This is a genomic window from Polaribacter sp. P097 (genome assembly GCF_036864555.1).
Classification (GTDB): Bacteria; Bacteroidota; Bacteroidia; order Flavobacteriales; family Flavobacteriaceae; genus Polaribacter.
The window spans coordinates 1557131-1598425 of sequence record NZ_JAZETJ010000001.1 but is presented as its reverse complement, the minus strand read 5'-3'; the positions used below and the strand labels follow the sequence as shown (position 1 = coordinate 1598425).

33 protein-coding genes (1 of these 33 running past the window's edge) are annotated in these 41295 nt (G+C 31.1%); 22 read left to right on the top strand and 11 right to left on the bottom strand.

Annotated elements, in window-relative coordinates:
• Positions 1–200: 200 nt before the first annotated feature.
• From thrS to V7R38_RS07245, 11 genes are all read left to right on the top strand, one after another.
• Entirely contained in the window at positions 201–2144 is a 1944-nt protein-coding gene (gene thrS, locus V7R38_RS07295) for a threonine--tRNA ligase (RefSeq protein WP_334057089.1), read from the top strand.
• A gap of 108 nt (positions 2145–2252) precedes the next feature.
• The gene (gene infC / locus V7R38_RS07290; protein ID WP_083903257.1) at positions 2253–2771 is read left to right on the top strand and encodes a translation initiation factor IF-3; all 519 of its coding nucleotides are present in this window, start codon (positions 2253–2255) and stop codon (positions 2769–2771) included.
• Positions 2772–2889: 118 nt separating this feature from the next.
• Complete coding sequence (gene rpmI / locus V7R38_RS07285; RefSeq protein ID WP_015480931.1) at positions 2890–3087, top strand: 50S ribosomal protein L35; 198 nt, start codon at positions 2890–2892, stop codon at positions 3085–3087.
• Positions 3088–3182: 95 nt separating this feature from the next.
• Positions 3183–3527, top strand: a complete 345-nt coding sequence (rplT, locus tag V7R38_RS07280) for a 50S ribosomal protein L20 (protein ID WP_015480932.1) — start codon at positions 3183–3185, stop codon at positions 3525–3527.
• Positions 3528–3607: 80 nt separating this feature from the next.
• Positions 3608–4189: a hypothetical protein gene (locus V7R38_RS07275; protein WP_334057086.1), complete on the top strand. Its 582-nt coding sequence runs from the start codon at positions 3608–3610 to the stop codon at positions 4187–4189.
• A 212-nt stretch (positions 4190–4401) separates the two neighbouring features.
• Entirely contained in the window at positions 4402–5607 is a 1206-nt protein-coding gene (gene glgA, locus V7R38_RS07270; protein WP_334057084.1) for a glycogen synthase, read from the top strand.
• 6 nt (positions 5608–5613) lie between these two features.
• The gene (locus V7R38_RS07265) at positions 5614–6882 is read left to right on the top strand and encodes a glucose-1-phosphate adenylyltransferase (RefSeq protein WP_015480935.1); all 1269 of its coding nucleotides are present in this window, start codon (positions 5614–5616) and stop codon (positions 6880–6882) included.
• 28 nt (positions 6883–6910) lie between these two features.
• A complete protein-coding gene (locus V7R38_RS07260; RefSeq protein WP_334057081.1) occupies positions 6911–8848 on the top strand; it encodes an alpha-1,4-glucan--maltose-1-phosphate maltosyltransferase in 1938 nt (645 codons plus the stop codon).
• A 6-nt stretch (positions 8849–8854) separates the two neighbouring features.
• The gene (locus V7R38_RS07255; RefSeq protein WP_334057079.1) at positions 8855–10480 is read left to right on the top strand and encodes a trehalose synthase; all 1626 of its coding nucleotides are present in this window, start codon (positions 8855–8857) and stop codon (positions 10478–10480) included.
• 4 nt (positions 10481–10484) lie between these two features.
• Positions 10485–12392: a 1,4-alpha-glucan branching protein GlgB gene (gene glgB / locus V7R38_RS07250; protein ID WP_334057077.1), complete on the top strand. Its 1908-nt coding sequence runs from the start codon at positions 10485–10487 to the stop codon at positions 12390–12392.
• Between the two features lie 259 nt (positions 12393–12651).
• Complete coding sequence (locus tag V7R38_RS07245) at positions 12652–15057, top strand: glycoside hydrolase family 31 protein (RefSeq protein WP_334057075.1); 2406 nt, start codon at positions 12652–12654, stop codon at positions 15055–15057.
• Between the two features lie 393 nt (positions 15058–15450).
• Here the strand turns inward: V7R38_RS07245 and V7R38_RS07240 are convergent, their stop codons facing one another.
• Both V7R38_RS07240 and prfA read right to left on the bottom strand, forming a co-directional pair.
• Positions 15451–15600 carry a hypothetical protein gene (locus V7R38_RS07240; RefSeq protein ID WP_015480940.1) on the bottom strand — a complete coding sequence of 50 codons (150 nt, stop codon included), beginning with the start codon at positions 15598–15600 and terminating at the stop codon, positions 15451–15453.
• A gap of 154 nt (positions 15601–15754) precedes the next feature.
• A complete protein-coding gene (gene prfA, locus V7R38_RS07235; protein ID WP_334057072.1) occupies positions 15755–16831 on the bottom strand; it encodes a peptide chain release factor 1 in 1077 nt (358 codons plus the stop codon).
• 218 nt (positions 16832–17049) lie between these two features.
• On the opposite strand from prfA, the gene V7R38_RS07230 reads away from it, so the two are divergent.
• Positions 17050–17451 (top strand): hypothetical protein, encoded by a 402-nt coding sequence (locus tag V7R38_RS07230; RefSeq protein ID WP_334057070.1) that lies wholly within the window; start codon positions 17050–17052, stop codon positions 17449–17451.
• On the opposite strand, the gene V7R38_RS07225 is transcribed toward V7R38_RS07230, so the two are convergent.
• From V7R38_RS07225 to V7R38_RS07215, 3 genes are all read right to left on the bottom strand, one after another.
• Positions 17429–18718 carry a sensor histidine kinase gene (locus V7R38_RS07225; RefSeq protein ID WP_334057068.1) on the bottom strand — a complete coding sequence of 430 codons (1290 nt, stop codon included), beginning with the start codon at positions 18716–18718 and terminating at the stop codon, positions 17429–17431. The genes V7R38_RS07230 and V7R38_RS07225 overlap by 23 nt on opposite strands.
• Before the next feature lie 204 nt (positions 18719–18922).
• Positions 18923–20104, bottom strand: a complete 1182-nt coding sequence (locus V7R38_RS07220; protein WP_334057065.1) for an AIR synthase related protein — start codon at positions 20102–20104, stop codon at positions 18923–18925.
• 69 nt (positions 20105–20173) lie between these two features.
• A complete protein-coding gene (locus V7R38_RS07215; RefSeq protein WP_015480945.1) occupies positions 20174–22357 on the bottom strand; it encodes a glutamine synthetase III family protein in 2184 nt (727 codons plus the stop codon).
• Positions 22358–22521: 164 nt separating this feature from the next.
• Here V7R38_RS07215 and V7R38_RS07210 point away from each other — a divergent pair, with 164 nt between their 5' ends.
• Positions 22522–23547 (top strand): glutamine synthetase beta-grasp domain-containing protein, encoded by a 1026-nt coding sequence (locus V7R38_RS07210; RefSeq protein ID WP_015480946.1) that lies wholly within the window; start codon positions 22522–22524, stop codon positions 23545–23547.
• 71 nt (positions 23548–23618) lie between these two features.
• Here V7R38_RS07210 and V7R38_RS07205 read toward each other — a convergent pair whose 3' ends face one another.
• Positions 23619–24158, bottom strand: a complete 540-nt coding sequence (locus V7R38_RS07205; RefSeq protein ID WP_015480947.1) for a DUF4136 domain-containing protein — start codon at positions 24156–24158, stop codon at positions 23619–23621.
• A gap of 166 nt (positions 24159–24324) precedes the next feature.
• Between V7R38_RS07205 and V7R38_RS07200 the strand changes: the two genes are divergently transcribed.
• The 6 genes from V7R38_RS07200 (at position 24325) to V7R38_RS07175 (ending at position 31223) form a co-directional block, all read left to right on the top strand.
• Positions 24325–27753: a methylmalonyl-CoA mutase family protein gene (locus V7R38_RS07200; protein ID WP_334057062.1), complete on the top strand. Its 3429-nt coding sequence runs from the start codon at positions 24325–24327 to the stop codon at positions 27751–27753.
• A 77-nt stretch (positions 27754–27830) separates the two neighbouring features.
• Positions 27831–28358 (top strand): hypothetical protein, encoded by a 528-nt coding sequence (locus V7R38_RS07195; protein WP_334057060.1) that lies wholly within the window; start codon positions 27831–27833, stop codon positions 28356–28358.
• A 42-nt stretch (positions 28359–28400) separates the two neighbouring features.
• Positions 28401–28754, top strand: coding sequence for a DUF3703 domain-containing protein (locus tag V7R38_RS07190; RefSeq protein ID WP_334057058.1), 354 nt, complete (start codon positions 28401–28403; stop codon positions 28752–28754).
• A gap of 149 nt (positions 28755–28903) precedes the next feature.
• Positions 28904–29443 carry a sigma-70 family RNA polymerase sigma factor gene (locus tag V7R38_RS07185; protein WP_334057056.1) on the top strand — a complete coding sequence of 180 codons (540 nt, stop codon included), beginning with the start codon at positions 28904–28906 and terminating at the stop codon, positions 29441–29443.
• 60 nt (positions 29444–29503) lie between these two features.
• Positions 29504–30394, top strand: coding sequence for a dienelactone hydrolase family protein (locus tag V7R38_RS07180; protein ID WP_334057054.1), 891 nt, complete (start codon positions 29504–29506; stop codon positions 30392–30394).
• A 7-nt stretch (positions 30395–30401) separates the two neighbouring features.
• Positions 30402–31223: a class I SAM-dependent methyltransferase gene (locus V7R38_RS07175; RefSeq protein WP_334057052.1), complete on the top strand. Its 822-nt coding sequence runs from the start codon at positions 30402–30404 to the stop codon at positions 31221–31223.
• 1 nt (position 31224) lies between these two features.
• Here V7R38_RS07175 and V7R38_RS07170 read toward each other — a convergent pair whose 3' ends face one another.
• Positions 31225–31902, bottom strand: coding sequence for an NRDE family protein (locus V7R38_RS07170; protein WP_334057050.1), 678 nt, complete (start codon positions 31900–31902; stop codon positions 31225–31227).
• 95 nt (positions 31903–31997) lie between these two features.
• Between V7R38_RS07170 and pruA the strand changes: the two genes are divergently transcribed.
• The gene (gene pruA / locus V7R38_RS07165) at positions 31998–33623 is read left to right on the top strand and encodes an L-glutamate gamma-semialdehyde dehydrogenase (RefSeq protein WP_334057048.1); all 1626 of its coding nucleotides are present in this window, start codon (positions 31998–32000) and stop codon (positions 33621–33623) included.
• Positions 33624–33685: 62 nt separating this feature from the next.
• Here the strand turns inward: pruA and V7R38_RS07160 are convergent, their stop codons facing one another.
• Both V7R38_RS07160 and V7R38_RS07155 read right to left on the bottom strand, forming a co-directional pair.
• Complete coding sequence (locus tag V7R38_RS07160; protein WP_334057046.1) at positions 33686–34360, bottom strand: hypothetical protein; 675 nt, start codon at positions 34358–34360, stop codon at positions 33686–33688.
• Positions 34357–38094, bottom strand: coding sequence for a reprolysin-like metallopeptidase (locus V7R38_RS07155; protein WP_334057045.1), 3738 nt, complete (start codon positions 38092–38094; stop codon positions 34357–34359). Before V7R38_RS07155 ends, V7R38_RS07160 begins: the two co-directional genes overlap by 4 nt.
• A gap of 67 nt (positions 38095–38161) precedes the next feature.
• Between V7R38_RS07155 and lipB the strand changes: the two genes are divergently transcribed.
• Positions 38162–38866, top strand: coding sequence for a lipoyl(octanoyl) transferase LipB (lipB, locus tag V7R38_RS07150; RefSeq protein WP_334057043.1), 705 nt, complete (start codon positions 38162–38164; stop codon positions 38864–38866).
• A gap of 1 nt (position 38867) precedes the next feature.
• Here the strand turns inward: lipB and V7R38_RS07145 are convergent, their stop codons facing one another.
• The gene (locus V7R38_RS07145) at positions 38868–39920 is read right to left on the bottom strand and encodes a nucleoid-associated protein (protein ID WP_334057041.1); all 1053 of its coding nucleotides are present in this window, start codon (positions 39918–39920) and stop codon (positions 38868–38870) included.
• A gap of 129 nt (positions 39921–40049) precedes the next feature.
• Positions 40050–40649, bottom strand: a complete 600-nt coding sequence (locus tag V7R38_RS07140) for a ribonuclease HII (RefSeq protein ID WP_334057039.1) — start codon at positions 40647–40649, stop codon at positions 40050–40052.
• 99 nt (positions 40650–40748) lie between these two features.
• Here V7R38_RS07140 and V7R38_RS07135 point away from each other — a divergent pair, with 99 nt between their 5' ends.
• Positions 40749–41295, top strand: partial view of a putative porin gene (locus tag V7R38_RS07135; RefSeq protein ID WP_334057037.1) — the 5' portion only. 1427 nt of this gene lie beyond the right edge of the window; the window shows 547 of its 1974 coding nt (coding positions 1–547); the start codon lies at positions 40749–40751; its stop codon lies off the right edge, out of view.

Sequence of the window (41295 nt, the reverse complement as noted above, 5' to 3'; positions counted from 1 at the left end):
GAATGATTATTTTACATCAATACATATTGAGATAAATCATCATTATATATGTAGCAAACTGAAACACACTTTTAGTATGATATTGTTGGAATTGTATAAAATCATAATAAATGAGCAACTTGACATTAATATAAGTATACATATATATTGTAGGAAAAATTGTTTTCTAATATCTTTGCGCCTCAAACTATATATATTAAATGATTAAGATTACTTTACCAGATGGAAGTGTAAAGGAGTTCGAAAAAAACAGTACTCCTTTTGATGTAGCTAAAAGTATTAGTGAGGGTTTAGCTAGAAATATTATTTCAGCTAGTTTTAATGGTACAACAGTAGAAACAACTACTCCATTACAAACTGATGGATCTTTGGTTTTATATACTTTTAATGATGATGAAGGTAAAAAAGCATTTTGGCACTCTTCTGCTCACGTTTTAGCAGAGGCAATTTTAAGTTTTCATCCAAATGCAAAATTGACCATAGGACCTGCAATTGATAATGGTTTCTATTACGATTTAGACTTAGGTGATGAGACGATTTCTGAAAAAGACTTTTCTGCTATTGAAAAGAAGTTTTTAGAAATTGCCAGAGGAAAACATGAATTTAAAATGAGAGAAGTTTCTAAAGCTGATGCTCTTTCATTATATAAAGCAGAAAACAATCCATATAAAGTTGAGTTAATAGAAAACTTAACTGATGGTGATATTACATTTTGCGATCACAGCAACTTTACAGATTTATGTAGAGGAGGCCACATACCAAATACAGGTATTATAAAGGCAATTAAAATAATGAATGTTGCTGGTGCTTATTGGAGAGGTGATGAAAAAAACAATCAGTTAACACGTGTTTACGGAATTAGTTTCCCAAAACAAAAAATGCTAACTGAATATCTAGAATTATTAGAAGAAGCAAAAAAACGAGACCACAGAAAACTTGGTAAAGAATTAGAATTATTTACATTCTCTCAAAAAGTTGGAGCAGGTTTACCTTTATGGTTACCAAAAGGAGCTGCTTTACGTGAACGTTTACAAAACTTCTTAAAAGCTGCTCAGAAAAAAGCAGGTTACGAAATGGTAATGACACCACATATTGGTCAAAAAGAACTTTATGTAACCTCAGGTCATTATGAAAAGTATGGAGAAGATAGTTTCCAGGCAATAAAAACGCCGAAGATGGATGAAGAGTTTTTATTAAAACCTATGAACTGTCCTCATCACTGTGAAGTATACAACTTTAAACCTTACTCATATAAAGATTTACCAAAACGTTTTGCAGAATTTGGTACTGTATATAGGTATGAACAAAGTGGAGAGTTGCATGGATTAACGAGAGTAAGAGGTTTTACGCAAGATGATGCTCATATTTTCTGTACACCAGAACAATTAGATCAAGAATTTAAAGAAGTAATCGATTTAGTTCTTTATGTTTTTGGTTCTTTAGGTTTTGAAGATTTTACAGCGCAAGTCTCTATTAGAGATATGGAAAATCTAGATAAGTATATAGGTGATGTTGAAACTTGGGAAATTGCAGAAAATGCAATTATCTCTGCAGCAAAAGATAAAGGCTTAGACTACGTAATAGAAGAAGGTGAAGCTGCATTTTACGGACCTAAGTTAGATTTTATGGTGAAAGACGCCTTAGGTAGAAGCTGGCAATTAGGTACTATTCAAGTAGATTACAATTTACCAAAACGTTTTGACCTAACTTATACAGGTTCTGACAACCAATCTCATAGACCAGTAATGATTCACAGAGCACCATTTGGCTCTATGGAGCGTTTTATTGCTGTTTTATTAGAACATACAGGAGGAAATTTCCCTCTTTGGTTAACACCAGAGCAAGTTATTATACTGCCAATCAGCGATAAATATCAAAAATATACCGAAAAAGTTTTAGAATCGTTAGAAAATTCCGAAATTCGCGCCCTCGTAGACGACAGAAGTGAAAAAACCGGACGTAAAATACGCGATGCAGAAGTAAGCAAAATACCATTTATGGTAATTCTAGGTGAAAAAGAAGAACAAGATGGCACAGTTTCTGTAAGAAAACATGGAGAAGGTGATATTGGAACCTTTACTATTGAAGAATTTAAATCTTTAATAAAAGAAGAAGAAAGTAAAACATTAAAGAAATTTAAGTAAATTTGAATTTCATCAAAAAATAAAAGACTGGAGAACAGTTATACGTTAAATTTAAAATTATAAGTCATAGCAATTAGAAGAAGCAGGTCAAGAAGACCATTAAGAGTAATCAAAGAAGATCAGCACAGAATTAACGACAAAATTAAATATGTTGATGAAGTTCGTGTGGTTGGAGACAACGTAGAAGTTGGTGTATATCCTTTAGCAAAAGCTAAAGAGATGGCAAGAGAACAAGAATTAGATTTAGTAGAGATATCGCCTAAAGCTAAACCTCCTGTTTGTAAAATTATTGATTACAAGAAGTTCTTGTATGAGCAGAAAAAACGTGAAAAAGCTTTAAAATCTAAAGCAACTAAAGTTACCATTAAAGAAATACGTTTTGGACCTCAGACTGATGAACATGATTATGAATTTAAAAAGAAACATGCCATAAAGTTCTTGCAAGATGGAGCTAAGTTAAAAGCATTCGTATTCTTTAAAGGGCGTTCAATCATCTTTAAAGAACAGGGTCAAATTTTATTATTAAAATTAGCTCAAGAATTAGAAGAATATGGTAAAGTAGAGCAATTACCAAAATTAGAAGGTAAACGTATGATTATGTTTATTGCTCCTAAAAAATCAAAATAAAAGTTCTTAAAAGAACTAAAGATTTAGAGTTTAAAAGTTTAGTAAAATAAGCTTTTAAACTTTTTGAGTCTTTAAGAATTAAGAAAAACAATATTAAGCAAGTTAAAACGAAGGAGAAATGCCTAAAATGAAAACAAAATCTAGTGCCAAAAAACGATTTAAAGTTACAGGTACTGGTAAAATCAAAAGAAAGCACGCGTTTAAAAGCCACATCTTAACAAAGAAGTCTAAAAAACGTAAATTAAAGCTAACTCATGATACTTTAGTACACAAGTCTGATGAGCCTAGCATTAAGCAAATGTTAAACTTAAAATAACTAGTTTAACCAGGGAATTTAATTATTAACCATGGAGTTAGGCCTGAATAAAAGTATTCTTAACAGAATCGCCTACTACAAAACACATTGAAATTATGCCAAGATCAGTAAATTCAGTAGCCTCAAGAAATAGAAGAAAAAAAATCTTGAAGGCAGCAAAAGGTTACTTTGGACGTAGAAAAAACGTTTACACTGTAGCAAAAAATGCGGTTGAAAAAGGTATGCTTTATGCATATAGAGACCGTAAAAACAATAAGAGAAACTTCCGTTCTTTATGGATAACGCGTATTAACGCTGCAGCTCGTTTAAACGGAATGTCTTACTCACAGTTTATGGGTAAAGTTAAAGCTAATAACATTCAGTTAAATCGTAAAGTTTTAGCAGATTTAGCAGTTAACAATCCAGACGCTTTTAAGGCAGTTGTAGAGAAAATTAAATAAATAATAATACTTGCTTATAACAAAAACCCAAACGTTACGTTTGGGTTTTTTTAATACATTTACATTTTAAAGTATACCTAATGAAATTTAGAATAATAACATTACTATTATTAATTACAAGTATTACAATCTCTGCTCAGGAAGAAACTAAGGAAGATAATTCTATTAAAGGTCAGTTTGATAAAATATATAGAACTTCTACTACCTATCAAGTATACAAAGTAATTTCTAAAGATAAATATGAAACGTTAAAAGCTAATGTTTTAGATTCTTTACAAATGTCTGAGAAGGTAATTTCTCAAAAAGACATTTTACTAAAGTCTGAGAGAGATAGTATCGAAAAATTAAATGCTGAATTAGAAAAAACGAAACAAGAATTAGAAGCAGCTTTAATTAAAGAAAATTCAATTTCTCTTTTAGGCCTTCAGGTAAGTAAAGTTACTTACAACCTTGTACTATGGCTAATTATTATCTTACTTGCATTGGCCTTAGCGTTTTTTGTATTTAAATTTACAAGAAGCCATGTCTTAACAAAAGAAGCTAAAGAGAACTTAGAAACTGTAGAAGAAGATTTTGAAAATCATCGTAAAAAATCTTTAGAAAGAGAGCAAAAATTAAGAAGACAATTACAAGACGAAATTAACAAACAAAGAAATAGCTAAATCATAGCTCTTGTTTGCTTAAAAAATTCGTTACTCATTTTTAATTTTGATGATAATTACTCACCAATTGTCATTAATTATATCACAAATTTATCAGTATCATAATTTTATTATAATCTGTTAAATGGTAAAAGTTTTTTCGTAAGTTAATTAGTATTTACCTATCTTAAGGGTCGTAAATCAGCTAACACTTAAAAAACTATTTTACCTTTATGAAAGCCCTTTTTTTTACAAGAGAATTCCCACCTTATGTTTATGGTGGTGCAGGTGTTCATGTAGAATATTTAGCAGAAGAATTAGCAAAATTGATGCAAGTTGAAGTGCGTTGTTTTGGAGATCAAGATGAGCATCAAACTAACTTAAATGTAAAGGGTTTTCCTTACGAAAATCCACTTTTCGATAATTCAGACCCAAAATTAAAAGCAGTTTTTCAAACGCTTAGCACCAATTTAAAAATGAACGCAAATGCAATAGATGCAGATGTTGTGCATTGCCATACTTGGTATGCTCATTTTGCAGGCATTGTTGCTAAACTTTGTTATGGCATTCCATTAGTAATTACAACGCATTCTTTAGAGCCACTTCGTCCTTGGAAAAGAGAACAGTTAGGCAATGGTTATGATGCCTCTTCTTGGATAGAAAAAACGGCAATTGAAATGGCAGATGCATTAATAGCAGTTTCAGAAGAAACTAAAGAAGATGTGCTAAAACATTTTAATGTTGATGAAGACAAGGTAAAAGTAATTTATAATGGTATCAATTTACAAGAATATGTTACTACTTCAGCAACAGATACCTTAGACGAATATCAAATAGACAAAACAAAACCTTATGTGCTTTTTGTGGGTAGAATTACTAGACAAAAAGGAATTATACATTTGGTTAATGCCATAAAATATATAGATCCAGATACTCAAATTGTACTTTGTGCTGGTGCTCCAGACACAAAAGAAATTGGAGAAGAGATGGAGATTGCTGTTAATGAAGTTCAGAAAACTCGTAAAAATGTTATTTGGATAGATAAAATGGTTACCAAAAAAGAGATCATACAATTGTATTCTCATGCATCAGTATTCTGTTGCCCTTCAATCTATGAACCTTTTGGAATTATAAATATTGAAGCCATGGCTTGCAATACAGCAGTAGTTGCAAGTGCTGTTGGTGGTATAAAAGAAGTGGTTGTGCATAATGAAACTGGATTATTGATTCCTGTTGAGCAGCAAACTTCTGCACCTTTTGAACCCGTAAATCCAGATAAATTTTCTAAAGATTTAGCAGAAGGCATTAATTCGCTTATTAACAACAAATCGTTAAGAGAATCTATGGCTACAAATGGTAGGCAAAGAGTAGAACAATATTTTGATTGGATAGCAATAGCAAAACAAGTAGAAGCATTATATAAAACATTAAAAAAATAAATTGAAATGATAAACAATAAAGTACTTGGTATTATTTTAGGAGGAGGACAAGGCTCTAGATTGTATCCTTTAACAAAAGACAGATCTAAACCTGCAGTACCAATTGCTGGTAAATACAGATTAGTAGATATCCCAATATCTAATTGTATCAATTCAGATATAAAAAGAATGTACGTTTTAACTCAATTTAATTCGGCTTCATTAAATAAACATATCACAAATACCTTTCATTTTAGTTTTTTTAGTTCTGCTTTTGTAGATGTTTTAGCTGCTGAACAAACTATAATGAGTGATAAATGGTTTCAAGGTACAGCAGATGCTGTAAGGCAAAGTATGCATCATTTTTTATCTAATGATTTTGAATATGCATTAATACTTTCTGGAGATCAATTGTATCAAATGGATTTTAATGATATGATTAAAAAACACGAAGAAAGTGGCTCAGAAATAACCATTGCAACCTATCCTGTAAACGCAAAAGACGCTACCTCTTTTGGTATTTTAAAAACAAATGACGATAATATAATTACCTCGTTTATAGAAAAACCAGATGCAAAACTACTTCCTGATTGGACTTCTGATGTAGGTGATGCCATGAAAGCAGAAGGCAGAGATTACCTAGCATCTATGGGTATTTACATTTTTAATAGAGACTTATTAAAAAAGTTGATGGACAACCCAGACACTAATGATTTTGGTAAAGAAATTATACCACAAGCCATTCAAGAACATAAAACGCTAAGTTATCAATATGAAGGATATTGGACAGATATTGGAAACATCGATTCTTTCTTTGAAGCCAACTTAGGTTTAACAGATGATGTTCCAAAATTCAATTTATATGATGATAAAAAAAGCATTTATACAAGAGCCAGAATTTTACCTACATCAAAATTATCGGGTACAATTTTAAATAAAGCATTAGTTGCAGATGGCTGTATTATTCATGCTGAAAAAATTGAACGCTCAGTAATTGGAATTAGATCTAGAATTGGTAAAAATTCGCTGATTTCTAATACATATATGATGGGTAATGACTTCTACGAATCTTTAGAAGATATAGAAAAAAATAAGGTAGATATTATGATGGGTATTGGAGATCGATGCTACATTCATAATTGTATTGTAGATAGAAACAGTAGAATTGGAGATGATGTTCGCATCAATGGAGGTAGCCATATTAAAGATGTAGAAACAGATACATACATGGTTAAAGAAGGTATTGTTGTCATCAAAAAAGATGCAACAATTCCTAAAGGAACAATCATAGGTTAAAAAATTAAATAACTGAATTAGCTTTTTCATGCAAAATCAAAGTAGAATTGTCATAGAAAATATTGCACCACAGTTAAATTGTGGTACTATTTATATAAAACGAGTTGTAAACGAAATTGTAAACATTACTGCAGATGTCTTAGTAGATGGCCATGATGTGTTACAAGCAAGTGTTTTATACAAACATGAGTCAGAAAAGAAGTGGTCTGAAACTAGAATGCAAAATTTAGGAAATGATGGCTATTCAGCGAGTTTCATCACTTCAAAACAAGGGTTTTATTCATACAAATTACAAGGTTGGGTAGACTATGCATTAAATTGGCAACATGGAATTGAACGCAAAATTGATGATCATCAACATGTAAGTTCAGAACTATTAGAAGGTGCTGAATTATTAGATAATATAAAAGGCAAACTGAGTAAAGAAGAAAAAGCGTACATAAATCACCTTAAAAAAATCTTTGCAAATAAAGAAGATTATAATGAGGCAATACAAGAAGCTACCTCAGATAAATTGAAAGCTATTTTTATAGCATTTCCAGAAAAGCTTTTAACTTACACTTCAAAAGAATTAAAGGTTTATGTAGATAGAGAGAAAGCTCGATTTTCTACTTGGTATGAGTTTTTTCCTCGATCTTCATCAGAAATTGAAGGTAAACATGGTACATTCTCAGACTGCCACAGATTGCTTCCAAGAATTGCAAATATGGGCTTTGATACGTTGTACTTTCCTCCTATCCATCCCATAGGCGAAGTAAACAGAAAAGGTAAAAACAATACAACCAACGCTTTAGAAGGTGATGTTGGCTCTACTTGGGGAATTGGTTCTAAACATGGAGGTCATAAAGACATTCATCCAGAATTAGGTTCTTTAGAAGACTTTAAAAAATTAGTAACGGAAGCAAAATCGTTAGGTATTGAAATAGCTATGGACTATGCTTTGCAAGCTGCACCCGATCATCCTTGGGTAAAACAACATCCAGATTGGTTTAAGTGGAGACCAGATGGTACTGTACAATATGCAGAAAATCCACCTAAAAAATACCAAGATATTTTACCAATTTATTGGGAAAGTAAAGATTTTAAAAACCTTTGGAAAGAGTGTTTAGACACGCTTTTCTATTGGATAGATTGTGGTATAAACGTATTTAGAGTAGATAATCCTCATACAAAACCATATTATTTCTGGGGCTGGATTATTGATCAAGTAAAAGCGAAACATCCAGATGTAATCTTTTTAGCGGAAGCATTTACGAAACCAAAAGTTATGCATCAATTGGCCAAACAAGGTTACACACAATCTTATACCTATTTTACTTGGAGAGATTCTAAACATGAACTTATAGAGTACATGAACGAACTAACCCAAACAGACCAAAAAGAATATATGAGGCCTAACTTTTGGCCAAATACTCCAGATATTAATCCTTTTCATTTACAAGGTGCACCAGAATCTAAATACATTCAAAGGTATGCTTTGGCTGCAACTTTAAGTTCCAACATCGGAATTTATGGACCTGTATTTCAACAAATGATAGATACACCTATTGTGGGTAAAGAAGAATATTACATGTCAGAGAAATTTCAACTTTGTCATTACGATTGGTCTATAGAAAATAACGTAACATCAATTATTTCTAAAGTTAATCACATTCGTAAAGAACAATCTTCTTTACAACAAACGAATAATATTAAATTTCTTGAGACTGGAAATGATCAATTAATTGCATTTTACAAATGGGATTTAGAGAAAACTAACGAAACAATTACAGTAATTAGTTTAGATGAACATCATTCACAAACTGGTTCTGTACAATTACCAATGCAAGATTTAGGCATTCATCATGGTCAAAAAATTGAAGTCAAAGATTTAGTAACTACTAATTCTTACAACTGGTACAATGAATGGAATTATATAGAATTACATCCAAATTTACCATTTCACATCTTTAAAATCAACAAATAAAAACATATGAGTAAAACAGCTGCTAAAACAAAAACTTCGTTATTCTCCTCTACAAATACATGGGAAGAACTTATTGAAGATAAAGATTTTGTTGCTGTTTTCTTGTCTGATGTTTTAGAGGATTACATTCAAAAACAACGTTGGTATGGAGGTAAATCTAGTAGATTAAAATATATAGAATTAAGTGAATACTTTAGAATTCAACAAAATGATGAAGTCTATTTTGGTTTAATTATCGAAGTAAATTTTGTTGAAGCATTTTATCATCATTACTTCTTACCAATATCTTTTGTTTCTGATGAAAAGTTTGCCACTGAAAGTAAAATTTTACCTATTCAATTAAAAAATCAAAAAGGATTTATCATTGATGCTATGCATTTAGAATCTTTTAGAAAAGTGGTTTACCAAAGAATTAAAAACGCTTTACCTATAGATAAAACTCCAGTTCAATACCATAAAACTGAGGGTTTTGAATTTCCTGAATACAAGTCATCAAATTTTTTAGGGGCAGAACAAAGCAACACTTCTATAATTTATAATGACAATTATATTTTAAAATTCTTTAGAAGAATTTATGCAGATAAAAATCCTGATTATGAAATGAGCCGATTTTTATCACACAGAAAAGAATTTAGACATACTCCAAAATATTTAGGCAGTATAAATATTATCGATTCTGAAAATACTAATATTACTATTGGTTTAATGCAAGAAATGGTTCCTAATAAAGGTGATGCTTGGGAGTATTTTTTAAAAGAAATTCATAAAATTTATAAAACGATAGATTATAAAGAAATTTCTTTTAAAGATTTACCAGATATTGAAATGTTTAGCAGAACTAAAATTTCTGATGTTGCTCCAGAAATCATAGATTGGATTGGTCTAAAACTACTATCTAAGGTTAAACTTCTTGCGCAAAGAACTGCAGAAATGCATATTGCTTTGGGTTCAGAGTTTGAAGACACCTCCTTTACTCCTACTCGTTTTAATGGCGATTACACAGTTTGGTTAAAAAACAGATTGACATATCAATTTCAAAATAGACTAAACTTAACAGAAAATAATCTACATAAATTAGAAGGCTATTCTTTAGAATTAGCTAAAGAGTTTTTAGAAAATAAGAACAATATTAGAAAACGATTGGTCAATTTTGATTGGACCAAGTTAAAGGGAGAACGTATTCGAATTCATGGAGATTATCACTTAGGGCAAATTCTTGTTCAAGATGATGATTTTTGTATTCTAGATTTTGAAGGTGAACCAGAAAGTACCATTAGAGATCGAAAAGTAAAACAACCACCATTAAAAGATGTTGCAGGTTTATTTCGTTCTTTTCATTACGCAATTTATTCTACAATATTTAATCATCAAGATGAATATAAATTAGAAAAAGAAACACTTTTTAAATTTGCAGAATTACTTTATAAATATTTTGTAGCTGTATTTTTAGAAACTTACAGAGCTGTAACACAAGAAAATAACCTTTCTATTGGCTACAGACACGAACGCAGATTTTTATTAGAATATTGTTTATTAGAAAAAGCAATTTACGAGTTAGGTTATGAACTCAATTCAAGACCAAAATGGACTATAATTCCGTTAAAAGGTATTGCAAACATTATGAATTCATAAAATTATGGCAAAAACAAAAGTACACAGTCTTTTCACAGAATTTGATATAGATCTTTTTAAGGCTGGTAAACATTATAGATTATATGAAAAATTTGGATCGCACATTATCACTGTTGATAATGAAGTAGGTACTTATTTTGCTGTTTGGGCTCCAAGTGCAAAAATGGTTTCTGTTATTGGTGATTTTAACTACTGGTTGGGAGATGAGCATCAATTAAATGTTAGATGGGATGGTAGTGGAATTTGGGAAGGCTTTATACCTGGTGTGAAAAAAGGTGCTACTTACAAATATAGAATAGAAAATTCTGACAACAATACAAGAACAGAAAAAGCAGATCCATTTGCTAGAAGATGTGAACATCCTCCTAAAACTGCATCACAAGTTTGGGATGATAATTACCAATGGAAAGATAAAAATTGGATGCAGAACAGAAAGAAAAACAATGCATTAGACGCACCATTTTCTGTTTATGAAGTTCACTTAGGTTCTTGGAAAAAACAAGTAGAAGAGAATAGATTTTTAAGTTATATTGAGCTAGCAGATGAACTAGTTGCCTATGTAAAAGAGATGAATTTTACACACGTAGAATTTATGCCAATTATGGAATATCCTTACGATCCAAGTTGGGGTTATCAACTCACAGGTTATTTTGCACCTACTTCACGTTTTGGATATCCAGATGAATTTAAACAATTGGTAGACACTTTTCACGAAAATGGAATTGGAGTATTATTGGATTGGGTTCCCTCTCACTTTCCTTCAGATGATCATGGTTTAGGCTTTTTTGATGGATCTCATTTATACGAACATCCAGATAGAAGAAAGGGCTATCATCAAGATTGGAAAAGTTTAATTTTTAATTATGGTAGAAATGAAATAAAGGCTTTTTTAATTAGTAATGCTATTTTTTGGTTAGATCAATATCATGCAGATGGTTTAAGAGTAGATGCAGTAGCATCAATGTTATTTTTAGATTATTCTAGAGAAGAAGGCCAATGGGAACCAAATATTTATGGAGGAAGAGAATATTTAGAGGCTATAGATTTTATAAAAGATATGAATGCTGCAGTCTATGAAGCTTTTCCAGATGTACAAACCATTGCAGAAGAATCTACTTCTTTTCCAAAAGTTTCTAGACCAATTTATGATGGTGGATTAGGCTTTGGTATGAAATGGATGATGGGTTGGATGCACGACACTTTAGGCTACTTTCAGAAAGAACCTATTTACAGAAAACATCATCAAAATGAATTAACTTTTGGGTTAAATTATGCCTTCTCAGAAAATTTTATGCTTCCTCTTTCACATGATGAAGTTGTGTATGGTAAAAAATCTATTGTAGATAAAATGCCTGGAGATGAATGGCAAAAGTTTGCAAATCTTCGTTTACTTTATAGTTTTATGTACACACATCCTGGAACAAAATTATTATTTCAAGGGGGTGAATTTGGTCAAACTTCAGAATGGAATTTTGAAGGTAGTTTAGACTGGCATTTACTAAATTATGAAGTGCATAAAGGTGCTCAAACTTTAGTAAAAGATTTAAACAAACTATACAAAACAGAACCTGCATTATTCGAAAAACAATTCAGTCATGAAGGTTTTGAGTGGATAGATCATTCAGATCATCAAAACTCTGTAATGACTTATGTTAGAAAAGGTAATAGTGAAGAAGATAACCTACTGGTTATTTTAAACTTTACCCCAATTCCTAGAAATGATTATAGAATAGGTTTGCCAAAAAAGGGGACTCTTATAGAAGTCTTTAATAGTGATGCAAAAAAATATAATGGTACAGGAGATTTTGAAACAAGTAATTTAACTTCAGACGCTAAAGAATGGAATGGTAGAGAAAACTCAATTGCCATTAACTTGCCACCTCTAGCTATGCTTGCATTTAAATACAAATAAAATAGTCCACTTTTTAATTGAAATAGTTTTAGAACAATATCAATTAAAAGTGGTTTTATTGCATTCTTCATAACCAAAACAAGTTATAATTGCGACTTCAAAAAAACTCTCATTTTTAAGGAAAAGAAATGCTATTCTATTTATTTTTAAATAAATAAGCAATATTTTTACAACCAACAATGGTTTATTTATTGATGAATTTCTACATTTAATAATGTTTTTTTCAACGTAAATACCATCAACATAATCCAAACATATTATGATTGTAAATACAGAACTAGAACAAAAAGGAAATTTATTTCCAAACGAAATTATAAAATATAAAAAAGACGTAGACACACTTTATTTCACTACAAAAAACAATGTAGTACTGCAAGTTACAGTGGTTAGAGATAGTGTTATTCGTTTTAGATACTCAACAACAGGTAAATTCGAAAAAGATTTTTCTTATGGTGTAACAATTCACGCATCCAGAGGATATAATTTTTTAAACGTTTCTGAAGATGAAACACATTATATTATAGTAACTTCTAAATTAGTTTGTAAAGTAGAAAAAGAAAGTTTACAAGTAAGCTTATTTGATGCTTTAGATATGAGTTTAATCAATGAAGATGAAATTGGTTTTCATTGGGAGGAAAGTTATGAATTTGGTGGTGATATCGTAAAAATGAGTAAAACTTGCCAAAAAGCAGAAAGTTTTTATGGTTTAGGTGATAAGCCTGTAGAAGTAAACATGAAAGGTAAGCGTTTTGAAAACTGGGCTACAGATTCTTACGCATTTGGCAAACACACAGACCCTATTTATAAAGCCATTCCTTTTTATACGGCTATTCAAAATAATAAAGCCTATGGTATTTTCTTTGATAATACCTTTAAAACTCACTTCGATTTTGCACAAGAAAGAAGAAACGTAACAAGTTTCTGGGCTCAAGGAGGTGAAATGAATTATTATTTCATTTACGGGCCAAAAATGGAAGATGTTGTTGCAAATTATACAGATTTAACTGGTAAACCTCATGCAATGCCACCTTTATGGGCATTAGGTTTCCATCAATGTAAATGGAGTTATTATCCAGAAAGTAATGTAAAACAAATCACCAAAACATTTAGAGATTTACAAATACCATGTGATGCTATCTATTTAGACATTGATTATATGGATGGCTTTAGATGTTTTACTTGGGATAAAAATCATTTTCCAGATCCTAAAAGAATGGTGAAAGAATTAGAAGATGATGGTTTTAAAACTGTAGTAATTATAGATCCAGGAATTAAAATTGATTTAGAATATGATGTTTTTAAAGAAGCTTTAGATAAAGATTATTTCTGTAAAAGAGCCGATGGCCCTTACATGAAAGGTAAAGTTTGGCCTGGAGAATGTTATTTTCCAGATTATACCAAACCAGAAGTTAGAGAATGGTGGTCTGGTTTGTTTAAAGAGCTAATAGAAGATATAGGTGTAAAAGGTGTTTGGAATGATATGAATGAGCCAGCTGTAATGGATGTGCCTAACAAATCTTTTCCAAATGATGTAAGACATGATTATGATGGTAATCCTTGTTCTCACAGAAAAGCACACAATATTTATGGTACACAAATGGCACGTGCAACCTATCATGGTTTAAAGAAATATGCGTATCCAAAAAGACCATTTGTAATTACAAGATCTGCTTATTCTGGTGCTCAAAGATATACCTCAACTTGGATGGGTGATAACGTTGCAACCTGGGAGCATTTATCTATTGCCAATAACCAAGCACAAAGAATGGCAATGTCTGGTTTTTCTTTTGCAGGCTCAGATATTGGTGGTTTTGCAGAACAACCACAAGGAGAATTATTTGCAAGATGGATTCAATTAGGAGTTTTCCATGCCTTTTGTAGAGTGCATTCTTCAGGAGATCATGGAGATCAAGAACCTTGGGTTTTTGGTGATGAGATTACAGATATTGTAAGAAAGTTCGTTGAATTAAGATATCAACTATTACCTTATTTATATACTGCTTTTTGGAATCATATTAATAATGGAACTCCAATTTTAAAATCTTTAGTATTATTTGATCAAGAAGATGTGCATACCCATTACAGAAGTGATGAGTTTATTTACGGAGAACACATATTAGTATGCCCTATTCAAGAACCAAATGCCAAAGGTAGACGCATGTATATACCAAGAGGTAAATGGTATAATTTCTGGAACGATGAAGTTATAGAAGGAGGAAAAGAGTCTTGGGTAGATGCAGATTTAGATAGCATGCCAATTTTTATCAAAGAAGGAGCTGTAATACCTAAATATCCTGTTCAACAATATGTAGGTGAAAAGAAGTTCGATGCAATTACTTTAGATGTTTATTACAAGGTTGGTAAAGAAAAATCTAAATTATATGATGATGCACATGATGGTTATGATTATAAAAAAGGTAGATATAGTTTAAGAACGTTTAAAGTTACTGGTAAAAAGAACGATTTTATCCTAAATCAGCACAAAGAAGGTAAATTTGATGCCCCTTATAAAAACTTTAACATAGTAATTCACAACTTACCATTTAAGGTAACTTCTGTACAAATTGATAATGTAGAAGTTAATTTAAATAGCATTTCACAAGATAAAAACCTAACAATCAGTATAGATAAAACGTTTACTGAATTGCATTTATTTGGTGAATAAATATTAGAAAAAATAAGTAAAAAGAGAGGCCTCCCCATTTATGGGGAGGCCTCTCCCTATTTATGGGGATTTTTCAAAATCACTATAAATAGGGATTGTTTCGTATGTTATAAAACTATACCTTTGATGTATAATTAGTAAATACCCCAATTTACTATTGTGTAATTTTTTTGGCGAAAAAAAAGCGGATAAAGTTTTCTTTATTCGCTTTTTTCATTTCTAAACCTGTTTGGTAGTTTACTTCTTTTTTCTAGCAATTTTTAATTTTCATAGCAAAGTATTTTCTTTTTCATAGCCTAAATACTTTTCATAGCTTTCCTTTTTCTCTTTTTCTTTTTTCTTTTTTCCTTTTTCCTTTTTTTCTTTTTCTTTTTCTTTTTCTAACAATTAACTTTAAGAAATTTGCTTTTTCTTATTCTTAATATCTTTGTCTTTATTGAAGGCTAAGGCAATTAATGCTACCTCTGTTAATAATAAAGCAATTTTTAATTTTTTACTCTTACTTACTGCAGCTGTTAAGCCTAATATTTTTGTTGCAATCATGCTAATCGTTTTTAGTGGTTGTTTCTTTTTCTTGATTCAAAGATACTACTGCAATACAGTTTGTATTAATGCAAACGAATTAAAAAGTAACTCAAATAAAAAAACCTCGAAAATAAATTTCGAGGTTTTTCAATATCATTTTGGTTAATGTATTTTAAATACCATCACCTAATTCCTTCAATTTCTCTGTGTTTTCTGCTAACATTAATTCGTCAATAATTTTTTGAATATCACCATTCATAATATTTGGCAAATCATATAAAGACAAACCAATTCTATGGTCTGTAACTCTACCTTGTGCATAATTGTACGTTCTAATTTTTGCACTTCTATCTCCAGAAGAAACCATAGAACCACGTTTCAAAGCATCTTCTGCTTGTTTCTTAGCCAACTCCATATCGTATAAACGAGACCTTAAAACTTTAAAAGCTTTCTCTTTATTTTTATGCTGCGACTTCTGATCTTGACATTGAGCTACCAAACCTGTTGGAATGTGAGTTAAACGTACTGCTGAATATGTGGTGTTTACAGACTGACCTCCAGGACCTGATGAACAGAAAAAATCTATTCTTACATCTTTTGGATTTATCTCTACATCAAATTCTTCTGCTTCTGGGAAAACCATACAAGTTGCTGCAGAAGTATGCACTCTTCCTTGTGTTTCTGTTTGTGGTACCCTTTGTACACGATGAACACCAGCTTCGAACTTTAAAATTCCATACACATCATCTCCATTAACCTCGAACTGAATTTCTTTAAAACCACCATTTGTACCTTCTGAATAATCTACAGTAGAAACTTTCCAACCTTTGCTTTCGCAATATTTAGTATACATTCTAAATAAATCTCCTGCAAAAATACTTGCCTCATCTCCTCCTGTTCCTGCACGTAATTCTACAACTGCATTTTTTGCATCTTCAGGGTCTTTTGGTATCAGTAAAAATTTAATTTCGTCTTCTAATTCAGGTATTCTAGTATTGGCTTCTTCCATTTGCATCTTTGCCATTTCTGTCATTTCTGCATCAGAGCCATCAGCAATAATTTCTTTTGCTTCTTCAATATTGTTCATTAAGGTTTGATATTCATCACCCTTTTTTACAACATCTCCTAAATCTTTATATTCTTTCATCAATTGCGCATAACGCTTTTGATCCATGATAATTTCTGGTTGTATAATTAAATCAGAAACCTCATCATAACGTTGCTTAACAATTCTTAGCTTATCTACCATCTTCTACTCTTTTCTTGGTTTGCGAATTTACAATTTTTATAGGAATTATTTTTTATTATCATTTAACTATATTTGATTATCCACGGATTATAATTATGCTTGCTTTCGTTTTTAAAAGGTGATAAAATGGTTGCATATATTTCTTCTGTAAATCTAAACCAATAACTAAATATACAAACTTAATGTATAAAAGATGTTTGCTTTTTTATGTGATACTCATGAGTTTTAGTTATTGCACTGACAATAAAAACCATGAATACCCAAATTTTTTAATTGGAAAATGGAAGCGTGTTAATGACAAACCCAATCAGCAAACCTTTGAAATTTGGAATAGCGTTTTAAAAGGAACTGGTTATACCATTTCTGAAGGCAATAAAATATTTGAAGAACAATTAGAATTTGAGCCAATACAAGATACTTTGCATTTAAAAGTGACTGGAGTTAATGAAGTTGCAACTTATTTTAAATTCACAAATCAAACAAACTCCTCTTTTACCTGCGAAAACCTAAAAAATGATTTTCCTAAAAAAATTAAATATTGGTTAAAAAATGACACGCTTAAAGCACTAATTTCTTCTGAAGAGTTTGCAATAAGTTTTAGCTTTGTTTCAGTACAATAAAATTAATTGTAGTTCCAATATTTTCTTCACTTTCAATCCAGATATCTCCTTTATAATAAGTAATAATTTTCTTTACAATAGATAAGCCAATTCCTGGTGAAGAACTGTTATTGTCTAACTTAGAAAATACTTTAAATACCTTATCAAAATACCCTGGTTTTATACCTATACCATTATCTTTAATGCTAAATTTATAATAATCATCTAAGTCTTCGAAACCTATTTCTACTATTGGGTTCTCTTTGTTATTATAAACAATGGCATTCTGAATTAGGTTTTTAAACACCAATTTATACCTCCAAGAATTACCAGTAATAGAAGGCAAATTTTCTTGAACATTTACAACAACATTATCAGGTATAGAAATACCAATTATAATGTTTTGAACCAATTCATTCAGATCTATAATTTTATCTTTAGCATGTACTTTATCTACTGTAGAGTAATCTAAAATTCCATCAATTAGAGAATTCATTTTTTCGACGTTAAACAAAATTTCATCTAAATGATTTAAATTTTGACTATCTAAACTTTCTTTTAAATCGGTTTTACACCAAGATATTAAGGTATGAATATTAAGTAATGGCGATTTTAAATCATGAGATACCATTTGGGTATACTCATTTATTTGCTGGTTTTGTTTTGCTATATTTTTTAAAAGAGCTTCCTCGCTTTTTTTCTGATTTTCTATGAGTGTTTCTTGCTCTTTTCTTTGAATAATATTCACTAACATACTTGCAAAAACAAAAAGTAAATTCTTTTCATCTTCAGAATATTTATGAATTTTCTCTACAGAATCGAACCCTACAAAACCAATGAGTTCATTATTTTTAATTTTAGGGATGGCAATTAAACTCTGTATGCCTTGTGGTTCTAAAATAGCTCTTAAACCAAATTCTCCATCTTCAGGCAATTTACTTACATCCTCTATATAAAAAGCTTCTCCTTTTTTATGCGATTCTAACCATTGGTGAATAAAATCGATAGGAATATTTTGCAAATTATCTATTTCTGGCTCTATACCTTCTTTACACCATTCAAAAGTATTAGATGTGGTATTATTTACTAAATCATAAGAAAATACATAACTTCTATCTGCGCCTACAAAGTTACCAATTTGCTCTAATGAACTCTCTATTAAAGAAGTAACATTATTTAAATCTGCATTAATATATTTTGTTGATATACTAATTAATAATTTCTGAAAACTTAATTGGTAATCAATAATTTGGTCTTTTTCTGCTTGAGAGGTATTTTTTTGAGCCATTGAAAATGATCTATTTGTAATTCTATTTCAACAATGAATTGATAACAATTTATTATACTTAATACATAAAACAGCTATAGCTAGTTTGTACGATTAAACTTTAAATTTGATAATACTTTTAATTTATAAAAAATTGTACAATCTTGAATTTTATTCGATAAAACTTATGTTAAGGTTAAAAAGCTAGTAAATGGTAAATTGTACTTAATTGTACTCAAAATTACCAAATTCGCTTTTAATAGTAAGTTTTTTGGTTGATGCGTCTTCTACTCTACCAACAATTTTAGCATCCACATTAAATGATTTAGAGATCGCAATAATGTCTTCTGCAATTTCTGGTTTTACATAAACCTCCATTCTATGTCCGCAGTTAAATACTTGATACATCTCTTTCCAATCAGTTTTTGATTGTTCTTGTATCAGTTTAAACAATGGTGGAATTTCGAACATATCGTCTTTTATAATATGTAAGTTATCTACAAAATGTAAAATTTTAGTTTGTGCTCCTCCAGAACAATGAATCATTCCATGAACTTCATTAGAAGAGAATTTAGATAAAATCTCTTTAATTATTGGTGCATAAGTTCTAGTTGGTGATAATACTAATTTACCAGCATCTATTGGCGAGTTTTTGACTTCATCTGTTAGTTTTGTGTTTCCTGAATATACCAAATCAGAGGGTACAGCAGCATCAAAACTTTCTGGATATTTATCTGCTAAATACTTATGAAAAACATCGTGTCTTGCAGAAGTTAAGCCATTAGAACCCATACCTCCATTATATTCTGTTTCGTAAGTTGCTTGGCCAAAAGACTCTAAACCAACAATTACATCACCTGCTTTTATATTTGCATTATCAATAACGTCATTACGTTTCATTCTTGCTGTAACAGTTGAATCTACAATTATTGTACGTACTAAATCACCTACATCTGCAGTTTCACCTCCTGTTGAATGAATAGTTACACCGAATTTCTTTAAGTCTTCAATAAGCTCTTCTGTTCCATTTATAATTGCTGATAAAACTTCACCAGGTATTTTACTTTTGTTTCTACCAATGGTAGAGGAAAGCATAATATTATCTGTAGCTCCAACACATAATAAATCGTCTATATTCATGATTAAAGCATCTTGTGCAATGCCTTTCCACACAGAAATATCACCAGTTTCTTTCCAATACATATATGCCAAAGAAGATTTTGTTCCTGCACCATCTGCGTGCATAATTAAACAGTAATCATCATCATTTGTTAAATAATCTGGAACTATTTTACAAAACGCTTTAGGAAACAAACCTTTGTCTATATTCTTTATAGCATTATGAACATCTTCTTTAGAGGCAGATACCCCTCTTTGTGCATATCGTTTTGAAACTTCTTGACTCATATTGTAGTATTATGGTGCAAATTTAGTGTTTTACAAAAAAAATCCCACTTAAAAGTGGGATGATTTCTATTATCTTGTAAACAATAATTCTCTATATTTTGTTAATGGCCAAAGATTATCATCTACCATTGTTTCTAATTTGTCACAATGCATTCTAATTTGGGCAAAATAGGGCTTCACTTTCTTACTATAGGCTTGTGCAGATTTTAAACCTTTTAATCCTTTTGCATTTCTTCGTTCTTCTATCATTTTTAAGGTTAAAGCATTTATTTCTGTGATGTGATTAGAAATAATCATAATCAATTCTATCTGCTCTTTGGCTATCTTTTTAAATTCATCGCCAAAAATTTCTTTTAAATTCTTAGTATTCTCTAATAATGTATTTTGATAAATTATAGCAGTTGGCACAACATGATTTCTAGCTATATCTCCTAAAACCCTACTTTCTATTTGAAGTCTTTTAGTATACTGCTCTATATCTATTTCATATCTTGCTTCTAACTCAACTTTATTCATTACCTCCATTTCTTCAAATAACGAAACAGTTTGTTTTGCCGTTTTTATCTGAAGAGCTTCAGGCGTTGTTTTATTATTACTTAAACCTCTCTTTTTGGCTTCTTTCTCCCAAGCATCTCCATAACCATCACCTTCAAACCTAATATCTTTTGAATCTTTAATATATTCTCTTAAAACATTAAATATAGCCTCATCTTTTTTCAAGTTTTTATCATCGATTAAAGCATCAACTTCAGTTTTAAATTCTTTTAATTGCTTGGCAACAATTGTATTTAAAACAGTCATAGGTATTGCTGAATTTGCAGAAGAACCAACAGCTCTAAACTCAAACTTATTGCCTGTAAACGCAAATGCTGATGTTCTATTTCTGTCTGTATTGTCTAGTAAGATTTCAGGTATTTTACCAATAATATTTAGTTTTAAATCGGTTTTTTCTTCTGGTGACAATTTACCTTTGGTTACATTTTCTAATTCATTTAAAACATTAGATAATTGGCTACCTATAAAAACGGATATAATTGCAGGTGGTGCTTCGTTTGCTCCTAATCTATGATCATTACTTGCAGAAGCAATTGAGGCTCTTAATAATTCTTCATTTTCATAAACCGCTTTTATAGTGTTTATAAAAAAGGTTAAGAACTGTAAATTTTTCATTGGTGTTTTTCCAGGGCTCAATAAATTCGTGCCATCTGGAGTAGATAAAGACCAATTATTATGTTTACCAGAACCATTGATTTCTGCAAAAGGTTTTTCATGAAACAATACTTTAAAATGATGACGCTTAGAAACTTTTTCCATAACATCCATCAACAAGGAGTTATGATCTACTGCTAAATTGGCTTCTTCAAAAATTGGAGCTAGCTCAAATTGATTTGGAGCTACTTCATTATGTCTTGTTTTAACAGGTATACCTAACAACATACATTCTTGCTCTAAATCTTGCATAAAACTCATAGCTCTTGCAGGTATTGTACCAAAATAATGATCATCTAATTGCTGACCTTTTGCGGGTATATGACCTAATAAGGTTCTACCTGTTAATATTAAGTCTGGCCTTGAATTGGCTAAAGCATCATCTATCAAAAAATACTCTTGCTCCCAACCTAAAGTAGCATTTACTTTAGTTGCATTTTTATCAAAGTATTTACAAACTGCAGTAGCATGTGTATCTATAGCTTGCAGTGCTCTTAATAAGGGTGTTTTGTTATCTAAAGCTTCGCCTGTATACGAAACAAAAATTGTTGGTATACATAATGTAGTTTCATATATAAAGGCTGGAGATGTTGGGTCCCAAGCTGTATAACCTCTTGCCTCAAAAGTATTTCTAATTCCACCATTAGGAAAACTAGAAGCATCTGGCTCTTGCTGTACTAATTGTTTTCCATCAAACTTCTCCATAGCCAAACCACCGTTAATAGATTCAAAAAAAGCATCGTGTTTTTCAGCTGTAGCTCCTGTTAAAGGTTGAAACCAATGTGTATAATGAGTTGCGCCTTTAGAAATTGCCCAGTCTTTCATGCTAACTGCAACCTGATCTGCAATTTTTCGATCTATCCTTGTTCCTTTCTCAATTGCGTTACTCACACTATCATAGGCAGCTCTAGTTAAATATTGTTGCATGGCATGTTTATTAAAAACATTCTGACCAAACAATACAGATCTTCTTTCTTTTTCTATAATTGAAACTGGCTTTCTATTTAAAGTTTCTTGTAACGCAGCAAATCTAATTGTTGACATAATCTAAATTTTTAAGGTCTATTTTAATTATTAAGCAAAGATACCCCTTAAAAATTAGGGATAAAGTTTTTTTTATATCATTTTTTAATTTTTACCCCCTTTTTTTTTGATATCAATTTAAAATATTTGATTTTTGTACCATTAACATCTTACACTCAAGAATTATGGCAAAAATTAAATTAGAATACATTTGGTTAGATGGATATTTTCCAACTCAGAACATGAGAAGTAAAACCAAAGTAGAAGAACATGAAGATTTTCAAGGAACAGTTGAAGAATTAGGTATGTGGTCTTTTGATGGATCATCTACAAAACAAGCTTCAGGAGGTTCTTCAGATTGTTTATTAAAACCAGTTGCAATCTATCCAGATCCTGCAAGAATTAACGGTTATTTAGTAATGACTGAGGTTTTAAATGCAGATGGTACTCCACATGTTTCTAATGGTAGAGCTACAATTGAAGATGAAGATAACGATTTCTGGTTCGGTTTTGAACAAGAATACTTTATAATGGATACTAAAACACAATTACCTCTTGGTTTCCCAATTGGTGGTTATCCTGCACCTCAAGGAATGTACTACTGTTCTGTAGGTGGTAAAAATACACATGGTAGATTATTAGTTGAGAAACATGCAGATTTATGTATAGAAGCTGGTTTAAACTTTGAAGGTATTAACCAAGAAGTTGCTTCAGGTCAGTGGGAATTCCAATTATTTGCTAAAGGAGCTAAAAAAGCCGGAGACGAAATTTGGATTGCTCGTTATTTATTAGACAGATTAACTGAGCAATATGGTTACTATATAGACTATCATCCAAAACCATTAGGTAAAGATATGGACTGGAATGGTTCTGGTATGCATGCAAACTTCTCTAACACAACTTTAAGAACTTGTGGTTCTCAAGAGACTTATGAGAAAATTTGTGAAGCGTTTAGACCAGTTGTAAAAGAGCACATTGCTGTTTATGGTGAGTTTAACGACCAACGTTTAACAGGTGATCATGAAACAGCTTCAATCAATGATTTCTCTTATGGAATTTCTGATAGAGGTGCATCAATTAGAATACCAATTATTACCGTAGAAAAAGGTTGGAAAGGTTGGTTAGAAGACAGAAGACCTGCTTCTAATGGTGACCCATACAAAATTGCTGGTAGAATTATTAAAACAGTAAAATCTGCTAACATTAGCTAGATTGTAATAGTATATAAATGAAAAACTCCGAAATTAAAATTTCGGAGTTTTTTTATATAGAATAATTACTATTATTCTTGACTTGGAGGATATCTAGAAATAATTTCTTTAACAAATAGCTGAATTCTCTCTTCCTTCTTTTCTACGTTTTGCATTTTTAAAGCTCCTGTTCCAATACCTTGCCAAATCAACTCTTTTTTATCTTTATCTATAAAATCTACAAATAGTGTACCTTCTGTGTATTCAGATACACTTACATTATTGTTCATTCCACCCCACATCCAAGGGTTCCAACCCCATCCAAAACCATAACCCATATTAGTTTGGTTTACATTCACTTTTCTACGAGATTTTGTAAAAATACTAACCAACATATCTGGATTATCCGATTTCGTAAAACCCTTTGCTAAAAGTTCAGTTTCAATTGCTCTTAAAACACGTTTTTTATCTAAGCTAGAAATATCAGCTTTATCTATACCTGTTTTGTAAAAAGCAAACGTTTTGTATTTGTTAAAATCTGCTTTGGTATCATAATCTGTTACCACCTTTACAGTATTACAAGAACTGAATACAATAACTAAAGCAAACAGAAGAGGTTTTAAATTTTTCATAGAGATATCTTTTAATACGTTATTTATGGTAATATATAAGCAATAAGCATGCCAAAAAAACCTAACCTTTAAACTTAAGTTAAAGCTATTTTAAAACTCATAAAGAATCGTGTAATTTTTTAAGATTTTCGTAAATTGCAGCACTAAATTCAAAGTTTTATTACGAATGGAACAAATACCTGCTTACAAACCTAAACATAAAGTAAGAATTGTAACTGCTGCTGCCCTTTTTGATGGGCATGATGCTGCCATAAATATTATGCGTAGAATTATTCAATCTACAGGTGTAGAAGTAATTCATTTAGGGCATGATAGATCTGTAGAAGAAGTGGTCAATTGTGCCATACAAGAAGATGTAAATGCCATTGCAATTACATCATATCAAGGAGGTCATAATGAGTATTTTAAATATATGTATGATCTTTTAAAAGAAAAAGGAGCAGGCCATATTAAAATATTTGGTGGTGGAGGTGGAGTAATTCTACCAGAAGAAATCAAAGAATTGATGGATTATGGAATTACGAGAATTTATTCTCCTGATGATGGACGAGAGTTAGGTTTACAGGGAATGATTAATGACTTGGTTCAAAAATCTGACTATGCAATTGGTAATGAACTTGATATAGAATTATCAGATTTAGCGAATAAAGAAATCGGTGCCATTGCTAGAGTAATTTCTTCAGCAGAAAATTTTCCTGAAATTGCAAAAGATACCTTAGACAAAATACACACTAAAAATGAAAACTCAAAAACACCAGTATTAGGAATTACAGGTACAGGTGGTGCAGGTAAATCATCTTTAGTAGATGAATTGGTAAGACGTTTTTTAATCGATTTTCCTGAAAAAAGAATTGGTTTAATTTCTGTTGATCCTTCAAAAAGAAAAACTGGTGGTGCACTTTTAGGAGATAGAATTCGTATGAACGCTATAAATAATGAGCGTGTTTATATGCGTTCTTTAGCAACTCGTCAATCTAATTTAGCATTATCAAAATACGTGAATGAAGCTGTTCAAGTTTTAAAAGCAGCTGAGTTTGATTTAATTATTTTAGAAACTTCTGGAATTGGGCAATCTGATACAGAAATTATAGAGCATTCAGATACTTCTTTATACGTAATGACACCTGAATTTGGAGCTGCAACTCAGTTAGAGAAAATAGATATGTTAGATTTTGCTGATTTAGTTGCCATAAATAAGTTTGATAAAAGAGGTGCCCTAGATGCAATTCGCGATGTAAAAAAACAATACATGCGAAACAACAATTTATGGGACGTTCATATGGATGACATGCCTGTTTTTGGAACAATTGCATCTCAATTTAACGACCCAGGAATGAATACGTTATACAAACGTATTATGGATAAGCTAGTTGAAAAAACTGATGCTGACCTACATTCTAAAATGGAAATTACAACAGCAATGTCTGAAAAGATATTTGTAATTCCACCTGCTAGAATTCGTTATTTATCAGAAATTGCAGAGAACAATAGAGCTTATGATAACAAAGTAGATGAACAAGTTATTGTTGCCCAAAAATTATACGGAATTTATCAAACCATAAGCTCAATTGTAAATTCTGACATCACCTTAACTAAAACAGGTTTAGATAATGATGCAATTCTTAATCAGACTAACGAAGACAAAGAATTTGTAAAATTACTTTTAGCACAATTCGAAAAAGTAAAAATGAACTTAAATCCATACAATTGGGAAATCATTCTGAATTGGGACACCAAAGTTCAAAAATATAAAGACCCTATTTACTCTTTTAAAGTAAGAGATAGAGAAATAAAAATTGAAACGCACAGCGAATCACTTTCACACACTCAAATACCAAAGGTAGGTTTACCTAAATACCAAGCTTGGGGAGATTTGTTACGTTGGAATTTACAAGAAAATGTTCCTGGAGAATTCCCATATACAGCAGGTTTATATCCTTTTAAAAGAACAGGTGAAGACCCAACAAGAATGTTTGCTGGTGAAGGTGGACCTGAAAGAACCAACAGACGTTTTCATTATGTAAGTTTAGGCATGGATGCAAAAAGGCTTTCAACAGCTTTTGACTCTGTAACCTTATATGGTAATGATCCTGGTCATAGGCCTGATATTTATGGTAAAATTGGTAATGCAGGTGTTTCTATCTGTTGTTTAGATGATGCCAAGAAATTGTATTCTGGTTTCGATTTAAGTCATAATATGACTTCTGTTTCTATGACCATTAACGGTCCTGCACCTATGCTATTAGGTTTTTTTATGAATGCAGCCATTGATCAAAACTGTGAAAAATACATTATAGAACATAATCTTGAAGCTGATGTTGAAGCAAAATTCAAGGAAATTTATGATGATAATGGAATTGACAGACCTAAATATCAAGGTGAATTACCAGAAGGAAACAATGGTTTAGGATTAATGCTTTTAGGCTTAACAGGTGATTTAGTTTTACCTACTGATGTTTATCAGCAAATTAAAAAAGATACTCTAGCACAAGTTAGAGGTACTGTACAAGCAGATATTTTAAAAGAAGATCAAGCACAAAATACTTGTATTTTTTCTACCGAATTTGCTTTACGCTTAATGGGAGATGTGCAAGAATATTTTATAGATAAGCAAGTTAGAAACTTTTATTCGGTTTCTATTTCTGGATATCATATTGCAGAAGCTGGTGCAAATCCAATCACACAATTAGCGCTTACACTTTCTAATGGGTTTACATACGTAGAGTACTATTTAAGTCGTGGAATGGATATCAATAAATTCGGACCAAACTTGTCTTTTTTCTTCTCTAATGGAATAGATCCAGAATATTCAGTTATTGGTAGAGTGGCTCGTAAAATTTGGGCGAAAGCCATGAAAAATAAATATGGAGCAAATCCTAGAGCACAAATGTTAAAATATCACATTCAAACTTCTGGGCGTTCTTTACATGCGCAAGAAATTGATTTTAATGATATTAGAACTACACTTCAGGCTTTATACGCTATTAATGACAACTGTAATTCATTGCATACAAATGCATATGATGAAGCAATTACAACACCTACAGAAGAATCTGTAAGAAGAGCAATGGCTATACAGTTAATTATTAATAAAGAGTTAGGTTTATCTAAAAACGAAAATCCTATTCAAGGTGCTTTTATTATTGAAGAACTTACAGATTTAGTAGAAGAAGCTGTATTGTTAGAATTTGATAGAATTACAGAAAGAGGTGGTGTTTTAGGTGCTATGGAAACCATGTATCAGCGTTCTAAAATTCAAGAAGAAAGCTTGTATTATGAAACTTTAAAGCATACTGGAGAATTCCCAATTATTGGTGTAAATACTTTCTTAAGTTCTAAAGGATCTCCTACAGTGCAACCTGCAGAAGTGATTAGAGCTACTGAAGAAGAAAAGCAACAGCAAATTAAAACGAAGGAATTACTGAATAAAGCAAATCCGAAAAAGGTGGCAGAGCAAATTACTATATTACAAGATGCTGCTATTAATAACGAAAATCTTTTTGATAAACTGATGGAAGCTACTAAAGTCTGTTCTTTAGGGCAAATTACTGAAGCCTTATTTAAAGTAGGTGGACAATATAGGAGGAATATGTAGAAGGAAATCCCTTTAGATAATTAAAAAAATCCGTACACTTTGTGCGGATTTTTTATCTTTAATGAAAAATTTAAAAAATGAAAATATTAGGCATTGGCTCAAGAATTGAGCATTCTATATTTGGTGCAGGAGTTGTTACTAATGTTACCAGCAAACATTACTGGGTAACCTTCATAAAACAAGGTTTAGAAACCATAGAAATTGATAGCGACTTTGAAATAATTGAAGCTGTAGAAGATGAAGTGGATACCATTAGCCTTTATGAAGTTGAAAAATCACTTAAAAATTTATTGCAAAAATGGTCTGATGTTACTGAGATTGCACCTATTGCAGACAGATGGAAAAACGGAACTTTAATTTTTAGACCTGCAGACTCTAATTTAGCTGATAAAGAAATACCCATTGACACCTTTTTTCATAAGATAGTAATGGTTAGAGATCGAATTCGTGTGATGGAACAAAAAATAAATTCGAGTAAGACTTTAGATGATCAAGATAAAATTGATTTGCAGCAATACATTACCAGAATTTATGGAAGCTTAACAACATTTAATGTGCTTTTTAAATTAAAGTCAGATAATTTTGTGGGGGCTCGTTCTAAATAATGCGTCTTTTTAGTGCAATTCACGTCTACTCTAAAAAGTATCATGAATTCATCAATGTTAAAAAGAGGGTTTTATCAAGAAATAGAATTAGGTCTAAAAGCATTAAATTTTAAAGATTATAAAATAGCCTTTTATCATTTTGAAAATGCGCATATATTAGGACAAAAACATTTATACAGACATACAGTTAGTCATTATTGGATGTTTATTTTTGCTATTAAAACAAAGAACAGTAAAGAAATAGTTGGCCAAACTCTTAGAATTTTGGCCTCTTTACTATTTACTTCAGTGTGGGTTCCTAAAGGTAATACAGGTGGTACAAACATATCACCAATTAAAAAACTACCTATAAGAGAAGAACTAAAAAAATATTTTAAGTTTAATGCATCTTTTTAAACAATTTATGGTCTATTAATTGAACATTAAAATTTGATATTATGAAGCTTAAAAATGATTGTATTTGTAATTGTACACCTTGCATGAACAAAGATTGTAAAAACTGTACATGTACTAATTGTACTTGTGCCAATTGTAATTGTTAGTAAATGACAACAAAACAAGTTTGGACATCCTATTCTAAGGATTTAAAACGATTTATCATCAGCAAAGTAAAAGACAAAACTGTTGCTGATGATATTTTGCAGGATACTTTTATCAAAATTCACACAAAACTTCACACGTTAAAAGATATTAAAAAACTCAAATCTTGGATTTTTACAATCGCCAGAAATTCAATTTTAGATCATTGGAAAAACACCAATCAAACAATAGAAATTGAAAACTTTAAATTAGAAAGCGAAGTTCAAGAAAACCTGCATACAGAGCAAGATTGTTTGCGAGGCATACTTAAAAATTTACCAAAAAAATATAGAGACCCTTTATTTTTATCTGATATTAAGGGATTAAAACAACAAGAAATAGCAGCCCAACTAAATCAACCATTATCTACTACAAAATCACAAATTCAAAGAGCTCGAAAACTAATAGCTAAAGGTTTTATGGATTGTTGTGGCTTTACATTAAATGAGCAAGGTAATTTAGTTGGCGAAATTCAAGAAAAAGAAGATTGTAAGGTTTGTAAATAATTTAAGAATAAACTTGTTTCTTTTTTATTTACCTTAGATGCAATTCTAAACTCAAATAAAATGGCATTACTAAAGAAAGAAGATATTAGTCAAGAAGTTTTTGATTTATATGATGATTATGCACACAACAAATTAACCAGAAAACAATTTTTAGAGAAACTTTCTTTATATGCAGTAGGTGCAATTACATTGCCAGCCTTGCTTAGCTTTATATCTCCAAATTATATTGATAGTATTTTGGTACAGCCTAATGACCCAAGGTTAGATTCAAAAATGATTAATTACGAATCTCCAAAAGGAGGTCAAAAAATGAAAGGCTTACTTTCTATTCCAAAAAATAGTACAGAAAAATTACCTGGAATTTTAGTGGTTCATGAAAACAGAGGTTTAAATCCTTATATAAAAGATGTTGGCAGAAGAGCAGCTTTAGATGGTTATATAACATTAGCTCCAGACGCTTTAGCGCCTTTAGGTGGTTATCCTGGAAATGATGACGAAGGACGTGCAATGCAAAGAAAAAGAGATAGAAATGAAATGATCGAAGATTTTATTGCAGGTTATCATTATTTAAAGAATCATAAAAATTGTAATGGAAAAATAGGTGTAGTTGGCTTTTGTTTTGGAGGTTATATTTCAAATATTTTAGCGGTTAGAATTCCAGAATTAGCAGCTTCTGTTCCTTATTATGGCAGACAGCCTTCTGCTGAAGATGCTGCAAAAGTTAAAGCGCCTTTATTATTACAATATGCTGGTTTAGATAAAAGAGTAAATGCTGGCTGGCCTGATTATGAAAAAATATTAAAGGAAAATAACGTTACTTATACTGCACATTTTTATCCTGATGTAAATCATGGTTTTCACAACAATACCACACCAAGATATGATGAAGAAGCTGCAGATTTATCTTGGGCCAGAACTATGGACTTTTTTAAAACACATTTAAAAGGCTAAATATATAGTGAGCAAAAAACAATTAATTAGCAAAGAGCTCGAAAATTTTTACAACAAAGCTTCAGAAGAAACTCGTCTAGAAAGAGGCATGGGTATTTTTGAATTTGAGCGCATTAAAGAATTAATAACAAAACATATTTCAAAACCAAATTGTACTATTGTTGATGTTGGTGGAGGAACAGGAAAATATAGTGAGTGGCTTGCAAAAGAAGGGCATGATGTACATCTAATAGAGCCTGTACCTAAACACATAAAATTAGCCCAAAAAAGAGCTAACAAACTAAAAAATAAATTTGTTGTTACTTTAGGTGAAGCCAGAGATTTACCATTAAAACCAGAGTTAGCAGATATTGTTATTCTACATGGACCTTTGTATCATTTACAAAAAAGAGAAGATAGAATTAGTGCTATTCAAGAAGCAAAACGTGTCTTAAAAAAAGGTGGAATAGTTTTAGCTTTTGCCATTAATGCTACAGCTTCTACAGTTGTTGGTTTAATGAACGGAATGATACATGCAAACTCATTTTTTGAGATGTGTAAAGAAGAACTAACCTCTGGCATTCATAACGCACCCAAAGACTTTCCGTTTTTATTAGCAGACGCATATTATCATAATCCGACCGATTTAAAATCTGAATTTTTAGAAAATGATTTCGAATTTCTAAATCTTTTTGCGGTTGAAGGAATGATTTGGTTAGACAATGAATATTTTGCAAATATGCTAGATAAAAAGAAATCCAAAACATTAAAAGCTTTGCAAAAACTTACTGAAAATGATGAATACTTGCTACCTTTCAGCCCTCACATGATGCTTGCTGCTCGTAAATAATTTATAAAAAATCTAAGTATTTCATATCTACAATTTCTTCTATTTTACTAATTGACGTGATACTTACTGTTTCAATTAATTTTCGCTTCATTCTGGTTGTAACTTCAGGCTCGCCCAAATCTGTATTGTTATGGAATTCTAAAACATTTGCTACAGAAAATTTGTCATTTTCTTTCAGCCAGTTTTGAAACCATTCTTGTCTTTTCTCTTTCATATCATTAGTATATAAAGTAGATGATGACCAAATTCTGGGAGTTTTATCTAACTGATGAAAGTGTTTTGTTTCTCCATCCCAAACCAATTCAAATAACTTAAGATCTACACTATAATCTAACAATAGCAGCGTAAAAGGCTCAATATTACGTAAACCTAATCTATTGATATAAATTTCTGCATCATCTGCAGTTAAAACATTTTTTACAATAACACCTCTACTTAAAGCATAAGGCAAAGTACGTTTATGATTTTTGTAGGCCCCATTTAACAAACAAACTGCCCTATCTTTTTCGCTTGTACCAATCCAAGTACCTCCTGCAACAACATCTTTAGGGTACACTACCTCTACCCCGTTTTCTAAATATCCTTTAGGTGGAATTGTTTTTCTTAACGGAGTTTCATCCCTGTTAGAAGTAAGTATAAAACCATTATTAGGTAAAGGCAAAAAAGTAACTGTACACATTTTTAATTGGCTAAAATCTAGTGGCAAGTTACGAAATCGTTTGATTTAAAATTGGTAACTTTGTAGCATAAAATAATCGAATAAAATTTATACAAATGGCAAGAGGATTTTTTAATGTTCCAGTTGCAGTAAACGAACCTGTTAAAGGGTATGCACCTGGCTCTCCAGAAAGAGAAGAGTTATTAGCAACTTATAAAGAAATGTTTAATGGCAATGTAGATGTGCCAATGCATATTAATGGTAAAGAAGTAAGAACAGGTAATACTAAAAACATTACACCTCCTCATGATCATCAACATGTTGTTGGGCAATACCATACAGCAGATAAAACTCATGTAGATGAAGCAATTGCTACTGCATTAGCTGCAAGAGAGGCTTGGTCTTCTGTTTCTTGGATGGAAAGAGCATCAATTTTTCTTAAGGCTGCAGAATTATTAGCTGGGCCTTATAGAGCTAGAATGAATGCTTCTACCATGATTGCACAATCTAAAAATGTACATCAAGCAGAAATTGATGCTGCTTGTGAAATGATAGATTTCTTTAGATTTAATGTACAATACATGACTGATATTTTTAAAGATCAGCCACAATCTGCTCCTGGAATTTGGAATAGAGTTGAGTACAGACCATTAGAGGGTTTTGTGTACGCAATTTCACCTTTTAACTTTACATCTATTGCAGCAAACTTGCCTGCGGCTGCAGCTTTAATGGGTAATGTTGTAGTTTGGAAACCATCTGATCATCAAGCATATTCTGCACAAGTTATTGTAGATTTATTTAAAGAAGCTGGTTTACCTGATGGTGTAATAAATGTTGTTTACGGAGATCCTGTTATGATTTCTGATGCATGTTTATCTTCTCCAGATTTTTCTGGGTTACACTTTACAGGTTCTACACATGTATTTAAAAACCTTTGGAAACAAATTGGTAATAATATTCATACCTACAAAACATACCCTAGAATAGTTGGAGAAACTGGAGGTAAAGATTTTATTTGGGCTCACAATTCAGCTAATCCTTTACAAGTAGCTACAGCAATTACTAGAGGATCTTTTGAATATCAAGGTCAGAAATGTTCTGCTGCTTCACGTGCTTACATTCCTGCTTCTATTTGGGATGATGTGTTAAAACACCTGAAACAACAAACATCAGAATTAAAAATGGGTTCTCCAGAAAATCCAGATAATTTTGTAAATGCAGTGATACACCAAGGTTCTTTCGATAAAATTGCAAAATATATTGATGCTGCTAAAGAAAATGAAAATGCAGAAATTATTATTGGTGGTGGTCATGACAAATCTAAAGGATATTTCATTGAGCCAACTGTAATTTTAGCTAAAAATGCAACCTACGAAACTATGACAACTGAGTTATTTGGCCCAGTTATGACAGTTTACATTTATGAGGATGATAAATGGGAAGCTTCTTTAGAATTGGTAGATCAATCTACAGAATATGCATTAACAGGAGCTATATTTTCTACTGATAGATATATTGTTGAAAAAGCATCTAAAGCATTAGAAAATGCTGCAGGTAATTTTTACATTAATGATAAACCAACAGGAGCTGTGGTAGGTCAGCAACCATTTGGAGGAGCAAGAGCTTCTGGGACAAATGACAAAGCTGGATCCGCACAAAACTTGTTAAGATGGACGTCTGTTAGATTAATAAAAGAAACTTTTGTTACTCCACAAGATTACAAATATCCATTTTTAGGATAGAAAATAAGTATCAAAAGAAAAGCCTCATCAATTGATGAGGCTTTTTTAATTATTCTATTTTTTTAATTTGCTGTAAAAGACCAGATTTGGCCAATTGATTTTGCGCCAGCTTCATCTTTCACATTCACTTTCCAATAATAGGTTGCACCAGCTGTTGCATTAACGCTAAAACTTTTTGCACTTACAGCATCATCTACTAAAGCAGGATCTGCATTCTCACCAAAAAACACCTCGTAAGTTAATACATCATCTAAGTTAGGATCTCCAGCTTTCCAAGTCAATTCTAAAGCACCACTAGCAACAATAGCGTTATTATTAGGTGTTAATAGTTGCGAAGTAAAAGGAACGTAATTCTGTTCTCCATCACCTTTTGTATAAAATGCAAATATTTCTGAAGAGCTACCTAAATTGTTATTCACATCAAGTGCATCTACTTTCCAATAATAAGCAGTTTCTTTTTCTAAGGTAATATCAATTTGACTTTCAGTTAAAGTTCTATTTTCTACAACATCTGTTAACGCTCTATCTTTTGCAATAATAATATTGTATTCTACATCATTATTTTCTGGATCTATAGCTTCTGTCCAATTAAAAGTAATGGTGTTTTCTATGCACAGTAAATCTGATGAAGGAAACACTAAGTCTACTTCACTAGGTGCTTGATTTACCTTTTTAGAACAGTTTATTAGTAAAGCACAACAAACTATTAGTACTAATTTTATATATGCTTTTTTCATCGTTTTAAAATTTTGATAGGTGTTGAGTTTGCAACAGACAATTTCAAAATATAAAGTCCGTTTGCATACTCTTGAAAAGGAATTCGTAAAACATCATTTTCTGGTGTAAACTCTTTTCTAAAAATAAGTTTGCCATTAATATCAAACACTGTAGTTTCTATTGAAGAATTTGCAGTACCAATTGGTAATTGCAACTCAATAAAATCTTTAACAGGATTTTGTTTTAAAATTATATCACCTATACTTTTTTGAAATAAACCTTCACAATCTTTTGCTGTTTTAACCTCTAACTTTCCTGTTTCATTTATCTCTAAATCAAAATTCTTTTCGCTGGTAACAGCAATAAGTTTACTATTCAAATACACATTAAAAGGTGCTGTACCTTGCTGAATGTTAAACGAATATGTGTTCGTTGATTTTGCAGAAGTGAGTTTTAAACTTATTGGCTGCGCTTCTTCTATTGTTACTTCAAAACAATTAGTAGTATTCAAAGTAGTTGTAGTTATGCAAATTTCATAATCTCCAGGAGCTGCATCAAACAAAATAAAATTACTTGAATTAAACGTTTGATTGATATTTGTTGATGGACTAGTAATTTGTAATTGCCTAGAGAAACCATCAGATTTGTTATCAATTTGTATAATTCCATCATTCTCATCTACACAACTTTCTGCTGTTGTTAAGATAGAAAAGCCATCAATTTCTGCAACAGTAACTGAATAATCTTCAGTTTCACCCCATTCTGTAAGATGATCGGCATCACAAGCACCTAAACCAAAACCATTAGATGGATCATCATACTCGATAATTACTCTCATTCTTGTTTGCCCAAATCTTGCATCACTTGGTACAGTGATATCAAAAGTTCTTGTACCCACATCATTTAATTCTGTACCTAAATCGTATCTTTCTGTATCATTATCAAACACAAAATCTTGATTCCAATCTATAAAAACATAGCAATGATCTTGAAAGCCTGCTGTATCGAAAGTTACGCTAACTGTTCTCGTATCTCCTCTTAAAACATTGGTGTTTAAACTTGTAAAATCTTGATAACCATCTTCCATATCATTACCAGAATCGTTATTTATACTGCCAAAAGTTACATTGGTTATATGTTCTGAACCTCCTGGTTCGTCTGTAAAAGTTGAGGCACAATAAGCTGCATTTAGCGTTGTAAAAGTAAACGGATTAGAAAAATTACCTTCTCCACAATCGTTCTTTGGCTTTACTCGCCAAAAATACGTTGTAACCCCATCTAAATTAGTAGTTGTGTATGAATTTGTATCGACATTTCCAGATGATACCACATTTGTAAAATTGGTATCTGTAGCTATTTCAACATCATAAGTTATTGCATTTGCATCAGCCTCCCAAGTTAATTGGCTTGTTAAAAGAATATCTGTTGCATTGTTTGCAGGTGATGATAATGTGATGTCATTAAAAGTATTTGTTGTTAATTTAAAATCAACATCTATACTTTGATTTACTGATGTTGAGGTTCCTAGAACACTTACTATATAATCTCCTGCAGTTTTACCATCTAAATTTGAAATTGTTAAAACTACATCACCATCAGCACTAATTGTAGCAGGTGTAAAAGTAGTAGTTGCGCCTGTTGGTTCACCAGTAGTTGCTAAACTTACAGTATCTGAAAAACCATTTACAAAATCGAAATTTAATGTATAACTTACTGTTTCATTATTAATGTTACAAGCTGTTTGTAAACCACTTGTATTATTAATTACAAACGTTGGATCTACAGAATTGATAACAAAATTAGTACTATTAACATTGTAAAAAATATTATCTACGGCCTCTACCATAATTCTTGCAGTACTTGTTGCATTGTCTGGAACTATAATAGTTTCTGTACCATCATTTGTAGTATTACTTTTTAATAAAATAGGAAAAGTAGCCCCACCATCTGTAGATAATCTAATATTTACCAAACTACAATTTATAGGAGCTACATCTGTATTGCCTTTATTCCAAGTGATGGTTTGTGTAGAACCTACATTCCAAGTTACGTTGGTAGAAGGTGCATCTACAGTAAAAGGTGTTTCATCTACTACTGTTATTTCTACATCATCTCTAACTGTACTTCCTCCACCAGCATTATTGTCTCTTACTGTAAAAGAAAAATTAAAGCTTCTAGCCACATCTGGCAAAACCTCCCAAGTTGTAGCATTATTACCTGCAACTATCGTGGTTAAATCTGGCATATAACGAATTGGCGTTACTTTAGATGGCAAAGACCTAAACATTGGCCCAACTGTATTCGTTGCTGCAGGTGGCATAGCACCTACTTCATTATCAAGTTGTTCCCAATTGTAGGTAAGAGAATTTAAACCATCTGCATCATTTGCTGTACCCACTAATTTAAAAGGAGTAGATTTTGGAATTGTATAATCTAAACCTGCATCTGCAGTTGGTGCTGCATTATTGGTGTCAGTAACTGTAGCACAACCACCTGAAGTTTGAATATGATTCCACATTTGTGCAATACTTACTGAATGAAAATAATCATCACTATTTCCATTTACATTTCCTGATTGAACATTAGGCGAACAAATACCTGCATAACCCATAATTGTAGAACCACTTCCTGGTTCTACAGCAGTTGCCAACGTTCTATTACAATTGTTATTTTGTGTGTGAGTTGCACCAAATTGATGTCCAATTTCATGGGCTACAAAATCAATGTCATAAGGATCTCCAACAGGCTGTGACCTACCAGTAACACCTCTAGCTTTTTGGCCTGTTACACAAGCAACACCCAAACCTGCTAAACCATCTCCACCAACACTAAAAATATGCCCAATATCGTAATTTGCATTACCGATAACATTATCACAAATAGTTTGAACTTCGTCAATCATTGCATCTGGATCACCATCTGTTATATTATCTGTATTCTCATCCAAGAAAATTATTTCATCATTATTGCCAACAATCTCTAATTTTACAGATAAGTCTTTTTCAAAAATTCCATTTAATCTTGTTACAGAAGTATTCATCGCTGATAATACTGCAGCTTTTTTTACAGCATCTGAAGCAGTTGTTGGTATGTTTTGCTGACCTGCCCCCAAATGAAATTGAGCATATTCACCACTACAAACTAAAGCCAATCTGTATGTTCTTAACTTGCCATCATCTGCATTTTTAAAACTATTTGTAAATGAAAAATCATTTTTAGCAGAATCTTCTACTTGGCATTTAAAATCTTCATCAACTTTATTTAAACTATTTCTATTATAAGTAATATAAGCTTTATTGTCTTTTGAATAAGGATCTACATACACTGTTTCCTGCAAAGCAGAAAAAATAACAGCATGAAAACCATCTGTACCAAAACTTAATTTAGCAACAGCTGTTGCATCATCTATACCCTGAGCTGTATATGATTTAATAGAAGGAAATTTCTGTTGTAATTCTTTACTAAAATTGGAAGTTTCCCTCACCATAAAACGCTGCATAACACCCTCACTATTAGGTAAAAGAATTAAGACAGCTTTTTCTGAAGTAGATTTATTTAAAGTTTGTTGAAAACTTGAAGTTTCTAGATTTAGTAGTTGATATTTGTTAGGAAAATTTTCTTTCTGATAAACTTCCTTTTTTTGTTGTGCAAACTCTGTTGGATTTAATGAAGTCCAAAATTGTTGCGCTTTTGTTTGTGTAACACTAAATAGTATTACTGCTAAAAGCATAAAATGAGCTATTTTCCTCTTCATAAACTGTATTTAAAACACGATTATATCTTTCAAATATAAACATTTATTTACCTTTGTAGTCGTAATTATGAATAGAAACATACTACTTAAAGACCTTTCTTTAAAAGACTATAAAGAAACCTGGGACTACCAAACTGAGTTATTGCAAGAGATTGTTGATACAAAAATTTCTAATCGAAGAAATTCAGAGTCTGAAATAACCAAAAATCATTTTTTGTTTGTAGAGCATCCTCATGTATATACTTTAGGTAAAAGTGGCGATTTAAGTAACCTATTATTAAACGAAACACAACTTAAAGAAAAAGGAGCTACATTCTATAAAATTAACAGAGGTGGTGATATCACCTATCATGGACCAGGACAAATAGTGGGCTATCCAATTTTAGATTTAGAGAATTTTTTTACAGATATTCATAAGTATTTGCGTTTGTTAGAAGAAACCATAATTTTAACAATTGCTGAATATGGAATTGAAAGTACTAGAAGCGAAGGTGAAACTGGAGTTTGGCTAGATGTTGGAACGCCTTTTGCTCGTAAAATTTGTGCTATGGGTATACGTTCTTCGAGATGGGTTACTATGCATGGTTTTGCACTTAATGCAAATGCAGATCTTGGTTATTTTGATAACATTATTCCATGTGGAATTCGAGGTAAGGCTGTAACTTCTATGGAAGCTGAATTAGACAGAAAAGTAGATATAGAAGAAGTTAAAAAGAAAATTTTAAAACACTTTAAAACACTATTTGAAGTAGAAAATTTTATAGCATCTTAACTTATTTTTCTTCGTTAAAATACACTTTATAGTATTTCATTTTTTTCTCTTCATCATATCCTCTTTCTAGGTATTCAGAAGCAGCATCTGGTGCATCTACATCTAATTTTATACTTATATCAGTATCTAATTTTATTTCTGTTTTTAGCTTACTTTTCTCTTTCTTTAAAACTACACCAGAAACATCAAAATTATTTCTAATTAAAACATCATTCAAGTTTTCATAATGCTTTTTGTAATCTTCAAATAAATCTTTGTGCTTGTCTTCTTCAAAGATTTCATCTTTAAAATTATGATAATCTACAGTTTCATGTTCTTTAAAATAATCTACTGTATTTGCTAAAAAATTACCTTGTTCGTGTTTGCCAAATTCTGGTTTAATTACTTCTTCCGAAAATTCTTTACAAAGCTCTAAATAATTTTGAGTATGTGAATTGTAATCGTCTGCTAGCTTAACACCAAGAAAATTTTTGATCCAATATTGAGCATCATAATTGTTATTATCTACAGAAAAAACAACTGTACCTTCTGTATCTGAAGTATTTAAAATTAAACAACCTTTATCTATTTTTCTAGTTGATATTCCTTTTTGAACCACAACATCAAAACTATCATTATCATCTAAATAGGTCTGAAAGAAATCGACTTTATTTTCGATTTTGAAAACACCAACTGCTTCTGTTAGCACATCTTTATACTCAATACCTTCTATAAAAACAACAATAACATCACCTGTTTTTATTTGAGCAGAATTAGACTGTTCATACAAGTGATTAACCATATTTTTAGAAAACTCTACAAACGCGCTTTCATCTTTAAAAATTTCTGTAGCGTAATTGTTTAACTCATTTAAACGAACATCTGCATGATGTGAAAAGCGATAACTTTGCGTTAGAGAACCAAAAGGTTTAAGAAGAAAGTTTTTCATTAAATCATAACTCTCTTGATCAAAACGAATTAAATCTTCAGAAAAAACATTTTGCCCACTATTAAATTTATTGGCAACCTTATGTAATATACACTTTGTAATTTCTGCTCTCGTTTTTTTAATCATCTCTAAAAATTTGGAGGGTAAAAATAGAAAAAGTTTGTGGCTAAAAATCTAATTATCCATAAAAATCTTGCCTTAAACTTTTATTTTTTTTTGAATGGAAATCATAATGTTTACATCGCAACTTAACAATTACAACTTTAATTTAAGTTGTTCAGGCAATAATTTAAACGATTTTCTATGATGAATAGTGGCTCCAAATTTACGAATAGCATCTCTGTGCTCTTTGGTTGGGTAGCCTTTATTTTTTTGCCAATTGTACATGCTAAATTCTTGATGAATCTTCTCCATATATTCATCTCTATAAGTTTTTGCCAAAACTGATGCTGCAGCAATACTTAGAAATTTTGCATCGCCTTTTACAATAGTTTCATGAGGAATTTCTTTATAATTTCTAAACTTATTCCCATCAACAATAATAAATTCTGGTGTAACTTCTAATGCTTCGATTGCTCTGTGCATACCTGTAATTGAAGCTTGGAGCACATTTATTTTATCTACCTCTTCTTGATACACAAAAGATACAGCATGTGCAATTGCGTTTTCTTCAATAATTGGTTTTAAAATTTGCCTATTTTTCTCGGATAATTGCTTGGAATCGTTTAAAAGTGGATGAGAAAAATTCTTAGGTAATATAACAGCAGCTGCCACAACTGGCCCAGACAAACAACCTCTACCTGCTTCATCTGTACCTGCTTCTAAAAGGCAACCACTATAATTTGATTTTAACATAACACAAAGAAAATAAAATTATAATTAACAGATATACATATAATTATTAACAACAATTTTCGTTTAATTATTTTACATTTGCCCTTGTTGATTTTTAGAATGAAAAAAACATTTGTCCTTTCTTTTTTACTATTTATACTTTCACTTAGTAGCTTGCATAGCCAGAGAAAATTAGGTGCTGGCGCTAAAAGAGAAAAAACAACTACCATTGGCTTAGATGGTAAAGTAGATACTTTAAACACAACTGGATCTACAAAAGTTATTTTATCTGGAAAAACAAAATGGACAGATTATAAAATAATTTCTCATCATAGAGATACCACTTATATTGATACTACTCTAAGCATTAAAAAAGATTACAAATTTAATTATTTGAGAACCGATAATTTTGAGTTGCTCCCTTTTCATAATCAAGGGCAAACTTTTAATAATTTAGGATATAGTTATAATAATATTTTAAGGCTACCAGATTTTGGTTTTAGTGCAAAACAAGTTAGCTATTTAGAAGTTGACGATATTAAGTACTTTGATGTGCCTACACCTACCACAGAAATTATGTACAGAACAGGTTTGCAGCAAGGTCAAGTTGTAGATGCTATTTTTACACTAAATTTTTCTAAACGATTAAACGTTTCGCTTTCTTACA

Bases quoted from the DNA above. Each gene is read 5' to 3' on its own strand.
- lipB (WP_334057043.1), top strand. From the start codon at position 38,162: ATGAATAGAAACATACTACTTAAAGACCTTTCTTTAAAAGACTATAAA.
- V7R38_RS07185 (WP_334057056.1), top strand. From the start codon at position 28,904: ATGACAACAAAACAAGTTTGGACATCCTATTCTAAGGATTTAAAACGA.
- V7R38_RS07215 (WP_015480945.1), bottom strand. From the start codon at position 22,357: ATGTCAACAATTAGATTTGCTGCGTTACAAGAAACTTTAAATAGAAAG.
- prfA (WP_334057072.1), bottom strand. From the start codon at position 16,831: ATGGTAGATAAGCTAAGAATTGTTAAGCAACGTTATGATGAGGTTTCT.
- V7R38_RS07245 (WP_334057075.1), top strand. From the start codon at position 12,652: ATGATTGTAAATACAGAACTAGAACAAAAAGGAAATTTATTTCCAAAC.
- pruA (WP_334057048.1), top strand. From the start codon at position 31,998: ATGGCAAGAGGATTTTTTAATGTTCCAGTTGCAGTAAACGAACCTGTT.
- V7R38_RS07140 (WP_334057039.1), bottom strand. From the start codon at position 40,649: ATGTTAAAATCAAATTATAGTGGTTGCCTTTTAGAAGCAGGTACAGAT.
- V7R38_RS07210 (WP_015480946.1), top strand. From the start codon at position 22,522: ATGGCAAAAATTAAATTAGAATACATTTGGTTAGATGGATATTTTCCA.
- V7R38_RS07200 (WP_334057062.1), top strand. From the start codon at position 24,325: ATGGAACAAATACCTGCTTACAAACCTAAACATAAAGTAAGAATTGTA.
- V7R38_RS07220 (WP_334057065.1), bottom strand. From the start codon at position 20,104: ATGAGTCAAGAAGTTTCAAAACGATATGCACAAAGAGGGGTATCTGCC.
- V7R38_RS07260 (WP_334057081.1), top strand. From the start codon at position 6,911: ATGCAAAATCAAAGTAGAATTGTCATAGAAAATATTGCACCACAGTTA.
- V7R38_RS07225 (WP_334057068.1), bottom strand. From the start codon at position 18,718: ATGGCTCAAAAAAATACCTCTCAAGCAGAAAAAGACCAAATTATTGAT.
- glgB (WP_334057077.1), top strand. From the start codon at position 10,485: ATGGCAAAAACAAAAGTACACAGTCTTTTCACAGAATTTGATATAGAT.
- V7R38_RS07230 (WP_334057070.1), top strand. From the start codon at position 17,050: ATGAGTTTTAGTTATTGCACTGACAATAAAAACCATGAATACCCAAAT.
- V7R38_RS07240 (WP_015480940.1), bottom strand. From the start codon at position 15,600: ATGATTGCAACAAAAATATTAGGCTTAACAGCTGCAGTAAGTAAGAGT.
- V7R38_RS07205 (WP_015480947.1), bottom strand. From the start codon at position 24,158: ATGAAAAATTTAAAACCTCTTCTGTTTGCTTTAGTTATTGTATTCAGT.
- V7R38_RS07155 (WP_334057045.1), bottom strand. From the start codon at position 38,094: ATGAAGAGGAAAATAGCTCATTTTATGCTTTTAGCAGTAATACTATTT.
- V7R38_RS07180 (WP_334057054.1), top strand. From the start codon at position 29,504: ATGGCATTACTAAAGAAAGAAGATATTAGTCAAGAAGTTTTTGATTTA.
- thrS (WP_334057089.1), top strand. From the start codon at position 201: ATGATTAAGATTACTTTACCAGATGGAAGTGTAAAGGAGTTCGAAAAA.
- glgA (WP_334057084.1), top strand. From the start codon at position 4,402: ATGAAAGCCCTTTTTTTTACAAGAGAATTCCCACCTTATGTTTATGGT.
- V7R38_RS07190 (WP_334057058.1), top strand. From the start codon at position 28,401: ATGAATTCATCAATGTTAAAAAGAGGGTTTTATCAAGAAATAGAATTA.
- V7R38_RS07170 (WP_334057050.1), bottom strand. From the start codon at position 31,902: ATGTGTACAGTTACTTTTTTGCCTTTACCTAATAATGGTTTTATACTT.
- V7R38_RS07275 (WP_334057086.1), top strand. From the start codon at position 3,608: ATGAAATTTAGAATAATAACATTACTATTATTAATTACAAGTATTACA.
- rplT (WP_015480932.1), top strand. From the start codon at position 3,183: ATGCCAAGATCAGTAAATTCAGTAGCCTCAAGAAATAGAAGAAAAAAA.
- rpmI (WP_015480931.1), top strand. From the start codon at position 2,890: ATGCCTAAAATGAAAACAAAATCTAGTGCCAAAAAACGATTTAAAGTT.
- V7R38_RS07265 (WP_015480935.1), top strand. From the start codon at position 5,614: ATGATAAACAATAAAGTACTTGGTATTATTTTAGGAGGAGGACAAGGC.
- V7R38_RS07195 (WP_334057060.1), top strand. From the start codon at position 27,831: ATGAAAATATTAGGCATTGGCTCAAGAATTGAGCATTCTATATTTGGT.
- V7R38_RS07160 (WP_334057046.1), bottom strand. From the start codon at position 34,360: ATGAAAAAAGCATATATAAAATTAGTACTAATAGTTTGTTGTGCTTTA.
- V7R38_RS07255 (WP_334057079.1), top strand. From the start codon at position 8,855: ATGAGTAAAACAGCTGCTAAAACAAAAACTTCGTTATTCTCCTCTACA.
- V7R38_RS07145 (WP_334057041.1), bottom strand. From the start codon at position 39,920: ATGATTAAAAAAACGAGAGCAGAAATTACAAAGTGTATATTACATAAG.